This is a genomic window from Sphingobacterium allocomposti (genome assembly GCF_008124885.1).
In the GTDB taxonomy this organism is placed as follows: Bacteria; Bacteroidota; Bacteroidia; order Sphingobacteriales; family Sphingobacteriaceae; genus Sphingobacterium; species Sphingobacterium allocomposti.
Window position 1 is genome coordinate 1 of the sequence record NZ_VNHX01000018.1, and the last position, 57671, is coordinate 57671.

Genomic DNA, 57671 nt, shown 5'->3' on the forward strand with positions numbered 1-57671 from the left:
ATGGTCGAAAAAACTCCTGAAACAACTTTCTCCGGACCAAACGACGAACCTAAATACAATAATCCGCTTATTTTATGACCAGTCATGGATAAATTACCCATATCAACCGCTGGCGGCCTAGGCTAATCTCCTAAAACCATTACAGACCACAAGCCCATAATAAAACTAAAGAAGGCGCCCTTTTTAGACGCCTTCTTTTTCGTGAAGGGATTCTTAGCGATAAAGAAAGCATAACCCTAACAAAATGCGGATAGATTGCTTACTTTTGTTGTATGCAGAATTTCGTGCAGCAGACAAAGCAGGCTTTTTTCTTTAGTCTGGGATTTTACATGCTGGCAATAGTATTGAAGCTTTTGGGTTTTCTCTATGCCGATATATTGATCAGTATAGCATTGCTTGTGTCCTTACTCTGGGTAGTTTTGACGTTGAGGGAGATCATGCTCTCGGTGAGCCTATCGACCATAGAGCGTTTCATGCTGATCATCTTTATTATCTTCGGAAATATATTGGCGGGACTGGTCTATTTTTTCTTCATAAGGAAACGGGTTTTAGGAAGCCAAGATAAATACTGAGTATGACAAAATATTTTATATTAAACATTTTATTGAATTTCGCCATTGCCTTTTTGGTGTACGGTGGAATAATGGCTTTTCAGGCAGGAAATCAGCTTTACCTCTTTATTGCAATAGCCCTGTTGGTGGTGATGATATATCTTAAGGTCGTCCTGCTGAAAGTTGTAAAAAAAGACACGTCAAGTAGAGTCGGTAGTAAGGACGGTAACAGGAAGAAGTAGGATACAATGTTCCGAAACAGTTTTCGGAACATTGTTAAGAGCGGCTGTGCGCTGCTGTAGCCCGCGTAGGCCCCCTCTGAAGAGTTCTTATTTTACAAAAGGAGGCTTCTTAACCACGGCTTTTACGGGCTGGTTACGGATACTGATAAATATTTCGCTACCGTCTTTTGCAAAAGCACTGTCTACATAGCCGAGGCCAATGGACTTCTTCAGTGTAGGCGACTGTGTTCCCGATGTCACACGGCCGATTTTGTTTCCGGTGGCATCGACAATCTCATAGTCGTGACGGGGTATACCCCGATCGACCATTTCAAACCCGACTAATTTTTGGGATACTCCTCTTTCTTTTTCTGCTTTAAGGTGATCGCTATTTACAAAATCTTTGGTGAACTTGGTTACCCATCCTAGCCCTGCGGCTAATGGAGAAGTATTATCGTCGATATCATTCCCATACAGGCAAAAGCCCATCTCGAGGCGGAGCGTATCGCGGGCTCCCAACCCGATAGGTTTAATTCCGAAAGGAGCGCCTGCTTCAAAGATGGCGTCCCACACTTTCCGGGCATCTTCATTGGCAACATAGATTTCGAAGCCACCGGCTCCGGTGTACCCTGTCGCCGATACCAGCACGTTGTCAACTCCGGCAAAAACGCCTTTTTGGAAGGTATAGTATTCCATAGCTGCCAGCTCGATATTCGTCAGCGACTGTAGGGCCTCGGCCGCTTTAGGGCCCTGAACAGCAAACAATGAAGTCTTGTCGGATATGTCTTTCATTTCTACACCATAGGTGTTGTACTTACTGATCCAATTCCAATCTTTTTCGATATTGGACGCGTTTACAACAAGGAAATACGTCTGTGCGTCAATGCGGTAGGTCAGGAAGTCGTCGACGATACCGCCAGTCTCGTTAGGAATATACGCATACTGCACTTTGCCGTCGTAAAGTTTGGAAGCGTCGTTTGACGATATTTTCTGGATCAAGTCGAGCGCTTTTTCGCCTTTCAGGATAAACTCGCCCATGTGGCTGACGTCAAATACGCCCACACCGGTGCGGACTGTCTCATGCTCGTCATTTATTCCTGAATATTGTACAGGCATGTTGAAACCTGCAAAGGGTACCATCTTTGCCCCCAAGCCAATATGGAGGTCAGTAAGCGCAGTATTTTTAATCATAGCAATTGAAATATCTTAGTTTTTCCAAAAATAGTCAAAAAAAGCGCCATTCATAGGCCAATCGCCGGATAATGTTAAATACGGATGCGGCTTAACGCGGTAGGACTAAGCGGTATATGTCTGAGAAATCAGCGTCGCCGTCCTGGTCTTCGCACAATAAGAAGGTGATGGAGGAACTGTCACTTATATAATGGGTTAACCCTTCGAATTTATGTGAGAAAGAGATTGGCTGGGTGTATTCGATCTGTAGCGTCTCCGGTAAGAGAACACCTAATACCGTTCCCTGTACGTCGCCATCTAAGTAGGTGGAGCTGCCGTCTTCTGCGGCAGCGATGAAGTAAATTTTATTATCAACAACGGTAGCGTCGGTGAATCCCAGCGGGATCCCTTTCAAGGAGGGAAGTGTAACCGGATAATACGCTTTTGGCGCAAGGTTGTTCCGCTGTAGAACAAACACGCCGTTCTTCTGCCCGGGGCCGTTTCCTCTATTGAAAAGCCAGATGTCACTGTTTAGATCTATAGCGCCTTCGATGTTAAAATCGTCTGCGGATATCGCATAGTTTTCTCTTAACGCTTGATAAACCGGGCCCATATCTATGCTGTCCACGCGATCCAGACGGAAGTCGTATATTACCAAAAGATTCCTGTTTGCCGTGGATCCAGATCCAAAGATATAAAGACAGCTGTCTATTTCGGTAATAGCTTCGAAATCGGCTTTTATTTTTTTAGGCACCTGCACATTAACGGCTCGTTCTGACAAAAGCTTTTCCTTCAGCGTCTTCGTTTCCAGCGAATAGCTGTATAGGTAGTTGCTGTTGTCGGAGATCAGGTATATATCCTGTTCGCGATAGATTAGGCCGGATGCGGCACCTATGCCTTGAATGGTAAACAGAAGCTCCAGGATAAATTCTTTCATAAGGGAATGTTTAATAAGGTTAACACGCGGACGAAGTCGGGTTGCAGCGGGGCATGTATGGCTATCCTTTCCTGAGTACGCGGGTGATGGAAAGCTAAGGTCTTGGCATGGAGCATCATCGTATCCAGCTGAAATCGATCCTTCCAGAGCTTGTTCTGTTTATTGCAACCGTGTGGACGATCGGCAATGATCGGATGAAAGATATGCGCCAGATGCTTCCGTATCTGATGCATACGTCCGGTGATAGGCGTGGCCTCGACCAGGGAATAGCGGGATGTCTGGTGTTTGCCGAAGGGAAGCGGTATTTCTGTGCGGTGTAACGTGCGGAAGTGTGTTACGGCATCCTGCAGAACGCCGTTTTCTTTGCGCAGCGGATAGTCTATCGTCCCCTCATCCTCCGTGTATCCACGGACGACTGCCCAATATGTTTTGTGGACATCCTTTCCGGCAAACAGCTGTTGGGTGAGGGAGTCCATCTCCTTGTTGAGCGTAAACAGCAGTACGCCACCCGTTTTACGGTCCAGCCGATGAGCGGGATATACGGTTTGCTGAATCTGATTTCTCAGCAGCTGCAATGCGTATTCGGACGTGTCCGAAGCAATGCTTGAGCGATGAACCAATAGGCCATGCGGCTTGTTTATGGCGATGAGGTCTGTATCTTGGTAAAGGATTTCCAACATTATCTTCCCTTGATGATCTGGACAATCTCTTCGGCTTTCTCGTCGATTTTAGGACTTAGCCAGATCTGTTTAAAAGCGCCGCCTCCGATGATGGTCTCTTGGTTTTCCCAGCGGACCTTCGTCAGTGAAAAAAGGTAAAAATTGTCGACTTTGATATGCTCGTTCAGAAACTGATCGATAAGTGTCCCGCCAAAAAGCTGAATGCCGAAGTTGATAGCGTCGCTGTTTTTTTCGGTAGGCGCCGCCTGTAAGAGGGTAAGTACCTTCGCCTTTACCGCTTCTTCATGCTGTTCTTTGGTTGGATTGGTAAAGACAGCAGCAAGCATCAGGATGATGACCGATAAGGCGAATATTCGTGTTTTGCTCATAATCACAAAAATACACAAATAACAGGTAGGGTAGGTAATCTAACTAAAACCAGTTGTATGGTACCATGGATTGCCGGAGCTAAAACAGGTTGATCACCCATTTTCCTACAATCCATACTATGTAGCATACCAATATGCAGAAGAGCAGCAAAACTAAAAATATGGCCGTTAAGATGCCTTTGGCGCTACCTTGGTGTTTATCTTCATAGTAATATTCTTTGAGGATTTTGACGTTCCGTTGGTTGGCTTTGGAAAAGAAGTCGAAGATATTGCCGAAGAGCGGAATCGACCCGACGATGGCGTCGTATATCACATTCAGGAGCATTTTTGTCGCGGCCTTTGAGCTCACGCCATTTCTGAACATCACAAGCACCAGCAAAATAGAAACGCCAAATGTTAATAATTGTCCGACGACCGGAAAAAAGTTCAGCACCGGATCGAGCCCAAAGCGGAACCGTCCGATGCTGAATTTATTGTCTAAGAGGGAAGCAACGCGTTCTACCCATCGGAAGTCGTGATCGATCTGAAGTTTGCGTTGTTCCACATGTTTGATCATGGCTGAATTATTGAAGTTCGAATACGCCGTCTATATTGCATGTCAATTTTATCGGACGTACGCTGATGTCCAATGAGGGTTCGATGCTACCCGCATCTGCTGCCATTTCCGCTCTAGCCACGCTATATGCCCGGGGTGAGGGCATGATGTCGTTCCACCCAAACGAACTGTTATCGTTGATGGCGAGCACTTTTCCTATCTTGTCGCCGGTGGCCGAAGCAATAATTTCAGCATTCGTGCGAGCGTCCTGTACAGCAGCGATCTTCAATTCCTTCTCAATCTGGCGCTTCTGTGAGTGGTCGTAACCTCCGATGGATGTGCTTTGGATACCTTTGGCATCGACCTTGTCCAACATGCTGTTTAATCCGTTTAAGTTGGATATCTTGATCCGATATTGTTTGGCTTGCAACAGCTCGGAGTTACCCTTCTTTTTGGTGTCGTAATTATAACTATAGATGTTTTGGATGGTAAAGTCTTCCTTTTTCACACCTATTTGCATAGCTGCGTCGAACAGTTGCTTTTCCAACGATTCAATGGTTATCTTTTTCTTGGTATTACCATCGACAAAATATTCCCGAAGCGATATAGAGAGATATACAATGTCCGGGGTAACTTCCCTTTCGGCGTATCCTCGTGTCGAAACCTTCCTGCTAAAGTCGAAATTGTTTGTTTGTGCCCCGGCTGTCATGACTATACCAATCGCTAAAATTAAACCTGCTATTCTTTTCATTTCTTTTGTTTTGATGTTACATATACAAAAATGCGTCCACATTGTTTGACCAAAGAACCTAATTTTCGTTTAAAAATTAATGAGAAATAAACGGACAATGAAAAATAATTTATACCTTTAAGAACAATACAAAATAATACCATAATAAAATGCAAGAAGGTGTAGTAAAATTCTTTAATGAGACCAAAGGTTTCGGTTTCATCATTCCCAACTCAGGCGAGAGCGAAATTTTTGTTCACGTTTCAGGATTAGTAGACAAGATTCGTGAGAACGACCATGTTTCTTACGAAATCGAACAGGGCCGTAAAGGTCTTAACGCGGTAAATGTAAAGCTTATCTAATTTTTAGATTTTCAAATATATTTATTGTGAAGAAGCCAGCTGTTTCAACGGCTGGCTTTTTTGTTGGAAAGGCTTTTTGCTTTCATTGATCAGGTTCGGGCGGAGGCTATTGGAAGATTTCTTCCAGTACATATAGCGAATGGACGCTGCCGAACGCTTCTGTATGTAGCTTATAAAACTCAAGTATCTTTTCCAGCAGGTATTTCCGATCTTCTTTACCCATCTTGATTTCGGCGGAATCCTCAAAGTTGGCTTTTAGCAGCTGCTGAAAAAGGGAGGTGTGAGGTTCCTGAAGTATGTGGCTATGCGAAGGCAGGGTATTGCAGAAAACGCCGTCGAGCAAGTTGAAAAAGGGGAGTGTACGGGTTGCTGCCTGGAGGGGGAGGAAACCCAGAAAACGGCTGAGCCGGACTAGAAAAACGAGATGGAAATTCGTTAGCTTTGTCGTAGTTTGATCCATCCAGATAACCGATTGCTGTATAAAATTGAATAATGCGGGGTCGGGCGACTGTTGGCGCAGCACCTTATAAAGAACTTCATTCAGAAAAATGGCGAGGGCACTTTTCGTTATATCCAACGGGATATGATGCAAAACGGGTATCTGATGTACCTCTTTTATACGTTGCAGTCCGTTGTTGGCTTTATGATAAACCACCATATCCAGCGGGTGCAGGGGTTGAAATAGATTCGCAGAAATTTTTGCCCGGCTTTTTTTTGCGCCCTGCACGAGGTATGATTGCATACCGAACGTTTCTGTGAAAATGTGGGCAACCACACTGTTCTCGGAAAAGTTTGTTGTTTTTAAAGCGACTCCCCTGGTTTTATGAAGCATACCCGCAAAGATACAAAGGACTGTCGAAGAAGCGCAAGGAAAAGCAGATGTGAATTGTGGAAAACTATTCTTCTCCTTCGGTGCGCTCTACATGCGGAAAAACAGTATTTTTGCATACCTCAGCAAAGAGTTTCCTAAATTTTTAAAATTATTCTTTTCATTGCTTGCATTTCACAGATTAAATATGGATATTTGCAAACTCTTTGTGAAAAGAGTAAAAGAGAACAGACAACATTAAAAATCAAATATCATGTCAAGAATTTGTGATTTAACAGGCAAGGCGGCATTAAAAGGAAACAACGTTTCACACTCAAACGTTAAAACTAAGCGTAAATTTTACCCGAATTTACAGACTAAGCGTTTTTACATTCCAGAAGAAGATCGTTGGATTACGTTAAAGGTATCTACATCTGCGATTAAAACGATCAACAAGAACGGTATTACAGCAGTAATTAACAAATTCATCCAAAAGGGATCTATTTAATCATTACCGCCTGTTATCAAAATATTCATGAAATCTAATCTTTCGAGATTATAATAAAGTAAAACAATGGCAAAAAAGGGAAATAGAGTACAAGTAATCTTAGAGTGTACTGAGCACAAAGAAAGTGGTCTTCCGGGCATGTCTCGCTATATCACAACAAAGAACAAAAAGAACACAACAGAGCGTTTGGAATTGAAAAAATTCAACCCTGTACTTAGAAAAGTAACTGTTCATAAAGAAATTAAATAATTAACCTTTGGAGCGCTTAGCTTCTATAAAAATATAAAACAATGGCAAAGAAAGCAGTTGCATCGTTACAAAAAGGAGGTGGTAAAGAGTTCACGAAGGTAATTCTTACTACTAAATCTGCGAAAACGGGAGCGTATACTTTCAAAGAGAGTATGGTTCACAACGATAAGGTGAAAGAAGTGGTAGCAGCAGCTACGAAATAAGCAACGCAGGAAATATTCCTTTTTTTAAAGTTTTTCTTTAAAAATGAAAAAAAGCCGTTTTGGTATTAGCCGAAAGGGCTTTTTTAGTATAGCTTACAGGTAAAAGGGCCTCGTCCGCCAGATTTTTTTATCGTATAGGCTTTCGCGAATGCAAAGCATTTTATGTAAGTTTGATCCATTTAAATCACATCCATCACACGATCATACCATGGGATTATTTGATTTTTTTAAGAAAAAGCAAGAGACGCCTGAGGCACAAGAAGCCCTCGACAAAGGGTTGGAAAAAACGAAAGAGGGTTTCCTTTCAAAGATAACCAAAGCTGTCGTTGGTAAATCGACTATTGACGACGAAGTTCTTGATAATCTGGAAGAGGTATTGGTGATGTCGGATGTAGGTGTAACGACGACGCTGAAGATCGTAGAACGTATTCAGCAACGTGTGGCACGGGATAAGTATGTTGGTACGGACGACCTCAATCGTCTGTTGAAGGAAGAAATTCAGGCGCTCTTAGCGGAAAATAATAGCAATGATTTTGAAACCTTTGAGTATGGTAGCCATAAACCATATGTCATCATGGTTGTGGGGGTAAACGGTGTAGGGAAGACGACAACGATAGGAAAGCTGGCCCATCAGCTGAAGGAAGCGGGAAACAGCGTCGTATTGGGGGCTGCGGATACTTTCCGTGCAGCAGCGGTCGACCAGATCAAGCTTTGGGGCGAGCGCGTGGGGGTGCGCGTGGTGGCGCAGGCAATGGGGTCAGACCCCGCCTCTGTAGCATATGATACGGTCAAATCAGCTGTTTCTAATGGCGACGACGTGGCGATTATCGATACGGCAGGGCGCTTGCATAACAAGGTGGGCTTGATGAACGAGCTGACGAAAATAAAAAATGTAATGCAAAAGGTAGTCCCTGGCGCTCCGCATGAAATTTTGTTGGTCCTTGACGCGTCTACAGGACAAAATGCCATTGAACAGGCTACCCAGTTTACCCAGGCGACGGACGTCAACGCGTTGGCGCTGACTAAGCTCGATGGTACCGCCAAGGGTGGGGTGGTGATCGGCATTTCAGATCAATTTAAAATTCCGGTCAAATACATCGGTGTAGGAGAGAAGATCGGCGATTTGCAATTGTTTAACAAGAAGGATTTTGTCGATTCGCTCTTTAAATGATTTTTCTAAACGAGGCAAAGAAGGACTTGGGGAAAGGGGTACAGTTGGAGACAACCGGATAGTTCATAGAGGCAATCTTGCTGCGGTATTTTTTTCCGCCTGTACAGAAGATTCAGAAAACAAATAAAATGAAAACAAAATATGCAAAGGTTGCGTCCCAGGCGGTTAAACCGAGGGTGAATGTCGTGACCTTAGGCTGCTCGAAGAACATCCATGATTCGGAAGTTCTGATGGGGCAATTAAAAGGCAACCAGATGGAAGTCGTTCACGAGGCTTCTAACGTTCAAGCAAATGATATAGTCGTTATTAATACCTGCGGCTTTATTGATAATGCCAAGCAGGAGTCCATAGATACTATTCTTCAGTATTCGGAACTCAAAGATAGAGGTAAAGTTAACAAGGTAATTGTAACAGGCTGCCTTTCGGAGCGCTATAAACCCGAATTACAGGCGGAGATTCCAAACGTTGATGCCTACTTCGGCACAAACGATCTGCCGGAGCTGTTATCTACCATCGGCGCCGACTACAGGCATGAGCTTTTAGGGGAGCGCCTGCTGACAACACCATCACACTTTTCCTATTTCAAAATAGCTGAAGGGTGTAATCGTCCATGTTCTTTTTGTGCGATTCCGCTCATGCGCGGTAAACACGTATCCAAGCCTATCGACGACTTGGTGAGAGAGGCTAAGTTTTTAGCTGCCAACGGCACCAAGGAACTTATTTTGATTGCCCAGGATTTGACTTACTATGGTCTCGATATATACGGCAAACGCAATTTGTCTGATTTGTTGCGCCATCTATCGGATGTCGACGGCATCGAATGGATACGTCTGCAATATGCTTACCCCTCTGGTTTTCCGATGGATATATTGGATGCTATGAATGAGCGCAGCAATATCTGTAACTATCTGGATATGCCGCTTCAGCATATCAGCGATAATATGCTGAAGTCTATGCGCCGGGGTACGACCAAGCAGAAGCAGATAGACCTCGTAAGCGAAATCCGCGATAAGGTTCCTGAAATTGCCCTGCGGACAACATTGATCTGCGGATATCCCGGGGAAACTGAACAAGACTTTGAAGAGATGCTGCAATGGGTAGATGAAACCAGATTCGACCGGCTGGGGTGTTTCACCTATTCGCACGAAGAGAAAACACACGCGTTTAGCCTGATCGACGACGTACCCGCCGATGTCAAGGAATCGCGCGTCGAGCGGATTATGGAAGTGCAGCAAGGCATATCTTTTGAAATCAATCAACAAAAGGTCGGTAAGACATTTAAGGTCCTTGTAGACCGGATAGATGGAGATTACTTTATTGGACGTACAGCGTACGACTCGCCCGAAGTAGACAATGAAGTTGTTCTGGATGCCCGTCAAAATTACGCACGTATCGGCGACTTCGTCGACGTTAAGATTGACCGTGCGGAGGATTTTGATTTATATGGACATATCGTGAGGTAATAGCCGCGACCAGAAAGCATAGGAAACAGACAGGCGCCGTAAAGAAATTATGGCGCCTGTCTGTTTTTTTATTAGTGGCGTTTTATGCCGCCTACGGTCGATAAAGTTATTGTCAAATAAACGACAAAATGTACAGGTATAGAGGTGCTTTTCGGAAAAATATGTAATTTGACCACTCGTTTCGACGTAAACGGGCAGCGTTTTGTGTCATACCATACGGAGCAATGTTCTGCCGCACTTAGTTAGAAGAGGTAAATGAAAGCAACATACATCGATTATAGCGATACAGGCAGTTTTTCCCATACCCTGTTAGGATACTTGGCAGACGAAGCCGCGCTGCGGCCTTTTTACGGACATCGGCCAGACTTAGCAGGTTTTAAATCGCAGCTTGATAGCAGGGCACCGTTCCCTCATAGGGACCTTCTCGTTGAACAGCTAAAACTACAGTATGGCGCCCTGCTAGCGGAATCTCCCGAAGTGCAGGCGAACATCGATCTGCTGGCAGAGGAACAGACATACACCGTAACGACGGGGCACCAGTTGAATATTTTTACGGGGCCGTTATATTTTATATTTAAAATCGTTTCGGCCATACGACTTGCTAAAGACTTGAAACAGGCCTTTCCGGCACACAACTTTGTGCCTGTGTACTGGATGGCCACGGAAGACCATGATTTTGCAGAGATTAATCATACCAAGGTTTTCGGGAAGAGAATCACATGGAATAGAGAGCCCTTAGCGGCAACAGGCAGGATGTCTACTACCGATATCGGGGACGCTGTCAAGCAGTACTGCAACACCTTCGGATTATCCGTAAACGCAGAAAAATTGAAGAAAATCGTCGAAAAGGCCTATCTCAGCGACCTATCGTTGGCCGATGCGACGAGGACAATGGTGAATGCGCTGTTTTGTGACCAAGGACTCGTAATTATAGACGCAGACAGTAAACCACTCAAACAGGTCTTTATTCCGTATATCCGGCAGGACGTCCTGGAAAGAAAGAGTGTACAGCGTATTGAAGAAACTTCGGCCCTGCTGGAGTCTCTCGGCTACAGCACACAGGTTCACGCCCGCGATATTAACTTCTTTTACCTAACCGATGAATATCGGGAACGCATTGTCCGCTTGGACGACGGCCGTTTTGAGGTCCTTCATCAACAACGTTTTTTCTCAGAGCAGGAACTGCAGGCAGAGATTGATACGCACCCGGAGCGTTTCAGTCCCAACGTCGTTATGCGCCCGCTCTATCAGGAAGTTATATTACCGAATCTCGCGTATATTGGGGGAGGCGCCGAGATTGTCTATTGGCTACAGTTGAAGGCAAATTTTGATCAGTATGGGGTTCCTTTTCCGATATTGGTGCCCCGAAATTCTGCTATGATTACCGACGATAACACGGCAGGAAAGATCTTTCGCCTCGATCTGACTTTCAAGAGTGTATTTAAACCACTTGAGGTGTTAAAAAGCGAATATGTACGTAGACATACCAAACATCGGTTAAACCTGCGCGATGAATGGATGGAGCTGAACGCAATCTTTGCAAAGATTAAATTGCGGGCGCACAAGATTGACCCGAGTCTGGGCCCAAGTACGGAAGCTGTTAAAGCCCGGCTAAAAAAAGCCATCAACAATCTGGAAAAAAAGCTGCTGAAAGCGGATAAACATAACCATGATGACGCATTGATACAGATAGAACGGGTTAAAGACAAGCTGTTTCCCGGAGGAGGGCTTCAGGAACGGACCGAGAACTTTGCCTCCTTGTATCTGAAGTATGGAGATGACCTGATTAAAGATCTGGACCGGCACTTTAATCCGTTGGACTTTAAATTTACAATACTGTATTAGTATGACGCTCGATTATAATCTGAAAGACAGCAACTTTTATAAGTATTATTCTGGAAAGGCGGGCCTTTCGGAAGCGCATTTTGAGCAACTGTCGTCTTACTTTTTCTTTAAAGAAGTCGCCCACGGCACCTTTCTGCTTAGAGCAGGAGAGGTAAGCCACCACGCTTTTTTCGTCGAATCCGGTCTGCTGCAGTCCTTTTCCCTGGACGAGAAAGGCGGAGAACATATACTGCAGTTCGCTCCGGAAAACTGGATCATTTCCGACCGGGCGAGCCAATACTTTAATAAGCCGTCAGATTATTATATTAAGGCCATAGAGCATTCCATCATCGTATTTGTGCAGCCCGAATTTATGGAGAAAGCTTCCCGGGAGAGTAAAGAGTTCGCCTGCTTTTTGGAGAACTCTTTACAGCGGAACATCTATATACAGCAAAAGCGGATTAACTCCCTGTTGGCCATGAATGCCAAAGAACGGTACCTGTCGTTCATGGAGATGTATCCGGGATTACTGCTTCGTGTCCCGCAATGGATGATCGCCTCTTATCTGGGGATTACGCCAGAAAGCCTAAGCCGGGTCCGCCGCGAGCTGCTGACGGATTCCAAAGAAGCAAAACGATGAGAGGGGCGGGAAGCAGCCCGTCTAGTAAAACACTTCAGCAATCATGCAGCGGGCACTGCCGCCCCCTGCAGTCTCGATGGTGTCAAGCGGCCCGTGGATAATTTTTCCCCAGCGGTTTAACGCTTGGTGCTGGGGTGACGTAAAGCTCTCATACGCTTGGGTACTCATCACGATATAGGGGTCGCCTGAAACGGACTTCACCTCCAAAATGTTCCCGGCAAACGCCATCATCTGCGCCTCGGAAATCTCAAATACTGCCTTTCCCGTTTTCTTTGCCCGCTGGATTAGCCGGTCCCGATGATAGCTGTTGTCAATGCTGTCGAGGCAAACGGCTACGAAACGAGTGCCGACTGACATCATCACGTTGGTGTGGTAAATAGGCTTCCGTATTCCTTCTACAGATTGGTTTGCTTCAAAGATAAAAGGTTCGTATCCGAAGTCTATGCAAAACTGGTGGGCTATCCCCGCGTCTGCGCGAGGAGAGAGCGAGCAATAGGCGATGCGGTTTACCCTATCGAGGATAAGGCTTCCTGTCCCCTCAAGGAAGCGCCCTTCCTGTTCGTAGGGCGTGTAGTCAATGACGTTGTCAAATGTAAATCCCCATCTTTTTAACTTGTCCAGCAGATTTAACGACCGCTCTCTTCTTCTATTTTCCGCAAACATAGGGTACAGTACCGCGGTGTGTTGATGGAACGATATGCCGTTGTTGGGGAACACGCTGTCCGGCGTGTCGAACTCTCCTTCGTCCTGGACGACGAGCGTATTGATGTTGTGATCTTTCAGCAACTTTACAAAACCGTCGAATTCAGCCTGTGCCCGGGAGGCTATACCGGCGCCTGTCGGATCCTCCTGAAAGAAGTTGTTGACAGCTGTTTCTTCGTTCTTCCGGAAATCGAAAGGACGCACAAGTAATAATGTGTCGGTGGTCTGGTTCATGGCATTAATCGCGATAAAGAGGTAACGTTGAACAGCGGAATAGTCCTTCTTGCTTTCCGATTTCGTGGTAAGGGACTTCCTCTACGCGGAAGCCCTGCTCCCGCAGCCATCGGTTTAACCTATCAAACCGCTTTTCCGAGACGACCACCTCTTCGGTAATGGAGAAAACATTGCTGCACATTTCGTACATTTCATCTGCCGTGATCTGAAATATATTATGCGATCCGAATAGGTCGACAAGATACTCGCAATCGTCGCTGTTCCGGAATCCGCCCGGATACAATATCGCTTTGTCCCTGCCCACTGGTTGGAAGCAGCAGTCCAGGTGTAATGCGTTGGCACGGGCGTCTGTCATCGACTTTACAAGGTCAAACTCCTTAACGGTCTTATGGGGAAATGTCTCGCGTAGAAAGTGAACGCCGTTCATATTTGTCCTGGCGGTATTGATGGCGGAATAGTCGGTACCTTTATAGGTGCCGACAAACAGATAGTCGTTCCATAAGATGACGTCTCCACCTTCGATATGCACCTCTTCCGGCGCTTCGATACGTTTTTGAGGGTCTATTTGCTGAACAACGTATTGAATGGCCTCCCACTCATCGGCCCGATCGGGCAGAATATTCGCTTTAACAAAATAGTCATCTATTACGAAGCCGATGTCCCGCGAGAAAATCTGGTTTAGATCCGGAATCAGCTGAGGACGGTAGACAGTAACGCCGTAACGCTCGAGCACTTCGCGAAAAGCCTCCATCTCGTATACCATATCCGATTCTACTGGATATGTACCGGCGATAATATGCTCTAGCGACTTTGGATCGTAAGCTTCATCGGCTCTCGGGATTGGTCCGTTTTGATTGGCGATGCCCAGAACGACCGCTCTTAACCTTCCTGTCTCATTCTTTACATGGAGCTTTATCATACAAGGTTCCTCGTTTATAATTGTCTTTAAAGATAATAATTAACCCTGTTGGAGCCTAATGTCTGTCGCGGATTTAATTCTCTTTACGTTTTAAGACGAAAACCTTGCGAATCATGAAAAAAAGTCCGTTTCTATTTTTAATTCTGTTAACACTCTCCGTGTTGTCCTGCTCGAAAAAGCAAGATGTACCTGTCGAAGGCCTCGAAGTGCAGCTAGAAGTTGTGTCGGGATGCGGTGTTGTCAAAAAGGTGAGTCTGAACAAGGCGAAAACTGTCAAAGATCTTACCGGGAACCGTTGTGAGAAGAGCTCCAAAAAGGAACATTATGAGACCGACAGCGCGAAGTACCAGCAGCTACTCGCGCATATTCAGAAACTCGACTTATTTCGTGCCGACTACAAAGATTGCTGGCGATGCGCCGACGGGGTAGACTATATGCTGGTTATTTCTACTGGAGATGGACTAAGGAATGAACTATCTATCTCGAGACAGCGCACCGAACAGGATCTCGTATCTTTTATGGCGCTGCTGGACGAATTGTAGATCTGCTGGCGTTTTTTGGCCCACATACGGCGATCGCTTGTTATTCTTAACAAATGTGTTGCGTCGTTTTAATTCGTTGATAAAATCGTATCTTTGCAGTCTCAAAAAGTATATGAAAATGTTTCTTTCTAGAGACGCCCCTGTACGGATCTAGGACGATGCAAATGAAAAAGTTAAGCGCAAAAATGAGCAACGTATTTTATCAAGAAAAATTTCAGGATCGCCACAACGGACCGAGGGCCGAAGAAGCGCAAGAAATGTTAGCCTATCTAGGCGTACAATCGGTAGATGAACTTATCGAGCAAACCGTTCCAAGACAGATCAGACTGAAGAAGCCACTGACCCTTCCCGCGGCGTTGAGTGAAACAGCCTACCTGGCGAAAGTGAAACAACTTGCTGATAAAAATAAAGTGTTCAGGTCTTACATCGGTCAAGGCTATTATGACGTTACGGTGCCCGGTGTTATTCAGCGAAACGTATTGGAAAATCCGGGATGGTATACGCAGTACACGCCTTACCAAGCCGAGATCGCGCAGGGACGTCTGCAGGCATTGTTGAACTTCCAGACGGTTGTTTCGGACCTCACAGGGCTGGAAATTGCCAATGCTTCGTTGTTGGATGAGGCAACAGCTGCGGCAGAAGCGATGTTTATGCTCTACAGCGCCCGAAAAAATAAAGATGCGCACGTATTTTTGGTGACACCGAACATCTATCCTCAGACGTTGGATGTTCTGCAGACAAGGGCGGTGCCTTTCGGTGTTGAGGTACGCGTAGCTGATATCGAGGTAGCTAATCTGGCGGACGATGTCTTTGCTGCGTTTATTCAATATCCGGCAGCGGACGGAACGGTTGCCGAATACGGCGACTTCACAGCGGCGGCTCATGATAAAAATATTACCGTGTGTGTGGCTGCAGATTTGATGTCGTTGGCGCTATTGACGCCTCCCGGTGAATGGGGGGCTGACGTGGTTGTTGGAAACTCGCAGCGATTTGGTGTTCCGATGGGCTTTGGTGGACCGCACGCCGCTTTTTTTGCGACGAAAGACGCCTATAAGCGGAATATTCCGGGACGTATTATCGGAGTAACGTCGGATGCAAACGGCAATTATGCATTGCGCATGGCGCTTCAAACCCGTGAGCAGCATATCCGTCGTGACAAAGCGTCGTCAAACATCTGTACGGCGCAGGCTCTTTTGGCGATTATGGCTTCATTTTATGCGGTATACCACGGGCCGCAGGGCATTAAAAATATAGCGAGCCGCATCAACGACCTGGCGAATCTACTTGACGGTGCTTTGAAGGCTCTTGGCTATGAGCAGACTAACGCTTCGTATTTTGACACGCTGCGTGTAGCTGTCGGAGATCAAGTAGGGGCATTGAAATCGGAAGCGCTAAATAATGAACTAAACTTTTATTACCACGAAGGTGTTGTGGGCATTTCCGTCGACGAAACAACAACATTTGAAGATATACAGACGATAGTAAAAGTATTCGCTAAAATCAAAGGGAAATCGCTTAACGATGTTAACCTACAGGATATGGCGAGAGAACTGCGGGCGACCTCAATTCCGGAAACGCTCGTCCGCCGTTCCGCGTATCTAACGCACCCGGTATTCAACAGCTATCATTCGGAGAGCGAGATGTTGCGTTATATTAAATCATTGGAATCCAAAGATTTGTCTTTATGTCACTCTATGATTCCATTGGGGTCTTGTACAATGAAGTTAAACGCAACAACAGAAATGGTGCCTTTAACCTGGGCGCATTTTGGCGGATTACATCCGTTCGCTCCGGCTGACCAGACTTCGGGTTATATGCAGCTGATCAACGAACTAAACGACTGGCTATCCGAGATTACGGGTTTTGCAAAGATGTCTTTCCAGCCGAACTCGGGTGCACAGGGGGAGTATGCGGGGCTAATGGTGATCCGTGCCTATCATGAAAGCCGCGGAGAAGGACACCGGAATATCTGTTTAATCCCAGCTTCTGCACATGGAACAAACCCAGCGTCAGCGTCTATGGCAGGCCTTAAAGTGGTTGTCGTCAAATGTGATGAATACGGAAATATTGATGTGGCTGATCTACGGGCCAGGGCGGAGGAACATGCCGCCAACCTAAACTCGCTGATGGTCACCTATCCGTCGACGCACGGTGTTTTCGAGGAGTCTATCATCGAGATATGCGAAATTATCCATGCACACGGCGGACAGGTATACATGGATGGCGCAAATATGAATGCACAGGTGGGATTGACCAGCCCCGGCTATATTGGAGCAGACGTCTGCCATTTAAATCTACACAAGACGTTTTGTATCCCGCACGGCGGCGGTGGCCCAGGTATGGGGCCAATCGGTGTTGCAGCACATTTGGTGCCGTTTCTACCGAACCACGAGGTGGTGGAGATTTCCGGCGAGCAAGGAATCTCGGCAGTATCCGCGGCCCCGTTTGGTTCCGCATCGATCTTGACGATTTCCTACGCGTATATTGCGATGATGGGGGCAGAGGGATTAACGTCGGCGACGAAGACGGCGATCTTGAACGCTAACTATATTAAAGCCCGTCTGGAAAATCATTACCCGGTGTTATATGCCGGTGCAAATGGACGCTGCGCTCATGAGATGATTCTTGATTGCCGTGGGTTTAAGAGTGTGGGCATCGAGGTGGCTGATATCGCGAAGCGCTTGATGGATTATGGGTTCCATGCACCGACCGTGTCCTTCCCTGTGGCGGGCACACTCATGGTTGAACCAACGGAGTCGGAGTCTAAAGCGGAGCTGGATCGCTTCTGCGATGCGTTAATCGCGATACGTGCCGAGATCGCTGCAGTGGAAGCAGGAGATGCCGATCAAAAAGAGAACGTTCTGAAGCATGCTCCACATACTGCTGCGATCGTGACGGGCGACGAGTGGAATAGACCGTATAGCCGCCAGACGGCAGCATATCCTCTTCCTTATTTGAAGATGAATAAATTCTGGCCGTCTGTTGGACGTGTGAACGATTCGCAAGGCGACCGTACCTTGATCTGTTCTTGTCCACCGATCGAAGAATACGCCGACGCGTAAACGACATCGCCGGATCAGAAGAATGTGAACTCCTGTCGTAATTGTACGGCAGGAGTTTTTTATGGATGGCTAGTGGGCGCGCCCCGACGTATAGGCGCAGTTGCGCAGCAGACTCGAGAGTAGTCATCTGCTGGATAGCAGCGGCCTTTACAGCATAACGGCCGCTGTTTGGTGTGCTTATTGCTTGTACGTAACAAATTCCTTATACATCGGTGTATATGCGGGTTGAATTGTATTTTTGAGAAAACGAAAGCAATGAAAAGAGAATGGTATGCATTATCCATTTCGGCATGGCTGCTGGTAGCCGTCTCGTGTGGAGGCGGAAAGTATGCCGCTACGGAAAAAGTATATAAAAAGAAGGCAAAAGAATTTGCTGCTTTATATAAAGAGACGCCGGCTACGGGACAGTTGGAGCGTATCGCAGCGCCGGAGAAAGAGTGGATTGCTTCCATTAACTTTGGTGTCCGGAAGCCTAACTATGTCATGATCCACCATACGGCACAAAACTCGTTGGATCAAACGGTTCGGACCTTTCACAACGCTAAAGCGGGGGTCAGTTCGCATTATGTAATCGGCAGGGATGGGAAGGTTGTTCAGATGGTCAATGACCTCTACAGGGGGCATCACGCCGGCTTGGGAAAGTGGGGTAACGATACAGACCTGAACTCCTCATCCATCGGTATAGAGCTTGATAATAACGGAACAACGGATCCGTGGCCAGATGCGCAGATTGATGCGTTGGTGGCCCTGCTACGTTATCTTAAAGATACCTATAAGATCCCACAGGCAAACTTCATTGGACATATGGATTATGCCCCCACGAGGAAGAACGACCCCTCACGCTTTCCTTGGAAGAAGTTGGCTGACCAAGGCTTTGGCTACTGGTACGATCAATATCTGGAAACCCCTCCTGCCGGTTTCGACCCGAAACTTGCGCTCCGTATTATCGGTTACGATGTGAAGAACCTTGATGCTGCTATTAAGGCTTTCAAGTTTCATTACGTCCAAAAGGATACTCACACAGCTACGTTGAATGAAGAAGATCTAAAGATATTATATTCTATTTTCAAAAAATACCTCTAAAGTGCGCCTCGGCCATCGTGCGTGCTAAACCGCAACGGAAAATCCATTAATGCTGTAAAAGGAAGAGCGGTCTGGGCATTCTGCGTAGTCCGCTAAACCGTCTTCACGAACTTCTCATCGTAGTTTTCGATGTCTACGATATAGCCGTTTTGTATGAGGAAGTCGAACAGGTGCCGCGCCTCTTCCGCAACCGGCATATTTTGCGTGGTGACAATTCTGTTGGTCTTTCTGTCAAGATACGGGTACGCATAAAGCTTGACGTCCTTACTAAACATGCCCGATATGTAGGATAGGAGTTCGTTTGTATAAAGATCTTTGTTGTAATTGTGCGTATTAAATATGTTTTTCAGATTGGATATGTTGGTGGCAATACCTACATGTTTTGGCTTAAATGTTTGTATGAACTCTGCCAGATGGTTGTTTCGCCGGAAGTTAGAAACCATAATGTTGTTTCCGGTCGAGCATAGGTATTCTGCCCGTTCTGCGAAATAGGCTAAATCGTCATCGGTGATCGGGCTGTCGTCATCCAGAACGTTGCCCATAAGCACCTCAATCAAAACAACCGTATCGTCGGGCGTTGCCCCTGTATTTTTTTTGAACTGATCGACGGCGAGGTTGAACAGATCAAAGTTGGGATTTGATTTTTGCCGGTATTTTGTTCGGAGGATGATGATGTTCTTCTTGTAAAGGTAGTCTTTTATCTGCGCTGCTTTTGCATCTGGGCGGAAGATAGCCGCCTTTGCAAAGCCCTTGGCAATCAAGTAGAGATTCAGCAGGCGCTCGTTTGCCTGCTCAAAAACGGGACCTGAGACTTTCACGAGGTCGATCTCTACGGAGCCGATCGACAGGTTGTCTACCAATGACTCGATCATTGTCTGGGGATCGTCTGCGTAAAAGTAGGCCGCGAATATAAGGTTGACGCCCAGAATGCCCAGTACTTTGGATTGGAGTCGGGAGTCGCTATCAAGGAGGCGAACGTGTATGACGATGTCGTTTATGGGGCCTCCTACTTCATGCTGGAAGCGGACACCGATCCATCCGTGGGGATCGTTGGTTTTTGTGAAGTTTAGTGTCGTTACCGTATCGGCAAAGGCGAAGAACTTTTTCGACTCGTATTTTTCACCATGCAAGCGTTCGGTAAGCAAGTTGAATTCATGGTGGAGCATCTTGATCAAACGTGTACGGCTAACATATCGCCCCGACTCCTCGGCCCCGTATATGGCATCGCTGAAAGCCATGTCATAGGCGGAGATGGTTTTGGCAATGGTGCCGGAGGCTGCCCCCGCTTCGAAAAAGTTGCGGGCAACTTCTTGTCCTGCGCCGATTTCTGCAAAAGTCCCGTAGATGTCTGGGTTAAGGTTAATTTTAAGTGCTTTGCGTTTGGTCTCAAAAATTTCTCTTGCCATAGTGCAAAGGTACAAAAATCGGGGGGATTATTCGGAAGCCGATCCTTTTAGAAAAATAAAATTAGGCTTGCCTAAAGCAAACCTAATTTTTTAAAAGTATAGAAAAGTGCAGATGCGTGAAGAGCCTGGCCGATCCTGTTGTCGAATAAGATGGTTTTCGCCTCCTCGATAGACATGAGGAGAACATCGATGTCCTCCGAACTATCCAGTTCCTGCTCCTGAACCTTTCTTCCACCCGTAAGAAGGTAGGTGTACGTGATATTGCCACTCGTGGCCGGATTGGCATAGAGTTGACATATCTGTTCGATTGAATCGAAGGCATATCCCGTTTCTTCCAGAAGCTCGCGGCGGGCGGCTTCAGCAGGGTCTTCGCCTTCTTCGACGACGCCCGCAGGCAGCTCCACCATAATCTCGCCGGCGCCATGCCGGTACTGCTGTACAAACAATACTTGGTTGTCGTCCGTAATTCCCACCATATTTACCCAAGTGGGATATTCCAAGACGTAATATTCATCCTTGATATGTCCCCCCGGCAACTGCAGTTTGTCAACGCGCAGCGTCGCCCACGGTCGTTGGATAATATATTTTGAATCTAATAAGGTCCATTTGTCCATAACTAGTCCTTCACGATATCAGCCATGATGTTTTTCACTTTTTCTTCCAGCTTCGCGGATACGTGCTCATAAGCGTCCGCGGCAGTTAGCTGTTCTTTAACCGAGCAGTAGAACTTAATTTTAGGCTCTGTCCCGGATGGCCGCGCCGAAATCACATCACCGTCAACAGTAATGAATTGAAGAACGTCTGACTTAGGAAGATCAATTGAAGTCTGGCTGTCGTCGGCAATAACGTACGATCGTTGAGCTTGATAATCGCGTATTTCCTTAACCTGTATTCCCCCAAGGGTTTGTGGAGGGTTCGCACGCAGGTCCGCCATCATCTGTTTAATTTCCTCGGCTCCGGCTTTTCCTTTTTTTGTTAAAGAGATCAACTTTTCCTGATAGAACCCGTATGTTCCGTAGATATCTAGGAGAACGTCGAATAATGTTTTTCCCTGGCTTTTAAAGTAGGCCGCCATTTCGGCAATGAATGCGCAGGCGTTTACGGCGTCTTTATCGCGTACCAGATCGCCGACTAGAAATCCGTAACTTTCTTCGCCGCCGACGAGATAGTTTTCCTGCCCTTCCAGGCGCGTCATGACCTCGCCGATAAATTTGAATCCGGTCAGTGTCTCATAGTGCTTAACACCAAAGCCACTGCTGATGTCGGTCATCAAGTTGGACGTCACGATAGTTTTCACGATAAAGTCGTTTTTCTGAAGAGTCGCCTGTTCTGCCTTGGAAGATAGAACATAAAAAATGAGCAGACTACCGATCTGGTTTCCGTTGAGCAGCTGCATCTCTCCTTTGCGGTTTTTCACGGCTAGCCCCACACGGTCGGCGTCGGGATCGGTAGCCATAACTACGTCCGCATCGATCTCCTGACCTTTTTGTTTGGCTTTGCTCATGGCCTCTTCTTCCTCCGGATTGGGATAAATAACAGTGGGAAAGTTGCCGTCGGGCGTAGCTTGTTCCTCTACCAGGTGTACATTTTCGAAGCCCCATGCCTTGAGCATCTTGGGAACGATGGTAATACCCGTGCCGTGGATGGACGAGTATACAATCTTAAGATCTTTCTGTGCAAGCACCGCTTCAGGATGTATACTGAGGCCCTGATTCGCGTTCACGTAAAGATCGTCAAAGCTCTCGTCTATCAAGGTGATGTTATCTGCAACACGGTCAAAGCGGATTTCAGCAACCGACTGGATCGCGTTAACTTCGGTGATGACGTTTTTATCGTGCGGAGCTACAAGCTGACCACCGTCATTCCAGTATGCTTTGTAACCGTTGTATTCTTTCGGATTATGGGATGCTGTCAGCATAACGCCTCCCTGACATTCGAAGTGACGAACGGCGAAAGAGAGCATGGGCGTCGGCCGTAACTCTTTAAATAAATAGACGTGTATGCCGTTTGCAGAGAACACGTCGGCCACAAGATGTCCAAATTGCTGGGAGTTGTTGCGGCTATCATAAGAAACGGCGACCTTAATAGGTTGGTCGGGAAACTGTTTTTTCAGGTAGTTTGCAAGGCCCTGTGTGGCTTTCCCGATCGTGTATTTGTTCATGCGGTTGGATCCGACGCCCATAATTCCGCGCAAACCGCCCGTGCCAAACTCTAGCTCTTTATAGAAGGAATCGAGAAGTTCCGTTTCCTCATTGTTGTCGATCAATTGTTGAACCTGCGCGACAGTGGCCTCATCGTATTCTGTACTTAACCATTGTTGGATACGTTGTTGTGTGGCTTGGTCTATGTTATTCATATATTATTATTTTTTTAATGGGCATATGGAATACTCATGCGTGTTTGTGTTTTGCGCAAACATGCGTATTTCATGCTGTTCAATTCCGTTGTTTAAACTTAGATAAATTTCGTTCGATTTACAAAATACATATCGTAGATAAAATCAAATTTTCGGGCAATTGTTTTGATAAGCAGCAACTGGTTGCAGACGACTATGATACCTTAGAAGGCCGCTGTATGTTTACTGGTCCCCCCCGCTCTTCTTAGGCGTCACACCAGCCATAGGCGCGGTCTAAGACGGTTACGTACCAAGCCCCGTTATATTTTTTAACGTGGAATATCAGATTTTCGTTTTTTGTGAGGATCACACGGAAGCTGTCTTTTTCTATTTCCGTGATCGTTTTCAGTTCGTCGTCTCCTACTTCGCCGAACTCCTGCCTGAATTCAGCGATCCGTGTCAGCTGGATTGCCTGTTCGGTTGTATCGCAGAAGAACCCCAGCTTGTCCCATTTCTCGCCCCCGCAGTCGTAAACCGGAAGTTTGTCGAACCGGAGGACGTACTCGTTTTCGAACGTGGTGTAGGGGAAATGCGTTGGCAGCGGCTTTTGGAAGTCTATACTGTCCACGCGCTCATAGGTGTCTGCCGCCCCAGGACGGTAAATAACATAAAGACCTAAGTCCGGATGGATCAATGCGTTGGCTTTTTGGTTGTCCTGACTGATATACGCACGGGTAAATCGCGTAATCGTCTCCGTTATCTGTTGCGTTTCAGCGGATGGAATTTGCGTGTTTTCCGTGGAGTCCTTCTTCTCTTCGGTTTTTTTGTTGGAGGACGTACAGGAAACACACGCGAGGATGAGGCAGCATAGTGCCAAGCCTAAGTTTTTCATGTTTTGTTGTTTTTTCGGATTGTACTTTCTATGGCGTCCCACATCTCGGAAGGGATCGCTTCGAGGTTATTAAATTCGCCTGCACCTTGTAGCCATTCGCCGCCATCAATCGTGACGACTTCTCCGTTAATGAACCCCGCGAAATCGGAAAGCAAGAATGCGGCCAAATTGGCAAGCTCCTGGTGTTCGCCGACCCGCTTTAAAGGCACTTTATTTCTGAAATCGAATTTATCGATAAGGTTGCCGGGGAGCAGGCGTTCCCATGCGCCCTTCGTCGGAAAGGGGCCCGGAGCTATAGCATTATGTCGGATTCCATATTTTCCCCACTCTACAGCCAGCGAGCGGGTCAGCGCCAGTACGCCCCCTTTGGCCACCGCGGAAGGAACCACGTATGCCGAACCGGTAAAGGCATAGGTGGTCACGATATTAAGAACCGACGCCGGCTGTTTATTGGCGATCCAGTTTTTTCCAAAGGCCAGGGTACAGTTTATTGTCCCTTTCAGTACAATATCAATGATTGTTGAGAACGCGTTGGGAGAAAGACGCTCTGTTGGCGAAATGAAGTTTCCGGCGGCATTGTTTACCAATGCATGTACAGCTCCGAAGCGCTCCTCGATGAGATGTAGCAACGCTTCTACATCTTCTATCTTTCGGACATCACAAGAGACGGGAAGTATGGGGTTGCCCGTGTGCTGGGAGATTTCGTTGGCGGCCTGTTCCAAAACATCCAGCTTACGGCTGGTGATGACCACATTGGCCCCCAGTTCGGAAAAATACGTCGACATCGCTTTTCCAAGGCCGGTGCCCCCTCCGGTTACGACAATTGTTTTTCCCCTTAGGGCGCCCTCTTTTAATGCTCCTTCGATCATAAGTCTACTCCTTCTTTTTGGTTAGATTGTCAATTATAGTTTTTAGGATCTGCCGCGTAGACGGCCTCCACCACTGTTCTAAAACCTGCGTTATCGCTTGTGTTTTATTATCCCTGATTTTTTGAAGCAGGGCGCTCCGTAAGTTTAGCTTGGTGGTTCCCCAGGCATGCCGGTCGAATTGCGTCCAGCTTTTTGCTTTCCGCGACGCGGCTGTCTGAATACGTTCTAAAGGTACAGCTTCGTCAATGAGCCCCGAGGTTAAGGCTTCGGAAGGCTGGTATAGTTTACCTTCCAATAGATTCCGGTAGGCGGTGGCCTCTCCTAACCAGAAGCTGTAAAGCTCGAAGATGCTCGATGGGACGGTAATCCCGACGGGAACCTCGTTTAGGCCGATGATATAGTCGCCATCGGCCATAATGCGATAGTCGCAGCAGATGGCCAGCACGCAGCCTCCGGCAGGGCTGTGTCCTGTGATGGAAGCGATCGTCGGCTTCGGTAGGGAGGCTAGCGTATAAATGAGCTCCATAAAGGCTTCCCAAAACCGCCTCATTTTGTCGGCATCATAATCGTATAGTGAAATTAGGTCCAACCCCGAAGAAAAGAACCCTTCTTTACCATGGATGATGACGGCTTCAACCGACGGGTCATCCTTGGCTCGCCCAAGTTCAGTGCAAAGCTCTTGGACCATCTCTAGATGCATTGCGTTCGACTTGCCCCGGTCGAGCCCTATAGAAGCGATGTGGTCTACTGTCTGTGTTCTTATAAATTCGCTCATAACCGTCTTATCATAGTTTATGGAAAAATACGTAAAAAAACATCAACATTATAAATATCCAATGTCGAACTTCTAAAAAAAGATGTCCTATGGCCGAATTAATCAACAACCAAAGTAAAGGAGGGACGAAGCAACGTCGGGGTATACGAAGAAGCACTGTACCCCAGGTAGACTTGACAGCAATGGTAGATCTGGCGTTCCTGCTGATAACGTTCTTTATGCTCACGACATCGCTAAGTACGCCGAATCAGCTGGACGTGGCCATGCCGGATAAGAGCATCCTGTCGCCACCGGTCCTCTTGAGCGAAGACCGCACACTAAGCCTGCTTTTGGGCGGGAATAATGAAGTCGTGTATTATCTGGGAACATCCGATTCGCCAAAGACAGGCCCAGGGAACATCACCTATGGAAAGCCTGGAATAGAGCAGCTGCTGGTGTCCATGAAAGAAGCAGTGGCAAAGAGTACCGGCGGACAGGAGATATTTGTTCTTATCAAGCCGAGCGACGCTTCTGTAACACGTAATCTCGTTGATGCTGTCGACGCTGTTAAAAAAGCGGGGATCGGCCGTTTTATGATTACGAAAGCTAATGATATAGACAAAGAGATGTTATAGTCTTCATGCCGGCGAGAATCGTACCGCCATTGTGCGACTATTCCTCGTATTTCGTGGCGCTGTCTCTATGTTTATGGAATAAGCAGAGAAGGTAGCGCCATTGTTCTACCGCTCATCTGCTGGGGATGCGACCGGTGCCTGGACCAGTCGGTAGTCATGCCTCTGAGCCAGTTCTATGCGACGTTATTGATCTTCGTTAAAAATTAGCGTACCTCAAGAGGTATTGTCTTTCTAATCAGCCGGCCCTGTAAATCCAGCCCTTCCAGTATAATCAGATAAGTGCCCTTTTCGTCGGACGTATAAAAGTCAAAAGTCGCCTTCCCTTCGCTGTTGGTTACGATGTTAGGCTCCCAATGTATCGTTGTTCTTAGATCGCGCTGCAGCTGATTTTCGGAGTTTATTTCGTAAACCGGCTTGTAGAATGTTCGATTGAGGTTAAACCCTTTGGGCTGAACCGTCACAATACCTTTCGGTGTGTAACTCTGTATGGCGTCCCTTCCGGTTTTCGAGGTGATGATGATAAGTCCATTCCCTCCGTACGAGCCGTAGATGGCTGTATAGCCGACGTTTCGTAGGACTTCAATACTTTGGATATCGACAGGATTGATCATGGACAGTTGATCGCCCTCTATGTACATCCCGTCCAGAACGACCTGCATCTCCCCGCCGCCACGTGTGGTGTAGGGCCTTCCGTTGCGGAACATAACGCCCAGCAGGCGGCCGTTGAGACACATCTCTAACGTGGGACAGGTTTCCAGATCTTCTGCCGTGAGTACTTGGTCGGCATTGCCTGGGCCATTGAGATTGGCGGAATTCTCGGAAGCCTTTTTCTTTGAGCTACGGGCTGTCACGACCACTTCCTGTATAGCGATCGTCTTTTCCATAAGCCCCTGCGCCTCCAGCCCGGCAAAAAACTGTTTGCTCTGCAGGATATCGTCTAGAAATTTTGCATTGATATCGTTCTTCTCGTCGGGCGCATTTCTATTCGGACCGGCGGGCGTTTCCTCTGCTTTTGGAACGATGATATCGATGTTATTTTTGCCCTTGTCGTCCTTCGCAGTAATGAGAAACTTAACGCTGTCGGGAAAAAACAGCTGATCGAACTCGAAATAGCCTTCGTCGTTGGCTACGGTGTCGATAAAGTCCATAAAGTTTTTGGAAGAAATCAGCGTCATCTTCGCTCCGGCGGCAGGCGCCTTCCGGCCAAGTTTCCGAGCCTGACCTCTGATGCTGATGCTCTTCTCGGGGAGGAACGCGGGCTCGCCGGGCGTGAGCGCTGATGCCAGATCTATCTTTCGCCAGCCATGAGTGAGCAGCAAGTGATCGACTTCGTTGGACTTGAAGTCTCCATCGAAATAATACCCTGGGTTTTCGATATACCCGTTGAGGTCGGCACTCAGTAATAATGAGGTTAAGATGTTCGGCATCAGTTGAATGCTGTCCCGTATTTTTGATGCGTTGATTACTGAAGCTGATAATACCGCGTTACGGACGCTATCGGACGGGTTTCCGCTCTCCAGCGATACCGTAACGTGCTTCCGTGTGCCTGTGGACGGGGCACTCAGGGCGACGGCAAGAGGAAGTTCCCGTGCCGTCTGAAAGATAAATACGGGACGCTCCATCAGGGGAACCAAATCATGGTTGAGCACGCTTATGGTCAGCACCCCCGAGGGCAGCTCTTCCTTCGGGACAGAGAAGGTAAGCTCTGCTTTTGAAGCGGCCTGCTTCGACACGTAGTAGGTACGGCCTAAGTGATGGACAACGAGATAGATGTCTTTCCCATTTTGCTTGTCGGAACTCATGTTCACCTGTGCAAAAAGCCTGTTGACATTGCCGTTATTAACTTGAATATTGTACCCCGATGTTTCTATCGGCGGAAGAGACGTCTGCACGCTTGTGCCGTCTTCGAAATAGGTTGCCGTTGTGAACGATTCCTTAGGATCTATGAAAAGGTGAGAGGCACCCATTCCGAGTTTATTTGTTTTAATAATGGCGGCAGTGTCTCCTCCGGAAGTGAGGATATATGTTTTTGCCGCGATGCCAAGTCCGTTTGGCTGTAATGTTTTGATGGCGACTTTGTTTAATGTACCTGCTAACAGGTGTCCCCCTTCAGGAAAAAACTGGACGCTGTTGGGACGTGCGCCGACCGCTGGTATTTTGAATATTTTTTCTACCGGAACCTGTGCTTGGTTCTCAAATTGAATAGAGAGCTTGGCTTGGGTATACTCATCCTTTAATGGGATTTCGAGCCGTCCGTCAGCGCCTGAATTTAGGCGTCCCCGTTTTAGGACCTTTCCGTCCTTGGAGATCGCGTAGCGCACAGCTTTTTCCGTCAGCGGCGTACCTTGCAGGTCGCGCAGGAGAACAACATAGTTGTCTCCACTTATCTGGGACTGTGTCTGTACATTGTCCAAGCGTCCGTTGCTAACCAGTATGTTCTGCTGGAAAAAGTAGGCGGAGCTGTCGTTGCGCATCCAGTTGTTGTAAGCGCGTAGGCGGTAGGTGCCCTCTATAAGGGTATCTGCGAGCGTGATATCCCCCAACCCGAGGCCGCTGGCGAGGGGGATTTTTATGTTTGCAACAATTTCGTCTTTTGGGCTGACGAGATCGACGTAAGCGATGTTGCTCAGGTTGGATAGTAAGTTCTCCGCGCCGACAACAGTGTATGCTTTAAACCAGATGGTCTCGCCTGCGGTGTATGAGTACTTGTCCAAATGAAGGTGCATCTTTTCTATCGGACGGGAATCGTGATAAGCATTTATTTTTGTTAGTAGGCTCTGAATGTCCTGCGCTATGGCTGAAGATCCAAGTAGGAGAAGCAAGGGGAGCCAAACAAACCTGTTCAAGATCATATCGGTTAAAATTTCCTGAATTTACAAAAAAAAGCAGACAGGTTAGGAAATTTTATAGATTATTGTTTTACATCGGTATCTTTGCAGGCATAGTTGTTAAGACAATACACTGCTTTCTGACTGGGGAGGACGGAATATTGTTTATAATTGGGCTCTTCGGTAAGAATTGGTGAATACGTCTGCGCAATTAAATCTTTTTATGAATATCCACGGCATCTAACGGGCTGTACGCGTTGGCTCGATGGAAGTCGTTAACTCTTTAATACGTAAATAGAATAGTATATATGAATATTTTAATTATCGGTTCTGGCGGAAGAGAATCTGCCTTTGCATATAAATTATCTAAAAGCCCCCGTTTGCGCCAGCTGTTTATCGCTCCTGGCAATGCCGGCACAAGCCAGTATGGTCAAAATGTGAACCTGAAGGTGACAGACTTTGAAGGCATAGCGGCCTTTGCTTTGGCAAATGCCGTCGATATGATTGTGGTGGGACCGGAAGAACCGTTAGTGAAAGGTATTCATGATTATTTTCTAACCCGTGAAGATGTAAAACATATTCCTGTCATCGGGCCGCAGCAGCAAGGTGCACAGCTGGAGGGATCCAAAGATTTCTCTAAAGAATTCATGTCCCGGCACAATATTCCCACGGCATCTTATAGATCTTTTGACCGATCGAATCTTGAAGAAGGGCTAGCTTATCTGGAAACACAGAAATTGCCTATCGTCCTTAAAGCAGATGGGCTAGCTGCGGGCAAAGGGGTGTTGATCTGTGAAACATTAGAAGATGCGAAGTCGGAGCTGAAAGCAATGATTGCCGACGCGAAATTTGGAGAGGCGAGTTCTGTCGTGGTCATCGAAGAATTTTTAAAAGGAATCGAGCTTTCTGTCTTCGTGCTAACAGACGGCAGCGCTTATAAGGTGTTGCCGTCTGCGAAGGATTATAAGCGGATCGGCGAAGGAGATACCGGCCTGAATACAGGCGGTATGGGGTCTATTTCTCCTGTTCCGTTTGCTGACGAGGCATTTTTGGCCAAAGTGGAACAACGTATTATTAAGCCGACGATCGGCGGACTGAAAGAAGATGGGATTCCTTATAAGGGCTTTATCTTTATTGGCTTAATGAATGTTGATGGTGAGCCTTATGTTATTGAGTACAATGTACGTATGGGCGACCCCGAAACGGAGTCGGTTTTGCCTCGCATCGAGTCGGATCTAGTAGATTTATTGGAAGGGGTAGCCAAAGGCGATCTGGAGAGCCGGACTTATACGGTGAGCCCCAAAACTGCCGTCACGGTTGTTTTGGTCTCGGGAGGATACCCGGGCGATTACGAGTCGGGAAAGGAAATTTCCAACATGGAAAACGTAGAAGATTCTATCGTGTTTCATGCTGGCACAAAAGAAGTAGACGGAAAAGTTGTTACGGCAGGGGGGCGGGTGCTCGCTGTGACCACGCTACAGGATAACCTTTTTGACGCCCTACAACAGGCTACTGCAGACGCCGGACGCATATTCTTTGAACGTAAATATTTTAGAAAGGATATCGGTTTCGATCTGATATAAAAATAATGTTTTCAGATTCAGTAATTTATAAAATCTGCTTAAAAAATATTTTGGTGATTTGAATATAGCTCTTATATTTGCGTCACCAAAAGCAAATGGCCCGTTCGTCTAGGGGTTAGGACGCAAGATTTTCATTCTTGAAACAGGGGTTCGATTCCCCTACGGGCTACCAGACTTAACGTCAAAACATACCAAAATCCTGCAGATCGAATGTTTGCAGGATTTTGTTTTTTAGCATCTACAAGCCCATCCCAGTTGGGTCAAGCTCAATCCGGATACAGTATTGGTAAAGCAGAATCAATGGGCGTTTCGACTAACTGGATAAAGCAAAGATCTTTAAAGCGTTAGAGTCGTAAAATAAAAAAATCCAACGGTGCGTCCTCGTTTGTGCGATTTAGACGGCCGTTTTTGATTTGTACGGTTTACGGAAGTCCAGATTGGACAAGGGGCCGACGCCTTATGCGTTTGCCCTATTCGCCATTTTGTCTTATCGGTTAGTGGGGTTGAGAAAAGAAGAGCAAGGACTGCTGAGGATGCTCGACGGTCGTGCGCGCAGAGTCCGACCCTCCGCTATTTACGCTAGGGGGCGACTATGTCCTACGGTGGTGTTGCGGCATCACGGAAAAGCTTAGCCCTCCGCTGTTTTGTCGGAATGCGGAGAACATCTTCTGCCGACAGCGAAGACGAAACCTCTGTAGCTCCCGTAAACAGTAAGAACGGAATTATGCTATTATCTACATTGAACGGTATATCTCAGTAGTCCGAGTATGCGACGGGGCGTAACAGCAGCGTAACATTTTTGGAGACGTTGTTTTGGTATTCCGGCATATCGTGCATGGGCTTATACAGCGGTCCGAAAGACTTCCAGTGTTCATTTCTGTCGGCCATATCATTAAACGTCGTCATGTACATAAGATTCGGCATCGTGCTCCCTGCTATAACCTGGCCGTAAAAGACAGCATTAAAATTTAGTTTTTCGAAAATGTCTATCTCGCCATTGTTGAACATATCTATCTTATTCTCAGACAATCTTTCGGTGGCCCCTTCATAGCTTCTTAACTCATATACGCGTTCGTGGCGGCCTCCGCTCAACTTGGGGAGTTTTGCCTGTGGCATCCCACGAAAAGCTTTCAGAAGAATAGTCTCTATTCGGTCAAACGGAGGATTGTCATACGCGGCCTGAAGGTAGCTTTCTCCCTCTTTAAGGTAGCCGTTGTCCCGCTTCAACTGGGCATCTAAGTTTACCAGTTTCAAAAGGTTTTTCGATGTAAGTAGTACATAGATTAACCTCTCAGCCTTCTGTTCAATCGGTTTAAAAACACCTACGTTTGCAAATCCCTGACGATGTGCCGCTGGAATGAATGCTCTCTCCAAATAAGTGTCAATCGTTCTTTCTTGTTGCAGCGTGGTGTAGTGATAAACCCTTATCTGAAAATATTCCTGCTTCCCTTGCGCCACGGCGGTTTCTCCGAACATTTTAATAGCGAAGAAGACGATCAAGAGCGGACGGATGAATGGATTTATATTTGTGACCATAATTCTGTAAAGTTTAAAGGTAGACACGCAAATATAGCCATAATACGCATATAATAAATTTGAACAAAGACTTTTTGTGACGTAGCGCTTAATCTACACCGGATGAGGACGAGCATCTTTCAAACCATCATTTATCGTATTATGGTTGTATTTCATCAATACGGCGGTGAAGGGCCAACAAAGGGCACCCGCAAAACGTTACCGTCTTCCCGATAGCTTGTGCAAGATTTTTACGCCTATCCATCCTTCCTCAAAATGACGCGGTATCCGCTCCCTTTGGATGGGAACACGTCTGTGGGACAGCGCGTATTGCCGACGGTACGACGATGGCCGCATTAGCGGGCGACGAAGGCCTGTGTTCCGACATGAGATAGTCTATCCCCCGAAGAGGAATGCGAGCCCAAGGTTTTTATATCTGGACGCGATTTCCTTGCATATAAATGTTTATTTATTTAGGTTTGGAAAAGGGCGTATCAAATTTAAATTGGCCTTCTGAGAATTATTCGACCAATGAAACATTCTTCCATATTAGCAACCATCCTGTTGGTGTCGATTTTCAGCGTGAATCTACACGCAAAAGGTGAGGTTGAAACCGCAACCTCTGTTTTGCAGAAGGTGTCTGATCAATTAAACAGTTTTGAAACTATCAGCTATTGTTATTATCGGAGTATTAATTATTTTTCCGAAGACTATCACAGCGAGACAAGTGGTCATACGTATTTGGATTTTAGAAGCAATGACAGCACGTTAGGTTTTAAGTTTCAGTTAGAGAACGAGCAGTACAAAATGGTCTACAACGGTTCCGAAGCTTTCCACTTAAACAAAAAAGAAAAATCGATCGAGATTCATCGCAAACCTGATCCCCGAGATTTCGAATCGCTGTCTTTGTTCGCAAATTCGATTGTTTCTATCCGACAGGTGTTGCCAATGGTCATTTCTGATAAGGACATTATAAAGAAGCTTGCGGATACATCCATTAACGGCAAGAACCATTATTTGGTAACGTTTGTCTTGAAAAATATGACGATAGGTAATATTGGTGGGTTTAACAGCCTTGCGTTGAAAAGAAATATCAGCTACAGGCTGGTCGTCGATAAAACATCTCATATGCCTTTGCAGATCATTCAGACCAATGACGCGGAGCCGAACGATTACGTGCTTACCGTTTTTAAGCATACCGAAAAAACTGGTAAAAGTCCAGATGAACATTCCTGGTATTATTCTACCTATTTGGATGACTACCAACCTTCTTCTCTGAAAAAGCTTGCGATGGTTCAGCCGAACACAAAGGCGACCGATTGGCTGCTGCCTTTTATTGACGGTTGTGATACCCTTCGGTTGAGTAGTCTGAAGGGAAAGGTGGTTTTGCTTGAGTTCTGGATTAAAAATTGTGGATATTGTATCTCTGCCGTTTCAGAATTGAATGGCCTGTTGGAAAAGTACCACGGGAAAAATTTACAGGTAATTGGCGTCAACGCTTATGACAGCAGAGGTGACATTTGCAGCTTTTACAAGAAGAACCAGCCCAAGTTCAGAACTGTTTATGATTACGATGGGAACGTTACCAGAGACTACGGCGTGGATGCGTTCCCAACAATTGTCCTTCTCGACGGAAATCATAAGATTCTTTACGCCGGCGACTTTGACCAGGTGCAACTCAACAACCTATTGAAAGTAATCCTTAAATAAGTTGACTTCAAGCCCAAAGTCGGCTTGGCTCATCACCGTGGCGGATGCCTCAGGGGTGTTTCCTGAGCTACACGCGGGGCGTGCCGTTGCGCTATTGGAGCAAAAAAAGCACTTGACGTGCTTTAGACAAGCGAAGTATGCGTGTATAATTTCATGATCTGATGAAATTATTTTTGCTTTTTAGTTTTTGTTTTTAATTTTAGAGCGGCATAAAAAAAAATGTAATTGACGACGACTCCATTGCGCGCTATATTCTATTCGATTTTTCACAACGGCTTCCCTTTCTGGGCGTGGCCGCTACCCACCATAGCACCACAGAACGCGTAGAGCCTATCCCCTTCTATGCAACTGAATTACTTGTTTTGGATACACACAGTCTTGAATAATCGTCCAGGGCACCTATTTGCTCTCCTGTCAAGAGAGTCGCTATAACCGTTGTTGTTACGCGGTCTTTCTTCATGACGAAGCAGTAAGCCGGCTGCTAATACAAGCCAAATGCGAAAGGAAAAGGACAGTATATTGCGCATAGTAGCATAGCAATAAAAAAAATATAACTAAACAACCAAATACTTTATGAAGAAAAATTTACGCCAACCTCTTTTATTTTGCACCGTACTATTGATTGCTATTATCTTTTTACCGACAGGAGCAACAGGTCAATCGAATATTGTTAACGTCCAGGGAAAGATGTCTGATCGTAACGGAACGCCGATTTCTTACGCCACAGTAACGATTAAAGATGGAAATGGGACTGTTGTACAAACGAAATTTGCGGATGAGCCCGGTAACTTTTTCTTTCAGAATATCCCTCAAGGATTTTATACACTAAGTATAGACGTGGTAGGCTATATTACAAAGCTGCAGGACATTTCCGTCTCGGAAAATACCGATTTGGGTGTGATCACATTAGAGCAGGACCCCAATGTTCTGGCAGAGGTGACGGTCACCGCCCGCCGACCTGTGCTTTCCCGCCAACGGGACCGACTCGTGATGAACGTCGAAAACATGGTGTCTGCATCAGGACGTTCATCGATGGAGCTGTTGAGTATGGTTCCCGGGGTGTTCGTCATGCAGGGCAATATATCCATCAACGGCGTATCAGGAAGCCGGGTGATGGTCGATGGACGTATGCTGAACATCAGCGGCGATGACCTTAAAGACTATCTGCGGAACCTGAAGGCTGAAGATATACAGTCTATTGAAGTCATTGCGAGGCCTCCTGCAGAATACGAAGCCTCTGGATCGGGCGGGCTGATCAATATCGTAATGAAAAAACGCAGAGAAAGTGGCCTACAGGCGCGTATCGGTCATGATTATTCAAAAGGACTGGGGCATTATCCTTCGTATAGGCCGTTTGCGGGCGTTAGCTACAACTCCGGCAAGATGACGCTCTCGGCTGATTATTCCTTTTCGGACAATAAAAGCTTCGAAAACCTGTCCCAGTCGCGTGTGCTGTCCCAGCAGGGCCAATATACTGCTGCGAACAATAGCATAGACCGTACGCAAAGCCACCGCGTCCGTCTTTCGGGCATCTATGATATTACTAAAGACCATGTGTTGGCAATTGACTATACAGGTCGTTTTTCACGGTCGGTGGACAGCCTTGTCTCGCATACGACGATCACCTATCCTGAACCTCAGCAGAATACAGTTTCTTCGGGCGATTTTCCCATGGTCAGGCCGGTCGACTACCATAACGTCGGCGTAAACTACACGTGGAAAACGGACACCTTGGGATCCACCTTCCGTGTTGTTGCAGACTACACCAATAGTGATAAAAGGCCGAGCAGCGGCACATTCAGCGAGACATTCGATGCACAGGATCAGCTATTACAGGATACTTCTTTCCTTTTCCGCTTTCCGAGCATGTCACAGATTGTGACCGCCGAGGCCAGATATCAGAAAAAGTGGACCACTAGCTGGGATATGCAGGTCGGTGCGAAATTATCACATACTGACATTAATAACCAGAATGCGTATGATATCCTCCGGGATGGTAATTGGATCAGCGACATGCAAAGTTTTGACTATTTTTATAAAGAACGGATTGCTGCAGGGTTCGTCAGTTTGAGCGGCGAGCTCTACGGCACAACGTTTAATGTGGGGCTACGCGGAGAGAATAGCTCCATTCAGGGTGAAGTATCCGGCGACGGACAGGACACAATCATCGGTTCCGATTACTTCAATTTGTTCCCTACGTTGTATTTGCAGCGTGTTCTCGATCAGCAAGGCCGCCATGTTCTGACGTTTTCAGCTAACAGACGCATTCAAAGGCCGTCCTACAACGAATTAAATCCATATCGATATTTTTTAGATAACTATTCTGTTGTGACAGGCAATCCCCATCTCCGCCCCCAGATTACGCACGGCGGCGAACTGGCGTACCTCTTCAGGCAAAAATATTACCTAGCTTTCAGCTATAACAAAACTAAAGATGTTATCTATCAGATCATCGAAACGGATCCAGAGTCGGATATGTTATTGGCATGGCGGAAAAATACCGGTAAACAGGAGGTTTACACCGTAACCATCAGTGCGCCCATACAGTTCGTCAAGTGGTGGAGTTCCTCAAATAACCTGCTGCTTTCCTCGGGCAGCTCTGTGGCTCCAGAGTTTGACTTGCAGCTCAACACGTTTGTCTTTCAAAGTGAACACGAGTTTACACTCCCTAAGGGTTGGACGGCAAGCTTAAGTGCGATGTACACACCCCGCATCCTGCAAGGAAACGTAATTACCCGGCCAATTTCCAATGTAGATCTCGGCGTAAGGAAGCGGTTTTTCAATGACCGCCTGACAGCCGCGGCATCTATTAGCGATATCTTTTATACGGCGAACTTCGACGCGAAGAGCTATTACAACAACGATGTAATTCTGATCGGCAACCGTCAGCAGACACGGGTGTTGTCGCTTTCGCTAACATATAATATCAATATAGGAAAGTCTTTTAAAATGAGGTCGCTCATGAAGAGTAATACGGAGGAGAGCGGACGATTATGATGATTAATGTCGGGCGAGCGACGAGGTCAAGCGGAACAATGAGCACCACGCGCATGTCCGATTTCACCCGATTATATCCTAATTATTTGCTATATTAGTAAACAATAAGCGACTGTATATTAGTATTATAGATGTTTGAAGACTGGTTTTCTTGGGTGCCGGCAGAATCTGTCGATTGACAAAAGGAGATGTAGCCTTGCAGGCGATACCGGAGAGCCCGGCGTTTTCTCTTAAAAGAAAAATAAAAGAAAATGTCCCCGATCGCAGTTCTCCATTGTCATAGCCAATAAAAAATAATATTATGAAAGAATTTCTTATGCTGATCCGTGAAGGGGCGGACTACGGAACATTATCACAAGAAGAGCTGAATGCCGATATCGAGAAGCACATCGCTTGGGTTGAACAGCTTGTGCAGAGAGGTCACTTCAAGGATGGAAACCCGTTAAGTGCAGAAGGCGTATCTATCAGGGGAGAACAGGTGAGCGATGGTCCATTTATTGAGTCCAAGGAATGTATCAGCGGTTATTATTTTTTACTGGCATCATCGATTGAAGAAGCGATAGCCCTAGCCAAGGGGTGCCCAGATCTTGACCGGGGTGCATCGCTGGAAATAAGGGAAATTGCGGTGGTGGAGGGCTTTCACGATTAACAGCATGGGAGGGGACGCTGAGCGTCTGATCGGGCTTCTTTTCCGGCAGCAGGCAGGAAGGCTTGTCTCCGTGCTGACCCGCCGCTACGGTTATGAGCATATCGACATGGCAATGGACGTGGTGCAGGATACGTTCCTTTCCGCGCTCTCCGCCTGGCGAAAGGGAGGCGTTCCGTATCGTCCCGAGGCATGGCTGATGAGGGTCGCCATAAACAATATGCTGAATGCGCTAAAAAAAGCAAAGAGCGACCTCGAGCGAAGGACGGTCTTGATGTATGGCGAGGTGTGCGATAGCGAGGTCTCGGAGAAAGAGATCGGCGACAGCCAGCTGACGCTTTTATTGTTCTGCTGCGGTTTGGATATCCCACAGCGAACGCGTATTATGCTTACACTGCATTACCTATGTGGAATGAGCTATGCCGAAATTGCCGGCGGTATGTTAATGCACGTCGAAGCGGTGAAGAAGTCGATCTTTCGAAACAAAGAGGCACTCAAAAACTTCCGGGCAGACCACGACTACCAAGGATCAGGGTTGCAACGGCAGATTCCTGTTTTGCTCAAGACCCTCTATTTATTGTTCAACGAAGGTTATAAGACAACGTGCAGAACAGTGGGTGTTGATCTTGAATGCTGCTATAACGCGATGCAACTGACGTTATTAATAGCCGAAAGGAAGAAAGATGGAAGGCTTCATGCGCTCTTGGCACTCATGTTCTTTCACGCAGCCAGATTTCCGGCCCGGATGGACGGGAGTGAAAATTGGATAACGCTGAAAGAACAAGACCGTTCCCTGTGGAGCCGTGAGCTGATTGCTGAGGGGTATTTCCACCTTCGGCGAGCGCGCGAACTGACGGACTATGCCGACAGTTATTATCTGCAGGCGCTGATATCCTCGTTGCATTGCGCTGCCGCCAACTTCATTGACACTCCCTGGCACAGGATTGTCTTCTTATACCGGCAGCTCGAAGCGCTTGATAAAGAGTCGGTAGGGTATACACTTAACCGTATTATTGCACAAAGCTATATCGACGCTGTAGGCCTTTTAGAAGAACTCGACACGTTGGCGCTGCGATGCAGAGGCCCTAATCTGCTAAGCTTCTATCTGGCAAAGGCCTTTCTCCATCAAAGAGACGATAAGTCGCGTGCTTTAACATTTTATGAGGCGGCATGGTCGCTAACAGCTTCTGCCGTAGATAGACGTTATATTGAAAGACAGATTGAAGCAATGCGGCGTCTATCCGGGCCATAAATCTCCCGAGGACGCTAGCGGAGCGGTGTTATAAAAGGGGGAGCGATCTTTCAAAGGAAGACCGCAGCATCGTACAATCTGTACGTAGGTATACTACCGGCCATAGGATATGGATGATGGCGCTTCGCGAAAAAAAACCTCCACGACTTACGGATGCTGTTTTAAGCTTAGCGTAAGTTGTGAAGGCTTTTCCTACAATTTATTGTTGGAGGTCGAAGCGGTCAAGGTTCATGACCTTCACCCAAGCGGCGACAAAATCTTTTACAAATTTTTCTTTCGCATCTTCGCTGGCGTAGACCTCGGCCAGCGCCCGCACTTCCGAATGCGAACCGAAGATCAGATCAGCACGGGTCGCGGTGTATTTTAGTGCGCCCGATTGGCGGTCTATGCCGTTAAAAAGTTCGTTGGACGTATCCGCTGGGCTCCACTCCGTGTCCATGCGCAGCAGATTGACAAAGAAATCATTGTTTAAAACATCTTTTGTTTTAGATAGTATGCCTGCGGTTGACCCATCGTAGTTCGCATTCAGCGCCCGAAGTCCGCCGATCAGGACGGTCATCTCGGGGGCAGTCAGTGTCAGTAGCTCAGCTTTATCCACCAATAATTCTTCGGTACTCATGTATGCCCGGCCTTTGTTGAGGTAGTTGCGGAAGCCGTCAGCCACGGGCTCGAGGTGCGCAAAAGAATGAACGTCCGTCTGTTCCTGTGTTGCGTCTACCCGGCCTGGGGCAAAAGGAACTTCGATGGTAAAGCCGGCGTTTTCGATGGCTTTCTCCACGGCGGCGGTACCCCCCAGAACGATAAGATCGGCTAATGACACCTGCTTTCCATTTTTTGCTTTCGCATTAAACTGTTGTTGAATACGGGTTAATTGGTCTAAAACTTTGTTCAGCTGTGCGGGATTATTTACTTCCCAGTTCCGTTGTGGTGCCAGTGCAATACGGCCGCCGTTCGCGCCGCCACGACGGTCAGAATGTCTATACGTCGAAGCCGAAGCCCAGGCCGTAGCAACTAACTCGCGAATACTTAATCCGGAACGTAGGATTTCTTCTTTCAATCCTGTAATATCTTTGTTTTCAATGATATTCCCAGCGGCTTTAGGAAGAGGATCCTGCCAGATAAATTCCTGGGCGGGGATTTCGGGACCTAAATAAGTGGATCGGGGTCCCATGTCCCGGTGGGTCAGTTTAAACCACGCCTGAGCGAAGGCGATCTCAAAGCGATCGGGATGCTCCATAAAGTAGCGGGATATGCGCTCATAAGCGGGATCGTAACGTAATGACAGGTCAGTGGTCAACATGGTGGGTTTGTGCTGCTTCTCTGCGTCAAAAGCATCTGGAACCATGGTCTTAGGATCTTTGGCGACCCACTGGTATGCGCCCGCCGGAGACTTGGTGAGCTCCCATTCGTTATGGAAAAGGCTTTTAAAGAAGTCATGGCTCCATTTCGTAGGAGTCGTCGTCCAGGTTACTTCCAGTCCTGACGTAATGGCGTCCTTTCCCTTCCCGGTTTTATACGAACTTTTCCAACCCAATCCCTGCTGTTCTATTGGGGCGGCTTCCGGAGCAGGACCTACCAGCGTCGCATCGCCGGCGCCATGTGTCTTTCCGAAGGAATGTCCTCCAGCTATCAGCGCAACTGTCTCCGCATCGTTCATCCCCATGCGGCCGAAGGTCTCCCGGATATCTCTAGCCGCTAATAGTGGGTCCGGCTTTCCGTCAGGGCCTTCCGGATTTACGTAAATCAGTCCGAGCTCCGCGGCAGCCAGAGGCTGTTCCAGCTCGCGGTTCCCGCTCCAGCGGCTATTTTCTGCGGTACTGTGAGCAAGCCATTGCTTTTCAGACCCCCAGTAGGCTTGTTGGGGCTCCCACACATCGACTCTTCCTCCTGCGAAACCAAGCGTTTTAAAACCCATGTTTTCCAGCGCAACATTACCGGCAAGGATCATCAGGTCTGCCCATGAGATTTTATTGCCATACTTCTGCTTGACTGGCCATAGCAGACGACGGGCTTTGTCAAGACCGCCGTTATCCGGCCATGAGTTTTGCGGGGCAAACCGCTGCATTCCCATGCGGGTTCCCCCACGTCCGTCTCCTACGCGGTACGTGCCGGCGCTATGCCATGCCATCCGGATGAAGAAAGGTCCATAATTTCCGAAGTCTGCCGGCCACCAGTCCTGCGACTCCGTAAGTATGCCGTTAATATCTTTTTTTATCGCTGCCAGATCTAATCTGTTAAAAGCGTCAGCATAGTCAAAGGCTTCGTCCATCGGCGAAGATAGAGTGGAATTTTGGCGCAGCACATTCAGGTTGAGCCGGTTGGGCCACCAGTCCTGGTCGGTGTTCGCACCGCGTCTTTGGTAAAAATGTGTGGTAACCTCACTGGAGCTTCCCATGCTACCATTAAGATAGGGACAATCCGCAAGACTGCCTCCTGCATTCGGAGCCTGAGCAGCAGCGCCCATGAATGTAAGTAAACCAATAGAAGTAAAAAATCTCTTCATGCTAATTTTTAAAATTTTTGATCTCCAAAGGTATATAAACTGAAATTTAATTTTGATAATAGCCAATATTGATATGTTTTATATCGTATAACTAAATTTTATTTGTAAAGGGTAATTTACTCAGTAGCAGGGGAAACGGTGTAGGAAAGAGTCAGGGAAAAACGTCTGGAGCAGATAAATGTCTATAGGATCATGAATGACACAAAACATAACTCGGGAATATACCCTAAGAAGTATTATCTTTAAAGGTACTTTTTTAGGAACGTAGAACGCGTTGCTGGTTTACGGCGGGGAAGAACTGGGCTGAAGAATACGCGGTTGGACTCATTCCTTTTGCAGGGATAAACCAAAAAAAATAGGATTTTCAAAAAACGATCAACATGTCCAATCTAGCGGATCTCGCGCATTATACCATAAATGATAACGAAAGCAAAATGAAGGAATTTATGTTACTTTTTCGATTGCCGCAGCAGGCAGGCGAAGACACGGTAAGTGAAGAGGGAATGAAAGCCCTCAGCAAAAAATGGGAAAATTGGGTAGGCGGTATCGCGGCGCAGGGCAAGGTGGTCAGTGCTGGTCCGCGGCTAGAACCCGTGGGGAAGGTGCTGAAGAACGGCGGGGTGGTTACGGACGGACCATTCGTGGAGGTGCGCGAGATGCTGGGCGGGTTTTTACGGATTAAAGCGGCCAGCCTGGATGAAGCGACGACCTTGGCACATGGCTGTCCGGCTATTGATCAGGGAGGTACGGTCGAGGTGCGGCCCATAATGGTTTATAGCTGAGACGGCGGGCGTTAATAGCGACGTCTCTTTAAAAAAGTACGGTGAAAGGATTGTTAGCTGATTTATTTCGGAGAGAATTCGGCAAGATGGTGGCGGTGATCAGTCGCCGGTACGGCTTGCAGTATATTGAAATTGCAGAAGATCTCGTAAGCGAGACGTTTCTTTCCGCCGCGGAATCATGGCAAGGAAAGGGGATTCCCGCTAATCCGGAGGCTTGGTTATACCATGTCGCGTCTCAAAAGGTGCTTTTGTACTTCAGGCGGAACAAAATACTGATGGATAAGATCGTCCCGCACATGAGGGAGAGCCAGGAAATATACGAGGAGTCGGCAGAAATCTGCTTCACGGACGGCAATATAAAAGACAGCCAATTGCAGATGCTGTTGGCCGTCTGCCATCCCGCATTAGGTAGCGAAGCGCAGATTGGGCTGGCGCTGCGTGTGCTCTGCGGATTTAGCATCGACGAGATAGCTCAGGCATTTTTCACCAATAAAGAGACAATCAACAAACGTCTCTTCCGGGCGAAAGAAAGGTTGCGGTCGGAAGGGATAACTGTTGAGCCCCTGGGAGATGACGACGTCGGGACGCGTCTTGACAACACACTGCATATTATCTACTTGCTTTTTACCGAGGGTTATTACTCCCGTACGCGGGACGAGATCCTCCGGCGTGACCTGTGCAGGGAAGCATTGCGTCTCGGACTTATGCTCACAGAACATAAAAGAACAGACGTACCCAAGGCAAATGCTTTAGTGGCGTTAATGTGCTTTCATGCGTCGCGCTTCGATGCGCGGCAGGCCGGTCAGGAGAACATGATTCTGTACGACGATCAGGACAGAAGCAAGTGGAATCAGGAGCTCATTTACCAAGGGATGTATTTTCTCGGTCGTTCCGCCGTAGGAAATGAAATAAGTTCGTACCATTTGGAGGCCCGTATCGCCTGTTGCCACTGTTACAGGGATGACGGCGAAGAAAAGTGGCAGGAGGTGTTACATCTGTACAACCAGTTGCTGTTAGTCAATTATTCGCCGGCTGTTGCACTTAACCGTACGTATGCGTTATACAAAGCCGAAGGACGGGAGTCTGCGCTTTTGGAGGCAGAAAAGCTACAGCTTAGCGGCAGCCACTTTTATCATATGCTGCTGGGCGAATTGTATATAGGCGTAAATAATAATAAGGCAATGGAGTACCTTCGGACAGCCTCAACGCTCGCGGGGACGGAGGCGGAACGAAAGCATATTAAACGACGATTGGAAGAAATCATAAAAGATGGCGTGGAACGGCGCGATGAAACTGTTAAATAGAAATGAAAAAAAGAAATAACATCATTTATTGGGTGTCGACGCTTTGGCTTGCATTAGGAATGGCATCGACAGGAGTAGTTCAGTTAATGAGGATACCGGAGGAAGTGGAGAGTATAGCCCACCTGGGATATCCAGTGTATATGCTGACCGTCCTAGGGATCTGGAAATTGCTGGGTGTCGGCGCAATACTTGTTCCGCGCACACCACTTTTAAAGGAATGGACGTATGCCGGCTTTTTCTTTGTTATGACGGGTGCGGTCGTGTCGCACCTGGCGGTCGGAGACCTACTGTCGACTATATGGCCCCCGGCGTTGCTCATAGCATTGACAGCGGTTTCATGGTATTTTAGACCGGCTGACAGAAAGACCTTCGTGCCGAAATAAAGGCCGGCAGTATAAACGCTTCTAAAACGGACATATCACCCACCAAAGAAAGATTACTGATGAAAAACAATAGAAACCTCCACGCTGAACGGCAAGAAGAGTTGTTACAGCTGCTGAGACAACGGTTTGAAAAAAATATGGATAGGCACCAGGACCTGCAGTGGGTCGCTGTCGAAGAGCGTTTGTTGGCCGCGCCGGAAAAGCTGTGGTCCTTGGATGCGATGGAACAAACGGGAGGCGAGCCCGATGTTGTGGGATACGATAGCCAGTCCGGCGAGTACCTGTTCTTTGATTGTTCGGCAGAAAGCCCGAAAGGACGACGGAGCATATGCTACGATCGGACAGCTCTGGAAGCCCGGAAAGCCCACAAACCGGCTAACTCGGCGATGGATATGGCGGAAGAAATGGGAGTAGAGATGTTAACAGAACAGCAATATCGCCTATTACAGCAGCTCGGCGAGTTCGATCTGAAAACATCATCTTGGGTGATCACACCGGAGGCCATCAGGAAACACGGCGGAGCCATCTTCTGCGACCGTCGTTATGGTCATGTATTTACATACCATAATGGAGCCGACTCCTATTACGGGGCAAGGGGGTTTAGGGCCGCTTTGCGGGTCTGATCGTGCTTCTAACCGGGGACAGCTACAGTGTAAAGACGGCCCTTAGAATGGCCATACGTCCGCGGAGTTCGTAGCTGTTATGCGTCTGGTGATTGGCTGTCACAGCATATGTTTCAAAGGTCCGCACATCTGTCAGGTTGGTCAGGTTGAGCTCCAGGTCCGTTTTCCATTTTTTTAGGCGGTAGCGGGCGAATGCGTCGAGAAAGAAATAGCTAACGTGAGGTTGTTCACGCTGCTGCGTGTAGAGATGTCTGCCGTTAACACCGATAAAGACCTTTTTAAAGGGTAAAGACGGTAGTCCGATATGCTGACTTGCTGTAAAAATACGGTTTACCAGCTCTGGATGATCTTTTTGTTCCGAAGTCGACCAGCTAAGGTTTCCCCGGTAAGATAGGTTTATGGACTTCCATACCTTCAGTTCTATATCGGGCTGCAACGAGACATTCCTGTTCTGGAAAGGGAGAAGTTCACCGTTGAAGAACTGATTAAAGTCTGTCAATGTCCACATTCCCCTAAGCTTGACCGTACTCGCTATGGGAAAGATGTATTTGTCGAAGCCGGCCTGAAGCTGGAGCGCCCCGATCTTATTCGGTATGGGAAGGAGAACCGTCTGTGAGATGTCGTTGGACACGGTGTGGGCAATCATCGCCTTTCTGTAGGTTGTTGTATATTGAAGCCCCACATCCGAGAAAAGAAGAGACAGTGTTCTGCTTAAACGATAGTTCGCCCGAAAGGTTTGGGTATGACTCTCGTTGATGCCGACGGAGTTCTGGGACAGCGATCGATAATCGCGTATCACCAGACCGCGGTACACATCCTGAATGTTGCCAAAGTTGTTGGTGAACGTATAGGAAAAGTCAAGTTCGTCCTCCTGCCACGCACGGTATTTCATAAGAAAAGACGGCAAAAACAGCCAGTGCCGCTGTGTTTCGTCTAAGTGGTAGTGGGGATCATCAAAGTTGGTGTGCTGGAAGGTTATTGGTAAATTGAGCTGGGCCTCTATCCTTTTTCTCTTCCAGCCATAAGACGCGCTCACCGAAAATTGCGACCGGCGCCAATGAAGATTGTTGACAGCAGAATCAGTTGAGGGGGGATAAACGGAAGCTCCCTGATATATATTGATGTGCGAAGAAAGCTGCTGATCTTCGACGCTCAATAGCGCATTATAATATTGGCTGATCCTGCCTTTGGGCATCCTGTATCCCGCGGAGATCCGGGAAAAGAAATTTGGAACACGGAGGTGTTGAGTCGTTCCGGTATAAGGCTCACCCCGGTTCAACACATCAGCGGATACGCCCGGAAATATGGCTAGCGATTGGGGTTTTTCTCCGTAATGTACATACCAATCTACCTGGATAATGTTGCCACTCCGTAGCTGAGGAACGTACTCCAGCAGGTTGGTAAGGCCCCTGATACGGTGATTTAGCTGTGCCTTGATCTGCTGATCATTGGTGTGCAGTGACGCTAGGCCATGTTCTTTTTCGTATTCGACAGACAACGCGTTGTTGAGAAACATATTGGATTCATTTTTATTTATTAAAAGCCGGAAAGCACCGAGCAGTGACTCTATTTCGCTCTGCTGCTGTTCGTCGAACGTTATGATTTCGGTTGGAGTCAGATAATATGTGTAACCGTTAAAGTCTCTCGTATTTCGATCATATAGTCCCTGGAGGTTTATCTTAGCCTGCCATCCCGTGGCCAGGTTGACGAGACTGTTAGAGTTTATTCCACCGCTGTTATTCATAAAGTAATGCTGTTTAGGAATCGGTGGAGCACCAACAGTGCCCAGGGCAAGGAGGTTGTTAACAGGCATCGTTCCCATTCGCGCAAGTGAATTATCCCGATTATATCCGAGGAAGTCGCCCCGGAGGTCCTTTCCCCGGTTATTGCCGCTCAGCACGTGGAGCATTTTGTGTTTTTTGTTAAAAAGGATGCTGTTCACTTCACCGTCGTATATATTTGGCAGACCCGCGGCGACCTTGGCTTCTCCCGTCGTTTTGAGCTTCGCACTTTCTTTAATAACCAGGTTGATAGCTACCTGATCAGTAAAGCGCTTGTTTTTCAATACCTTGAGGTGCTCATGGTTGTTGAGCACCTGGATGTCCTTCACCATATTGTGAGGAATTGTGCGGGTGCCCAAACTATACCTATCATCAAGCAAATCGTCTCCATCGATGTAGAAATTGGATATGGCTTTTCCTTGGTATTTTATCTGCCCCGATTCGGAGACCTCCATTCCCGGCAGCCGTCGTATAACATCGCCGATACTGCGGTCTTCTTCCTTCGCAAAACTACCCACGTCGTAAGACACGGTGTCTCCCGTCCGGCGGATCTTGGGTTTACTTTTTACCTCTATATGCTCCAGGAGTACGGTTTGCGGCTCTAATTCGATTCGAAGAGGAACTTTCTTGTCACCAAGTCTGCACTGATATTTCTGATAACCAAGGTGGTTGATCTCCAACGTACATTCACCCCATTCTTCCGGGATGGAGACAACGAAAGTGCCGTTGCGGTCTGTCGTTTTAAAGGCCCGGATTTTGTTATCTGCCGATTTAATATTTACGCTGGCCGATGGAATAGGCCTTTCCGTCGACTTATCCACCAATGTTCCGCGGATTTCCCGCTGCTGCGCACAGACTACAGATGTGTCAAGCAGGAGTGCATAAACGAAAAGATATACCGCTTTCACTTAAGGAGTTAATTCAATAGGATTATTTGTCGTAGCAGAAGGCTTATAGTCGTCGCTGTTTTGTATGTGCATAGACTTTATCCGGCTGGCATCGATTTTGGATCCGGCGGATGTGGCGGCACTTCCTCCGATCCGCACCGCTGTCCCGTTGCCCGATCCAACAACTGTCACGGCTTGGCTTGAACGGTTCTTGGACTGAATGTAAGCCTGCGGGTTGGCCGCAAAGGCAGCACGTAGTTTTTCCACTTCTTTAGACGTTGAGGCGATCGCCTTTTGAGGAATTTGAATAAGGAAGTCTTCGTTTTCCAGCTTATCAAATCCTGCATACTCGAAAACGACTTCCTCCTTCGTATCACGGGCATCGAGAATTAAGCCGGGGAGGCCATGCAGCTTCCATGGACCAGAAGAAAAAGGCAGATCGGGAGCAAACCACGCAATGTAATCGCGACCTTTGTAACGTGCGGTAGCCTTCTGGCAGGTGTAACCGCCTATAATTTTGGTTTCTGTGCTGATGCTCCACTCCTGTTGGGGGAAGTCGCATGGCAGAGCAAACGCATCGCCGCCCACTTGCGCCACCTGCCGGGCGGAAGGTTCCGCTTTGTCAATCAGATAGGAGTCCGTAATCCGGGTCTCTCTGCGACGCATAATCAGTTTGCCATCAAAGGTGGGGTCGTTTAACTGACGTTCTATCTCCTCATTGGCCCTGACACCCGAATAACTGGTATAGTAACTACTGTGTTGCCCTAGATAAGTAACGACCTCATCGCGGAGATGTCTGTCCCGTTGCGTAGTATCGTTGACGTGTTTAAAGATGTAGTGCACACGGGCAACGGCTTTCTCCTGTGCCTTCGAAAAGGACGAGTTTAACACACAGAGCGCTGCGAATAATACAGATAGCTTTCTCATGATTACGTAGATTTATGAACAAATCAAAGATATACGAAAATATCGTAACTAAAAAGTTTACGTTGTTTTTTATTTTATTTTTGAGGCTAGAGCCTTTGGAGGTGTATACAATAGGGCACGTATCTGTCTAATTGGACGGGGATGGGCACACTGCAATGAAGTTACCTGGTGCGATTTGGCATAATACTTGGATAGCTGCTATCATTATTAAACATCATGAAAGATATGAGAGGATTGACATGGACAATTAAAAATTGGTTGGTACTCCTTGTAGGAGTGGCGACACTGGCGTTAGTTTCGTGCAGCGAAGAAACCGTAGATAATATTGAGCGCGACACGGCGTTGAACATTATCCGGGCAAACAAATGGTTTGATGTGGTCAAGACAACCTCCGTAGCGGGGCAGGCCGATGTTACGGAAGTGTTGGTTGGCGACGGGGAGAACCTCGAATTTAGGTCGAATGGGTATGCCTATGTATACGGGGCGAATGGCAGTACCGAATCTTATCCGTATCATATGCCGAGCAATAAGAAAATGGTTTTCGACGGCGTGGAGTATGACGTTCAGGAAAACATTATTCAGACCGTAGCCCGTTTTACATTAGTCAACACCACCAGCGGCATCACGACAACGATCACCTTCAGAAGGAGATAGGATCGTATTGATGCCCAGTCCGCGGGTAGCGGACTTCAACATCGCGGCCATCGGGAACTAAGAAAGCCGGTCTGAAGAAATGAGTCGCGGTTACTTCACAAAACGCAAGCTTTGTGAAGTAACCGTTTCAACCGGTGCACTTCGTCGCTGCAGGTTTCAGTGGCACGGTCGTCCGGCCGAGCATCTCCCCCGGATGTGATTCGCAACTGCTGTGATCCCCTCGATATAGTGTTATCCAAAGAATTTTTCCGGATCAAAACCGTGCTCTTTCAAAACCTCTGCCGGTACGCCAGTCCAGACGCCGGGTCTGTTTCCGACATAACCTATATCTTTTACCCCCATCTCGCTTGTAAAGAACCCGGAAGAGGTGAGATCACGCATTAACGAAAAGAACGCGACACCCTGTTGCATCTCCGGCTTGGCCCGTTCCGGATAGGCAATCTCATCGATCAATGCCAATTGCTGCTCTTCCTTACATTTGATAAATGCGTTTCCATACCGCTTTTGGGATTGTACATCGAGCCATTTTAAGCCTCCACGCATAGGGATTTTGTGACTGGGCAGGTCTTTTACGATAAATTCGATGAAAGCAGGCACACCGGCTTCGGACGCGCTTCCCGAAATGTCGTCTTTGGGAATAATGATGTCCGCGAGAACGGTGATGGTAGCCATTTCATGTTCCGTAAAAAAGCGTTCCGCGTGCAGCTGTTTGTTTCGTTCATGTTCAAAGTCCTGCACGCCCGGCAGCTTCTCTGTGTCTGCCGCCGCTGCCGCATCTTTTGCCTTGTCCTGTTTACACGCCGTGGCTAATACGCCCGACCCTGCGGCTATTAGTCCTAACGCTTTAAGGGATTCTCTTCTGTTCATTTTGTTTACTGATTAGCCGTTCAACTTCTTCTTTTGCTCCAAGATATATTCAGCCGTACGCATTGACAGGGCTAAAATGGTCCATGTAAGGTTTTTGTCTCCTTGCTGTACAAAAGGGCCCGCATCGACCACATATAGGTTTTTACAGTCGTGCGCCTGTCCCCACTTGTTCAGTACAGATGTCTTCGGATCGTTACCCATACGCGTTGTTCCGCCTTCGTGAATAATCTTTCCGGGAGCTTCCAGCCCATATAAGGTTTCCGGCCCCGGAATGTCAGAAGTGATGATAGCGCCCATCTCGTGCATGATCGATTGGAATGTTTCCTGCATGTGTTTTGCCTGCGCAATTTCCTCATTTGCCCACTTATAATGAAAGCGTAGTACCGGAATACCGAACTTGTCTACGCGGGTCGGATCGATTTCACAATAATTATCTTTTCTCGCCAAAGCGGTACCCCGGCCGGCCATGCCTACATTGGCTCCGTAAAAACGGCGGTAATCCTGCTTTAATTCCGCGCCGTATCCTCCAGCCGCTTTCTTTTCGCCGTTCTTTCCTGCGACCTTGCCGTTGACACCCGGCACCCAGTTCAGGAAACCGTACGACGGCATATGCAGACCTCCCCCGTACTCAATGTGATAACCTCTGGGAAAAGCCAACTTCCTATTGTCTTCCCACCATGGAGAATAGATATGAACGCTACCAACGCCATCTTCATTGTAGCGCTTGCGATCAAGCAGCTGTGGCAGAAATCCTGACAGGCTGGCCCCGGTAGAGTCGTGCAGGTATCTGCCGACCAAGCCGCTGCTATTTCCGAGTCCTCCCGGATGTGCCGAGGATTTCGAATTCAGCATCAATCGGGCGCTTTCACATGCGCTTGCTCCCAAGACTACAGTCTTTCCTCTGACCGTATACTCCTGAAGGCTTTGGGTATCAACATAGGAAACGCCGGTGGCCAGTCCTTCCTCGTTTGTTAGCACTTCCCGTACCATAGCGTTGTCGATGACTTTCAGGTTTCCGGTTTTCATTGCCGGCATGACTAAGCACGACGATGAGGAGAAGTCTGCATAAACCTTACAGGAACGGCCGCACTGGCCGCAATAGAAGCAGGTTCCACGTCCTTTGATCTCGGAAGAGGCTTCCGTCAGCACGGAACCCCGCCCCGGAATCACGGGAACACCAGCTTTTTTTGCGCCTTTGGCAATATAGAGCTCGTTTAGCCTAGGCTTAGGCGGCTTCATAAAGATGCCGTCAGGTTCATTCCGTATGCCTTCCACCGTGCCGTAAATTCCAATCATTCGATCTACACGGTCGTAAAACGGTTTGACCTCGTCATAGGTGATAGGCCACTCGTCTGTTACACCGTCTGTGGGCTTGAAATCATCGGGGCCCATACGTAAGGATATCCGCCCCCAATGGTTTGTACGGCCGCCTAGCATACGTGCGCGAAACCACTCGAATTCGGTTCCATTGACGGTGGTGTAAGGTTCGCCATCGAGTTGCCACCCTCCGAACGCCGCATCAAAGTCGCCGAACGGCCGCGTTGTGGACGCTCCCCGACGGGGCGACTCCCATGGCCAGCGCAGCTGGAGTGCATCTTTTGCAGGGTCAAAAAATGGCCCCGCTTCCAACATCAATACTTTGAGCCCTGCGTGGGCCAAAATATAGCCTGCCATGCCACCCCCGGCTCCGGAGCCCACGACAATGGCGTCAAAAACTTCTGGATTTTCTTTTATTTGGTAATCGGCCATAATCTCTCTCAATGATTATTTTATGATAAGGTTTAATATTAATGTATTAGCCACTAATACCATTTAGCTTCGCTAAATATAGGAAAACTTTTTAGGAGGAGACAAATGGCGGACGTATCTTTTTTGATACCCGGTATGCTTTCCCCGAACAACATCCTATTTCGGACCTTTATCGGGGCATTGCCTTTGTTTTTCTTCGATCCACAGCGACATGTATTTAGTGCTATTAAGCGCCTGTGTCTGCAGAATCTGTCCCAAAAAGTTTTTCTGCCGATGAAGAGGCAGGCTCGTCGACAGCGACTGAATACGCGTCAAAAAAGGCGGACCTAACGCCAATTTGCTGAAATTTTCCTCTAAAATTTGTGTACCCTTTAGTTGCGCATCTTGCCAGATCCGCTGCGTCTGATAGAGCTTAGCAGCTTCTTCTATGAACAGCTCCAGGTCATCTTCAACGACGCCGTTCCAAAGGCCGTTAGCCATCATGGATTCCGCGCCGACGCTTGTGGTCGCACTCGGCGTCCCTGATTGCATAGCATCGACAAATTTCCCTTTAATTCCGGCGCCAAATTGAATCGGAGCAAGCAGCACGCGATAGTTTTCCATGGTCTTTCGTGCGTCGTCGGCTCTTCCTCTTACCAAAAACCGGTCTTTAGGTTGGTGCAGCTGGTGAACTTTGTCGCTGGCATACGCACCGAAAATATGGAGCTCGGCTTCAGGAACCCTTTTTTTTAGCTGTGGCCAAACTTTGCTTTTCAGAATCTGTACCGTATGCCAGTTGGGCTCATGCATGAAGTTACCGATAAACAGAAAATGTTGCCGCTCTTCAAAGGTTCGCCAGGTTTGATCTTCTTCACCATGGATTTCATCTTCTAAAAAGGGCAGATAGTATAGAATTTCCGGCCGGATGGCGAAGACATCCTGCAGCAGCTCCATTTCAACTCTGGAGATGATTAACGAGATATCGGTGCGCAGGATAGCCGCTAGCTCGCGTTTCGCTATCTCCGTATAATAGTTGGGCTCGCTACATCTTTTGATAGCGTCCTGCCTCGCGCGGCGAACGAGATGTAGGTCTTCGGTGTCGAGAATGGTTAAGGCCGAAGGACAGCATTCGCGCACGCGCCATCCGTATTGCTCCTCTGCCATGAATCGATCGAAAACGACAATCGCCGGCTGTATTGTGCGGATCATCTCGTCAAAGCTGCTGTCGTTAAGCAGGATCGGCTGTTCCTGTATGCCACTTTGCGTCAACGGAAAGCTGTAAGCTGACCGGCTTGCGGCGCTTGCAAACACCACCTGGTATCCGGCGTCCCGGAATAGAAATGCCAGTTGTACGATTCGTCTTCCGGCAGCAGAAGATCCGGGCTCCGGCCAAACCAATCCAATAAACAGCACCGTTTGCATTTGGCTAAAATACAAAAATAGTGGGTTAAGGCCGTCATGAAAAGTCGAAGAACTTATAGGCGGCAAATAGGAAGAAGAGCGGCGAAAGCCAAATCCGCATATTCGACGCCTGATTCCGAGGCACCGATCTTTTTAAAAGCGTCGTTTCCATGCGCGGTTACGGAGAACGGTAATGTTCTACGGTCCTAAGCGACCTCAAAGAATAGACGCCCCTGTACGTCCGCGACAGTAAGATTCAAACCGGCTGTGCTCCGGTTAAGACCGCTTGCTATTATTTTGTATCTTTGCGTTAAACGATGGAGAAGCTTTCCCGGTTCCGCGGAACCGCGGACAAGGTCATTGACTGTCAAAGGTGCTATGACGGACGCGTTGATGGCACCGAGGTAAACATATTAATAATCCGAAATAACGATGTTGGGTTTAAAACTTTTAACTGATCCCCGCTGGGCAAATATTGCAGAGTCTAATCTGGAGGAGATTTTGACCGACCATGCCTGGTGTGAGCAAAAGGCGGCATCCAACGCCATCACCCTAATTACGCAAAATCCCGAGCACGAGGATCTGGTACATGAGCTGACTGCGATCGCCATAGAAGAGATGCAGCATTTCCAGATGGTGATTGATATTATTAAAGCCCGGGGATATACATTGGGGAGGGAGCGAAAAGACGACTATGTCGGACAGCTCATGAAGTTTGCAAAAAAGGATGGCTCCCGTAATCAGTCATTCATTGACAGGCTTTTATTTGCTGCGATGATCGAAGCGCGAAGCTGTGAACGATTCCGTGTCCTTTCCAAAAATATAAAAGACGAGGAGCTGGCCAGTTTCTATTACGACCTGATGGTATCCGAAGCCAACCATTATACGACGTTTTTGAATTTCGCCCGCCAATACACGGTCGATGTGGATGTAGAAATAAGGTGGCAGGAGTGGCTGGACTTCGAAGGACAGCTTATCCAGAGTTACGGCAAGAAGGAATACATTCACGGATAACCATTTCTTGATATAGGTCAATGCCTGACAAACTAATGCGACGTACGTTTGTATAATAAAAAGAAAGGAACATCATGATCGAATTAGGAATAGGCATGTTCGGAGACGTGCAGATAGACCCTGTAACAGGTAAGGTGCAGCCTGCTGCAGAACGGATGCAGCAGATTGTAGAGGAAATCAAATTGATGGATGAAGTCGGTGTAGACTTTTTTGGCATGGGCGAACACCATCGGGAAGACTATGCGGTCGCCTCTCCCGAAATTATCTTAGCAGCAGCGGCAACCGTGACAAAAAATATCAAACTTGGTAGTGCCGTGTCTGTGCTTAGCTCCGCCGATCCGGTTAAACTGTTCCAGGATTTTTCAACCGTCGATATCCTATCGAACGGGCGGGCGGAGATTATGGCGGGGCGTGGTTCGTTCATAGAATCGTTCCCGCTGTTTGGATACGATCTAAAAGATTATGCAGCGCTTTTTGAGGAGAAGCTGGATTTACTTCTTCGGTTAAACAAACAGGACACGGTGACGTGGTCGGGAAAATTTAGAAAGCCGCTGGTTAATCAGCAGATTTTTCCAAGGCCTGTTCATGGTTCATTGCCTATATGGGTGGCTGTTGGCGGTACAACCTCCTCGGTGATACGAGCAGGAAAGCTCGGATTGCCTGTCATGTTCGCGATCATCGGAGGGGCTCCCGAAAATTTTAAGCCGTTGTTTGAGGTATATCAACAAGCGTGGGTCGACAATGGTCATGATATGAAGGACTTTCAGGTGGGCGTGCATATGCACTCCTTTTTTGGGGAGGATAGTCGATCTGTCGCCGATAAATATTATCCAATTTACGCTGCACAGATGAATCGTATAGGAGCATCAAGAGGCTGGCCACCCTATCAACGACAACAGTATGACTTTGGACGTTCTATTCACGGACATCTGGTCGTCGGCGACGTAAACCAATCGGTAGAGAAAATTCTGCATATCATCGAACTATTTGGACTGACACGTTTTTCTGCACACATGGACGTTGGTAGTCCGGATCATACAGATATGATGAAGGCTATCGAACTCTATGGGACGAAGATCGTGCCTAAAGTGAAAGAAGCCTTAAGAAAATAGGTGCCGTTTTGGCACCAGGCTGAAGGGGCAAGTCTGCAGGGCGGAGATCAAGCGTTGTACAATCCGAATAATAGAACAGGCTGTCTGACCGCCGAGGCCGGCCTTATTTTACATAAGGACAACCAAAGAGATATAAGCGTGTAGTTATTTTCCGTATCTTTGTACCGTGGTGAAGCAGAGTAAATTGATCGATATCAGAAGTTTAAGCTTATCCGAGCTCAAGGATAAGCTGGTCGGGATGGGCGAACAGGGGTTCCGCGCGAAGCAGGTCTATGAATGGCTTTGGGCGAAATCTTGTACGGACTTTGATCAGATGAGCAATCTTAGCAAACCATTGCGGGAGACACTGAAGCAACATTTCGAGATCAGAGCTGTAAGAGTGCGCCAGTCGCAGATCAGTTCAGATAAAACAATAAAAAGCAGCTTTACCCTGTATGACGGTAATATTATTGAGGGCGTGCTTATACCCACGCCTGATCGGATGACTGCCTGTGTCAGCTCACAGGTGGGATGCAGCCTGACCTGCAAGTTCTGTGCCACAGGTTACATGGACCGCAAGCGAAATCTACAGGCCGACGAGATATACGATCAGGTTGTACTGATTGCTAAACAGGCAGAAGAAAAATATGGCCAGCCCCTAACTAATATTGTCTACATGGGGATGGGTGAGCCACTGCTTAATTACAGTGGGATGATGAAGTCTGTGGAACGCATCACGGCTCCTGATGGATTAAATATGGCGGCTAAGCGGATTACGGTTTCTACCGCAGGTATTGCCAAGATGATCAGGAAGTTAGGAGATGATGAGGTCCGGTTTAACCTCGCGCTATCATTACACGCGGCGAACGATAAAAAGCGCAACGAGATTATGCCCATCAACGAGCAGAATTCCTTAAAGTCTCTGGCAGAAGCGCTAAAATATTACTACGCGAAAACGAAAAATCCAGTTACCTTCGAGTACATTGTGTTCCATAACTTTAACGACGAGCTAGAGGATGCGCAGGAGCTTGCCAGGTTTTGTAAGCATGTGCCCTGCAAGGTAAATATCATCGAATACAACCCCATCGCACTGGCGGATTTTTTAAATGCAGAGGCCGATAAAATAGATCAATTTGCGGAATACCTCCGCAGTCAGGGAATCGTAACCAACGTGCGCCGGAGCCGCGGGAAGGACATCGATGCGGCGTGTGGTCAGCTGGCCATTAAGGAAAAAGCCGAAGCTTAATCTTATTTGCTGCATAGTGGCACAGGTATATCGTTGTTCTGAGCCGCAATTTTGTACAATAACGCGAATTATGTAAGTTTGTGTCTACCCAATTATGAACATGATGCAAATAAAACGTTATTGGAGCAGTTTTGTTTCTCTTTTGTTTCCGCCGTTGTGCATATCGTGCGAGCACGTTCTGTTAAATCAGGAAAAATTTCTTTGTACCTCCTGTCAATTTCATCTGCCAATCACAGATCATCATCTTTATCCCGACAATGAAGCTTTCCGACGGCTCGTTGGCAAGGTCGATATAGAGGCCGCTGCAGCTTATCTTTCTTTTCGGAAATCTTCGCTTGTACAGGCGATGGTGCACAAGCTAAAATATCGGGGCATTCACGAAATAGGTACTTATTTCGGACGTTGTTTCGGCAGTCAGCTGGCACAGTCTTTTACTTTTTCGGAGCTGGACCTCGTCGTGCCGGTTCCTATCTATCACAAAAAGCGGAAAGAGCGCGGGTACAATCAAAGTGACTACATCGCAGAGGGGATAGCACAGGCGCTAAGTCTGCCTCTGGACACGAAAAACCTGATCCGGAACGTGCATACCGAAAGCCAGACGGGAAAGGAAAGGCTGGAACGTTATGAAAATGTGGAAGCGATATTTACGTGCCGTGCTCCGGAAGCTTTCTCGGGAAAACATATCTTGTTAGTTGACGACGTGCTGACTACCGGAGCTACCGTTGCTTCCGCAGCGCGTACCCTTATCGAACAATGTGGATGCCGGGTCTCTGTAGCGGTATTAGCGCTGGTATAGCTATTTCCCCGCCTCATAACAGGTCGTCGGACCGCGGCAGACGGTCGCCCGTAGAATGCGGTTTTACCCATAGTTAAACCGCCGCTGGTGCAGTAATAGGTAGCTGAAAACGCCCATTCCGATCCCAACGTAGTCGGCAAAGATATCCCACCAGTCGGCCTCTCTATCGCTCGAAAGATAAAGCTGTAACCCTTCCGTTCCGAAAGCAAAAAAAGTAGTGATAAGGAGCGTCAGGAACATCGTCCTGATCTTCGACGCCCGTCCTTTCGACTGAATGATCGATCCAAGGAGCAAGAGCACTGTGAATACGAAAAAGCAACCGCTGTGCGCCAATTTATCAAAACCTTCAAAATAGTTCGTGCTGGGCAGGTCCTTTGAGGGAAGTCCCATCAACAATAGCATGACTATGGCCCAAATAATAGCCCACGAATAGTTGTATAAAAATCTCAGCATTACTTATAAAAGTCGTATTAATTATGGATGTTTCAAAAAAAACTTTCGTGATTTTCCCCGAATGGTAGCAAGAAGCAGCGCGATACACAGCTGATCGTCACGATTCACTTCCCAACAGCTTCGATGTCCTGGAACGGTTTTTTTGCCCTTGATACGCGTTCCTTCTATACCCGTTAACCTTTTTCAATACAAACGTTAAAAAGGCTAAAAAAATAATATCCTGATTATCAGACTGCTGTGGTCGTGTTGTGTAAAATTATAGTACTATGTATTGCATAGTACAATAGAAAGCATATATCTTTGTATTGTTATGATAGCAGAAAATACACAAACCCAAATGCGGAAGGGGATACTGGAATACTGTATCCTTTCTATAATTTCCCGAGGGGAGATATATGCTTCAGATATTATCGGTGAACTAAAGAAAGCGCAGCTGCTGATTGTTGAAGGCACCTTATATCCATTACTCACACGGTTGAAAAATAACGGGCTCCTCAGCTATAATTGGAAAGAATCCAGTTCCGGCCCTCCCAGAAAATATTATCAGATTACGGACGAGGGCAGAGAAGTGTTGTCCAGGTTGGACATCACATGGAAAGAGCTCGTTTTTGCGGTAGAAACATCGCTACAAGGAAGAAATTAACAACAATACTAATCTAAAATATTAAACAAGGTCATGAACAAGACAATCATCATAAACATAAACAGCATCGTCTTCCACATCGAGGAGGACGCCTACGAGACGCTGCGATCGTATATGATCGATATTAAAAAACATTTCGGCAACTCCGCTGAGAGTAAAGAGATTCTCGAAGATATTGAGAACCGCATTGCGGAGATGTTTAAT

At 47.3% G+C, this 57671-nt stretch carries 54 protein-coding genes and 1 tRNA gene (1 of these 55 running past the window's edge); 31 read left to right on the forward strand and 24 right to left on the reverse strand.

Annotated features, from left to right (window positions below):
• Positions 1-272 precede the first annotated feature (272 nt).
• A complete protein-coding gene (locus BC792_RS12795; protein ID WP_148909414.1) occupies positions 273-572 on the forward strand; it encodes a hypothetical protein in 300 nt (99 codons plus the stop codon).
• Positions 573-574: 2 nt separating this feature from the next.
• On the forward strand, positions 575-793 hold the full coding sequence (locus tag BC792_RS12800) for a DUF6358 family protein (RefSeq protein ID WP_148909415.1): 219 nt from the start codon (positions 575-577) through the stop codon (positions 791-793).
• 87 nt (positions 794-880) lie between these two features.
• On the opposite strand, the gene gcvT is transcribed toward BC792_RS12800, so the two are convergent.
• From gcvT to BC792_RS12830, 6 genes are all read right to left on the reverse strand, one after another.
• A complete protein-coding gene (gene gcvT, locus BC792_RS12805; protein WP_170250034.1) occupies positions 881-1960 on the reverse strand; it encodes a glycine cleavage system aminomethyltransferase GcvT in 1080 nt (359 codons plus the stop codon).
• Between the two features lie 94 nt (positions 1961-2054).
• Complete coding sequence (locus BC792_RS12810) at positions 2055-2879, reverse strand: DUF6929 family protein (protein WP_148909417.1); 825 nt, start codon at positions 2877-2879, stop codon at positions 2055-2057.
• Complete coding sequence (locus BC792_RS12815; RefSeq protein WP_148909418.1) at positions 2876-3559, reverse strand: pseudouridine synthase; 684 nt, start codon at positions 3557-3559, stop codon at positions 2876-2878. Before BC792_RS12815 ends, BC792_RS12810 begins: the two co-directional genes overlap by 4 nt.
• Positions 3559-3927 (reverse strand): DUF4359 domain-containing protein, encoded by a 369-nt coding sequence (locus tag BC792_RS12820; protein ID WP_148909419.1) that lies wholly within the window; start codon positions 3925-3927, stop codon positions 3559-3561. The genes BC792_RS12815 and BC792_RS12820 overlap by 1 nt, the downstream gene beginning before the upstream one ends.
• A 79-nt stretch (positions 3928-4006) precedes the next feature.
• A complete protein-coding gene (locus BC792_RS12825) occupies positions 4007-4483 on the reverse strand; it encodes a DUF4112 domain-containing protein (RefSeq protein WP_148909420.1) in 477 nt (158 codons plus the stop codon).
• Positions 4484-4490: 7 nt separating this feature from the next.
• The gene (locus tag BC792_RS12830; protein WP_246155051.1) at positions 4491-5213 is read right to left on the reverse strand and encodes an SIMPL domain-containing protein; all 723 of its coding nucleotides are present in this window, start codon (positions 5211-5213) and stop codon (positions 4491-4493) included.
• A gap of 149 nt (positions 5214-5362) precedes the next feature.
• Between BC792_RS12830 and BC792_RS12835 the strand changes: the two genes are divergently transcribed.
• On the forward strand, positions 5363-5554 hold the full coding sequence (locus BC792_RS12835; protein ID WP_148909422.1) for a cold-shock protein: 192 nt from the start codon (positions 5363-5365) through the stop codon (positions 5552-5554).
• A 106-nt stretch (positions 5555-5660) separates the two neighbouring features.
• Here the strand turns inward: BC792_RS12835 and recO are convergent, their stop codons facing one another.
• Positions 5661-6386, reverse strand: a complete 726-nt coding sequence (gene recO / locus BC792_RS12840) for a DNA repair protein RecO (RefSeq protein WP_148909423.1) — start codon at positions 6384-6386, stop codon at positions 5661-5663.
• Positions 6387-6636: 250 nt separating this feature from the next.
• Between recO and rpmB the strand changes: the two genes are divergently transcribed.
• From rpmB to BC792_RS12875, 7 genes are all read left to right on the forward strand, one after another.
• The gene (gene rpmB / locus BC792_RS12845) at positions 6637-6870 is read left to right on the forward strand and encodes a 50S ribosomal protein L28 (protein ID WP_037497627.1); all 234 of its coding nucleotides are present in this window, start codon (positions 6637-6639) and stop codon (positions 6868-6870) included.
• Between the two features lie 66 nt (positions 6871-6936).
• Complete coding sequence (gene rpmG, locus BC792_RS12850; protein WP_002998409.1) at positions 6937-7119, forward strand: 50S ribosomal protein L33; 183 nt, start codon at positions 6937-6939, stop codon at positions 7117-7119.
• Positions 7120-7160: 41 nt separating this feature from the next.
• A complete protein-coding gene (locus tag BC792_RS12855) occupies positions 7161-7322 on the forward strand; it encodes a DUF4295 domain-containing protein (RefSeq protein WP_148909424.1) in 162 nt (53 codons plus the stop codon).
• 208 nt (positions 7323-7530) lie between these two features.
• A complete protein-coding gene (ftsY, locus tag BC792_RS12860; protein WP_148909425.1) occupies positions 7531-8493 on the forward strand; it encodes a signal recognition particle-docking protein FtsY in 963 nt (320 codons plus the stop codon).
• A 128-nt stretch (positions 8494-8621) separates the two neighbouring features.
• Positions 8622-9956 (forward strand): 30S ribosomal protein S12 methylthiotransferase RimO, encoded by a 1335-nt coding sequence (gene rimO, locus BC792_RS12865; RefSeq protein WP_148909426.1) that lies wholly within the window; start codon positions 8622-8624, stop codon positions 9954-9956.
• A gap of 255 nt (positions 9957-10211) precedes the next feature.
• The gene (gene bshC / locus BC792_RS12870) at positions 10212-11801 is read left to right on the forward strand and encodes a bacillithiol biosynthesis cysteine-adding enzyme BshC (protein WP_148909427.1); all 1590 of its coding nucleotides are present in this window, start codon (positions 10212-10214) and stop codon (positions 11799-11801) included.
• A gap of 1 nt (position 11802) precedes the next feature.
• Entirely contained in the window at positions 11803-12420 is a 618-nt protein-coding gene (locus tag BC792_RS12875) for a Crp/Fnr family transcriptional regulator (protein WP_148909428.1), read from the forward strand.
• A gap of 21 nt (positions 12421-12441) precedes the next feature.
• Here BC792_RS12875 and ctlX read toward each other — a convergent pair whose 3' ends face one another.
• Complete coding sequence (gene ctlX, locus BC792_RS12880) at positions 12442-13356, reverse strand: citrulline utilization hydrolase CtlX (protein ID WP_148909429.1); 915 nt, start codon at positions 13354-13356, stop codon at positions 12442-12444.
• 4 nt (positions 13357-13360) lie between these two features.
• Positions 13361-14275, reverse strand: a complete 915-nt coding sequence (locus tag BC792_RS12885; protein ID WP_148909430.1) for a dimethylarginine dimethylaminohydrolase family protein — start codon at positions 14273-14275, stop codon at positions 13361-13363.
• Between the two features lie 113 nt (positions 14276-14388).
• On the opposite strand from BC792_RS12885, the gene BC792_RS12890 reads away from it, so the two are divergent.
• The 3 genes from BC792_RS12890 to BC792_RS12900 all read left to right on the forward strand — a co-directional run bounded on the left by BC792_RS12890 (position 14389) and on the right by BC792_RS12900 (position 18962).
• Entirely contained in the window at positions 14389-14817 is a 429-nt protein-coding gene (locus tag BC792_RS12890) for a hypothetical protein (protein WP_148909431.1), read from the forward strand.
• A gap of 185 nt (positions 14818-15002) precedes the next feature.
• Positions 15003-17879 (forward strand): aminomethyl-transferring glycine dehydrogenase, encoded by a 2877-nt coding sequence (gcvP, locus tag BC792_RS12895; protein ID WP_148909432.1) that lies wholly within the window; start codon positions 15003-15005, stop codon positions 17877-17879.
• A 255-nt stretch (positions 17880-18134) separates the two neighbouring features.
• Positions 18135-18962: an N-acetylmuramoyl-L-alanine amidase gene (locus BC792_RS12900; protein ID WP_148909433.1), complete on the forward strand. Its 828-nt coding sequence runs from the start codon at positions 18135-18137 to the stop codon at positions 18960-18962.
• A gap of 92 nt (positions 18963-19054) precedes the next feature.
• On the opposite strand, the gene BC792_RS12905 is transcribed toward BC792_RS12900, so the two are convergent.
• From BC792_RS12905 to BC792_RS12930, 6 genes are all read right to left on the reverse strand, one after another.
• Positions 19055-20368, reverse strand: coding sequence for a nicotinamide mononucleotide adenylyltransferase (locus tag BC792_RS12905; RefSeq protein WP_148909434.1), 1314 nt, complete (start codon positions 20366-20368; stop codon positions 19055-19057).
• A 71-nt stretch (positions 20369-20439) separates the two neighbouring features.
• Positions 20440-20982 (reverse strand): NUDIX hydrolase, encoded by a 543-nt coding sequence (locus BC792_RS12910; RefSeq protein WP_148909435.1) that lies wholly within the window; start codon positions 20980-20982, stop codon positions 20440-20442.
• 2 nt (positions 20983-20984) lie between these two features.
• Positions 20985-22724: a phospho-sugar mutase gene (locus BC792_RS12915; protein WP_148909436.1), complete on the reverse strand. Its 1740-nt coding sequence runs from the start codon at positions 22722-22724 to the stop codon at positions 20985-20987.
• A 244-nt stretch (positions 22725-22968) separates the two neighbouring features.
• A complete protein-coding gene (locus BC792_RS12920; protein WP_148909437.1) occupies positions 22969-23595 on the reverse strand; it encodes a hypothetical protein in 627 nt (208 codons plus the stop codon).
• Positions 23592-24464, reverse strand: a complete 873-nt coding sequence (locus BC792_RS12925; RefSeq protein ID WP_148909438.1) for an SDR family oxidoreductase — start codon at positions 24462-24464, stop codon at positions 23592-23594. The genes BC792_RS12920 and BC792_RS12925 overlap by 4 nt, the downstream gene beginning before the upstream one ends.
• A 4-nt stretch (positions 24465-24468) precedes the next feature.
• On the reverse strand, positions 24469-25239 hold the full coding sequence (locus BC792_RS12930; protein WP_148909439.1) for an enoyl-CoA hydratase/isomerase family protein: 771 nt from the start codon (positions 25237-25239) through the stop codon (positions 24469-24471).
• Positions 25240-25328: 89 nt separating this feature from the next.
• Between BC792_RS12930 and BC792_RS12935 the strand changes: the two genes are divergently transcribed.
• Positions 25329-25853 carry an ExbD/TolR family protein gene (locus BC792_RS12935; protein WP_148909440.1) on the forward strand — a complete coding sequence of 175 codons (525 nt, stop codon included), beginning with the start codon at positions 25329-25331 and terminating at the stop codon, positions 25851-25853.
• 203 nt (positions 25854-26056) lie between these two features.
• On the opposite strand, the gene BC792_RS12940 is transcribed toward BC792_RS12935, so the two are convergent.
• A complete protein-coding gene (locus BC792_RS12940) occupies positions 26057-28699 on the reverse strand; it encodes a TonB-dependent receptor plug domain-containing protein (protein WP_170250031.1) in 2643 nt (880 codons plus the stop codon).
• 290 nt (positions 28700-28989) lie between these two features.
• On the opposite strand from BC792_RS12940, the gene purD reads away from it, so the two are divergent.
• Complete coding sequence (gene purD / locus BC792_RS12945) at positions 28990-30264, forward strand: phosphoribosylamine--glycine ligase (protein WP_148909442.1); 1275 nt, start codon at positions 28990-28992, stop codon at positions 30262-30264.
• Positions 30265-30361: 97 nt separating this feature from the next.
• A tRNA-Glu gene (locus BC792_RS12950) sits at positions 30362-30436 on the forward strand.
• A gap of 581 nt (positions 30437-31017) precedes the next feature.
• Here BC792_RS12950 and BC792_RS12955 read toward each other — a convergent pair.
• Positions 31018-31800, reverse strand: coding sequence for an NIPSNAP family protein (locus BC792_RS12955; RefSeq protein ID WP_148909443.1), 783 nt, complete (start codon positions 31798-31800; stop codon positions 31018-31020).
• Positions 31801-32310: 510 nt separating this feature from the next.
• Here BC792_RS12955 and BC792_RS12960 point away from each other — a divergent pair.
• The 4 genes from BC792_RS12960 to BC792_RS12975 all read left to right on the forward strand — a co-directional run bounded on the left by BC792_RS12960 (position 32311) and on the right by BC792_RS12975 (position 38384).
• Positions 32311-33489, forward strand: coding sequence for a TlpA disulfide reductase family protein (locus tag BC792_RS12960; RefSeq protein ID WP_148909444.1), 1179 nt, complete (start codon positions 32311-32313; stop codon positions 33487-33489).
• A 573-nt stretch (positions 33490-34062) separates the two neighbouring features.
• Positions 34063-36486 (forward strand): TonB-dependent receptor, encoded by a 2424-nt coding sequence (locus tag BC792_RS12965; protein ID WP_148909445.1) that lies wholly within the window; start codon positions 34063-34065, stop codon positions 36484-36486.
• Positions 36487-36787: 301 nt separating this feature from the next.
• Positions 36788-37135, forward strand: a complete 348-nt coding sequence (locus BC792_RS12970; RefSeq protein ID WP_148909446.1) for a YciI family protein — start codon at positions 36788-36790, stop codon at positions 37133-37135.
• 4 nt (positions 37136-37139) lie between these two features.
• A complete protein-coding gene (locus tag BC792_RS12975; protein WP_148909447.1) occupies positions 37140-38384 on the forward strand; it encodes an RNA polymerase sigma factor in 1245 nt (414 codons plus the stop codon).
• Between the two features lie 199 nt (positions 38385-38583).
• Here the strand turns inward: BC792_RS12975 and katG are convergent, their stop codons facing one another.
• Positions 38584-40887: a catalase/peroxidase HPI gene (gene katG, locus BC792_RS12980; protein WP_148909448.1), complete on the reverse strand. Its 2304-nt coding sequence runs from the start codon at positions 40885-40887 to the stop codon at positions 38584-38586.
• 380 nt (positions 40888-41267) lie between these two features.
• Between katG and BC792_RS12985 the strand changes: the two genes are divergently transcribed.
• From BC792_RS12985 to BC792_RS13000, 4 genes are read left to right on the forward strand one after another with little or no spacing between them, the layout of a single operon-like run.
• On the forward strand, positions 41268-41669 hold the full coding sequence (locus BC792_RS12985; RefSeq protein ID WP_246155052.1) for a YciI family protein: 402 nt from the start codon (positions 41268-41270) through the stop codon (positions 41667-41669).
• A gap of 41 nt (positions 41670-41710) precedes the next feature.
• On the forward strand, positions 41711-42973 hold the full coding sequence (locus tag BC792_RS12990) for an RNA polymerase sigma factor (RefSeq protein ID WP_246155053.1): 1263 nt from the start codon (positions 41711-41713) through the stop codon (positions 42971-42973).
• A gap of 2 nt (positions 42974-42975) precedes the next feature.
• Complete coding sequence (locus tag BC792_RS12995) at positions 42976-43356, forward strand: DoxX family protein (protein WP_148909449.1); 381 nt, start codon at positions 42976-42978, stop codon at positions 43354-43356.
• A gap of 59 nt (positions 43357-43415) precedes the next feature.
• Complete coding sequence (locus tag BC792_RS13000) at positions 43416-43979, forward strand: DUF4256 domain-containing protein (protein WP_148909450.1); 564 nt, start codon at positions 43416-43418, stop codon at positions 43977-43979.
• A gap of 22 nt (positions 43980-44001) precedes the next feature.
• Here BC792_RS13000 and BC792_RS13005 read toward each other — a convergent pair whose 3' ends face one another.
• Positions 44002-46668, reverse strand: coding sequence for a carboxypeptidase regulatory-like domain-containing protein (locus tag BC792_RS13005; RefSeq protein ID WP_148909451.1), 2667 nt, complete (start codon positions 46666-46668; stop codon positions 44002-44004).
• Positions 46669-47574 (reverse strand): GLPGLI family protein, encoded by a 906-nt coding sequence (locus BC792_RS13010; protein WP_148909452.1) that lies wholly within the window; start codon positions 47572-47574, stop codon positions 46669-46671.
• Positions 47575-47790: 216 nt separating this feature from the next.
• On the opposite strand from BC792_RS13010, the gene BC792_RS13015 reads away from it, so the two are divergent.
• Positions 47791-48228 (forward strand): hypothetical protein, encoded by a 438-nt coding sequence (locus BC792_RS13015; RefSeq protein WP_148909453.1) that lies wholly within the window; start codon positions 47791-47793, stop codon positions 48226-48228.
• Positions 48229-48459: 231 nt separating this feature from the next.
• Here BC792_RS13015 and BC792_RS13020 read toward each other — a convergent pair whose 3' ends face one another.
• The 3 genes from BC792_RS13020 to BC792_RS13030 form a co-directional block, all read right to left on the reverse strand.
• Positions 48460-49095: a gluconate 2-dehydrogenase subunit 3 family protein gene (locus BC792_RS13020; protein ID WP_148909454.1), complete on the reverse strand. Its 636-nt coding sequence runs from the start codon at positions 49093-49095 to the stop codon at positions 48460-48462.
• 12 nt (positions 49096-49107) lie between these two features.
• Positions 49108-50844 carry a GMC family oxidoreductase gene (locus tag BC792_RS13025; RefSeq protein WP_148909455.1) on the reverse strand — a complete coding sequence of 579 codons (1737 nt, stop codon included), beginning with the start codon at positions 50842-50844 and terminating at the stop codon, positions 49108-49110.
• A 156-nt stretch (positions 50845-51000) separates the two neighbouring features.
• Complete coding sequence (locus BC792_RS13030) at positions 51001-52260, reverse strand: glycosyltransferase (RefSeq protein ID WP_246155054.1); 1260 nt, start codon at positions 52258-52260, stop codon at positions 51001-51003.
• A gap of 396 nt (positions 52261-52656) precedes the next feature.
• Between BC792_RS13030 and BC792_RS13035 the strand changes: the two genes are divergently transcribed.
• From BC792_RS13035 to BC792_RS13050, 4 genes are all read left to right on the forward strand, one after another.
• Positions 52657-53238, forward strand: a complete 582-nt coding sequence (locus tag BC792_RS13035; protein ID WP_148909456.1) for a MiaE family protein — start codon at positions 52657-52659, stop codon at positions 53236-53238.
• Between the two features lie 74 nt (positions 53239-53312).
• Positions 53313-54350 (forward strand): LLM class flavin-dependent oxidoreductase, encoded by a 1038-nt coding sequence (locus BC792_RS13040; RefSeq protein WP_317131715.1) that lies wholly within the window; start codon positions 53313-53315, stop codon positions 54348-54350.
• Between the two features lie 169 nt (positions 54351-54519).
• Positions 54520-55575: a dual-specificity RNA methyltransferase RlmN gene (gene rlmN / locus BC792_RS13045; RefSeq protein ID WP_425262454.1), complete on the forward strand. Its 1056-nt coding sequence runs from the start codon at positions 54520-54522 to the stop codon at positions 55573-55575.
• 100 nt (positions 55576-55675) lie between these two features.
• Positions 55676-56371: a ComF family protein gene (locus BC792_RS13050; RefSeq protein ID WP_170250032.1), complete on the forward strand. Its 696-nt coding sequence runs from the start codon at positions 55676-55678 to the stop codon at positions 56369-56371.
• A 63-nt stretch (positions 56372-56434) separates the two neighbouring features.
• Here BC792_RS13050 and BC792_RS13055 read toward each other — a convergent pair whose 3' ends face one another.
• Positions 56435-56824: a VanZ family protein gene (locus BC792_RS13055; RefSeq protein ID WP_246155055.1), complete on the reverse strand. Its 390-nt coding sequence runs from the start codon at positions 56822-56824 to the stop codon at positions 56435-56437.
• Between the two features lie 310 nt (positions 56825-57134).
• Between BC792_RS13055 and BC792_RS13060 the strand changes: the two genes are divergently transcribed.
• A complete protein-coding gene (locus BC792_RS13060) occupies positions 57135-57467 on the forward strand; it encodes a PadR family transcriptional regulator (RefSeq protein ID WP_148909459.1) in 333 nt (110 codons plus the stop codon).
• A 33-nt stretch (positions 57468-57500) separates the two neighbouring features.
• Positions 57501-57671, forward strand: the 5' portion of a protein-coding gene (locus BC792_RS13065) for a PspC domain-containing protein (RefSeq protein ID WP_148909460.1). 1563 nt of this gene lie beyond the right edge of the window; the window shows 171 of its 1734 coding nt (coding positions 1-171); the start codon lies at positions 57501-57503; its stop codon lies beyond the right edge, outside the window.

Excerpts from the sequence above, each read along its gene's own strand:
- BC792_RS12955 (WP_148909443.1), bottom strand. The coding sequence starts at position 31,800 with ATGGTCACAAATATAAATCCATTCATCCGTCCGCTCTTGATCGTCTTC.
- BC792_RS12890 (WP_148909431.1), top strand. The coding sequence starts at position 14,389 with ATGAAAAAAAGTCCGTTTCTATTTTTAATTCTGTTAACACTCTCCGTG.
- BC792_RS12975 (WP_148909447.1), top strand. The coding sequence starts at position 37,140 with ATGGGAGGGGACGCTGAGCGTCTGATCGGGCTTCTTTTCCGGCAGCAG.
- BC792_RS13020 (WP_148909454.1), bottom strand. The coding sequence starts at position 49,095 with ATGAACAGAAGAGAATCCCTTAAAGCGTTAGGACTAATAGCCGCAGGG.
- BC792_RS13055 (WP_246155055.1), bottom strand. The coding sequence starts at position 56,824 with ATGCTGAGATTTTTATACAACTATTCGTGGGCTATTATTTGGGCCATA.
- BC792_RS13015 (WP_148909453.1), top strand. The coding sequence starts at position 47,791 with ATGAAAGATATGAGAGGATTGACATGGACAATTAAAAATTGGTTGGTA.
- rpmG (WP_002998409.1), top strand. The coding sequence starts at position 6,937 with ATGGCAAAAAAGGGAAATAGAGTACAAGTAATCTTAGAGTGTACTGAG.
- BC792_RS12970 (WP_148909446.1), top strand. The coding sequence starts at position 36,788 with ATGAAAGAATTTCTTATGCTGATCCGTGAAGGGGCGGACTACGGAACA.
- BC792_RS12825 (WP_148909420.1), bottom strand. The coding sequence starts at position 4,483 with ATGATCAAACATGTGGAACAACGCAAACTTCAGATCGATCACGACTTC.
- BC792_RS13000 (WP_148909450.1), top strand. The coding sequence starts at position 43,416 with ATGAAAAACAATAGAAACCTCCACGCTGAACGGCAAGAAGAGTTGTTA.
- BC792_RS13025 (WP_148909455.1), bottom strand. The coding sequence starts at position 50,844 with ATGGCCGATTACCAAATAAAAGAAAATCCAGAAGTTTTTGACGCCATT.
- bshC (WP_148909427.1), top strand. The coding sequence starts at position 10,212 with ATGAAAGCAACATACATCGATTATAGCGATACAGGCAGTTTTTCCCAT.
- BC792_RS12995 (WP_148909449.1), top strand. The coding sequence starts at position 42,976 with ATGAAAAAAAGAAATAACATCATTTATTGGGTGTCGACGCTTTGGCTT.
- purD (WP_148909442.1), top strand. The coding sequence starts at position 28,990 with ATGAATATTTTAATTATCGGTTCTGGCGGAAGAGAATCTGCCTTTGCA.
- BC792_RS12920 (WP_148909437.1), bottom strand. The coding sequence starts at position 23,595 with ATGAAAAACTTAGGCTTGGCACTATGCTGCCTCATCCTCGCGTGTGTT.
- katG (WP_148909448.1), bottom strand. The coding sequence starts at position 40,887 with ATGAAGAGATTTTTTACTTCTATTGGTTTACTTACATTCATGGGCGCT.
- BC792_RS13035 (WP_148909456.1), top strand. The coding sequence starts at position 52,657 with ATGTTGGGTTTAAAACTTTTAACTGATCCCCGCTGGGCAAATATTGCA.
- BC792_RS12900 (WP_148909433.1), top strand. The coding sequence starts at position 18,135 with ATGAAAAGAGAATGGTATGCATTATCCATTTCGGCATGGCTGCTGGTA.
- BC792_RS12800 (WP_148909415.1), top strand. The coding sequence starts at position 575 with ATGACAAAATATTTTATATTAAACATTTTATTGAATTTCGCCATTGCC.
- BC792_RS12810 (WP_148909417.1), bottom strand. The coding sequence starts at position 2,879 with ATGAAAGAATTTATCCTGGAGCTTCTGTTTACCATTCAAGGCATAGGT.
- ftsY (WP_148909425.1), top strand. The coding sequence starts at position 7,531 with ATGGGATTATTTGATTTTTTTAAGAAAAAGCAAGAGACGCCTGAGGCA.
- gcvP (WP_148909432.1), top strand. The coding sequence starts at position 15,003 with ATGAGCAACGTATTTTATCAAGAAAAATTTCAGGATCGCCACAACGGA.
- rpmB (WP_037497627.1), top strand. The coding sequence starts at position 6,637 with ATGTCAAGAATTTGTGATTTAACAGGCAAGGCGGCATTAAAAGGAAAC.
- BC792_RS12885 (WP_148909430.1), bottom strand. The coding sequence starts at position 14,275 with ATGATAAAGCTCCATGTAAAGAATGAGACAGGAAGGTTAAGAGCGGTC.
- recO (WP_148909423.1), bottom strand. The coding sequence starts at position 6,386 with ATGCTTCATAAAACCAGGGGAGTCGCTTTAAAAACAACAAACTTTTCC.
- BC792_RS12835 (WP_148909422.1), top strand. The coding sequence starts at position 5,363 with ATGCAAGAAGGTGTAGTAAAATTCTTTAATGAGACCAAAGGTTTCGGT.
- BC792_RS12795 (WP_148909414.1), top strand. The coding sequence starts at position 273 with ATGCAGAATTTCGTGCAGCAGACAAAGCAGGCTTTTTTCTTTAGTCTG.
- BC792_RS12935 (WP_148909440.1), top strand. The coding sequence starts at position 25,329 with ATGGCCGAATTAATCAACAACCAAAGTAAAGGAGGGACGAAGCAACGT.
- BC792_RS12985 (WP_246155052.1), top strand. The coding sequence starts at position 41,268 with ATGTCCAATCTAGCGGATCTCGCGCATTATACCATAAATGATAACGAA.
- BC792_RS12820 (WP_148909419.1), bottom strand. The coding sequence starts at position 3,927 with ATGAGCAAAACACGAATATTCGCCTTATCGGTCATCATCCTGATGCTT.
- ctlX (WP_148909429.1), bottom strand. The coding sequence starts at position 13,356 with ATGAACCAGACCACCGACACATTATTACTTGTGCGTCCTTTCGATTTC.
- BC792_RS12915 (WP_148909436.1), bottom strand. The coding sequence starts at position 22,724 with ATGAATAACATAGACCAAGCCACACAACAACGTATCCAACAATGGTTA.
- BC792_RS12830 (WP_246155051.1), bottom strand. The coding sequence starts at position 5,213 with ATGAAAAGAATAGCAGGTTTAATTTTAGCGATTGGTATAGTCATGACA.
- BC792_RS12855 (WP_148909424.1), top strand. The coding sequence starts at position 7,161 with ATGGCAAAGAAAGCAGTTGCATCGTTACAAAAAGGAGGTGGTAAAGAG.
- BC792_RS12925 (WP_148909438.1), bottom strand. The coding sequence starts at position 24,464 with ATGATCGAAGGAGCATTAAAAGAGGGCGCCCTAAGGGGAAAAACAATT.
- BC792_RS12905 (WP_148909434.1), bottom strand. The coding sequence starts at position 20,368 with ATGGCAAGAGAAATTTTTGAGACCAAACGCAAAGCACTTAAAATTAAC.
- BC792_RS12815 (WP_148909418.1), bottom strand. The coding sequence starts at position 3,559 with ATGTTGGAAATCCTTTACCAAGATACAGACCTCATCGCCATAAACAAG.
- BC792_RS13010 (WP_148909452.1), bottom strand. The coding sequence starts at position 47,574 with ATGAGAAAGCTATCTGTATTATTCGCAGCGCTCTGTGTGTTAAACTCG.
- BC792_RS12965 (WP_148909445.1), top strand. The coding sequence starts at position 34,063 with ATGAAGAAAAATTTACGCCAACCTCTTTTATTTTGCACCGTACTATTG.
- BC792_RS12930 (WP_148909439.1), bottom strand. The coding sequence starts at position 25,239 with ATGAGCGAATTTATAAGAACACAGACAGTAGACCACATCGCTTCTATA.
- BC792_RS12960 (WP_148909444.1), top strand. The coding sequence starts at position 32,311 with ATGAAACATTCTTCCATATTAGCAACCATCCTGTTGGTGTCGATTTTC.
- BC792_RS13050 (WP_170250032.1), top strand. The coding sequence starts at position 55,676 with ATGATGCAAATAAAACGTTATTGGAGCAGTTTTGTTTCTCTTTTGTTT.
- BC792_RS12875 (WP_148909428.1), top strand. The coding sequence starts at position 11,803 with ATGACGCTCGATTATAATCTGAAAGACAGCAACTTTTATAAGTATTAT.
- BC792_RS13040 (WP_317131715.1), top strand. The coding sequence starts at position 53,313 with ATGATCGAATTAGGAATAGGCATGTTCGGAGACGTGCAGATAGACCCT.
- BC792_RS12910 (WP_148909435.1), bottom strand. The coding sequence starts at position 20,982 with ATGGACAAATGGACCTTATTAGATTCAAAATATATTATCCAACGACCG.
- BC792_RS13060 (WP_148909459.1), top strand. The coding sequence starts at position 57,135 with ATGATAGCAGAAAATACACAAACCCAAATGCGGAAGGGGATACTGGAA.
- rimO (WP_148909426.1), top strand. The coding sequence starts at position 8,622 with ATGAAAACAAAATATGCAAAGGTTGCGTCCCAGGCGGTTAAACCGAGG.